This is a genomic window from Apilactobacillus sp., from assembly GCF_025290035.1.
Lineage (GTDB): Bacteria > Bacillota > Bacilli > Lactobacillales > Lactobacillaceae > Apilactobacillus.
Genome location: NZ_JAMBKT010000004.1, coordinates 11485 through 69155, shown reverse-complemented (window position 1 = coordinate 69155; position 57671 = coordinate 11485). Strand labels below are relative to the sequence as shown.

At 35.4% G+C, this 57671-nt stretch carries 56 protein-coding genes and 2 other annotated features (1 of these 58 running past the window's edge); of the genes, 32 read left to right on the top strand and 24 right to left on the bottom strand.

From position 1 onward, the window contains the following. The 4 genes from M3005_RS02660 to M3005_RS02645 all read right to left on the bottom strand — a co-directional run. Positions 1–1063, bottom strand: partial view of a GH25 family lysozyme gene (locus M3005_RS02660; RefSeq protein WP_293793468.1) — the 5' portion only. It extends 227 nt beyond the left edge of the window; only the first 1063 of its 1290 coding nucleotides appear in the window; the start codon lies at positions 1061–1063; the stop codon falls past the left edge of the window. Positions 1064–1135: 72 nt separating this feature from the next. Further along, positions 1136–1822, bottom strand: coding sequence for a hypothetical protein (locus M3005_RS02655; RefSeq protein ID WP_293793467.1), 687 nt, complete (start codon positions 1820–1822; stop codon positions 1136–1138). 79 nt (positions 1823–1901) lie between these two features. After that, positions 1902–2696, bottom strand: coding sequence for a metal ABC transporter permease (locus M3005_RS02650; RefSeq protein WP_293793481.1), 795 nt, complete (start codon positions 2694–2696; stop codon positions 1902–1904). 12 nt (positions 2697–2708) lie between these two features. Next, positions 2709–3371 carry a metal ABC transporter ATP-binding protein gene (locus M3005_RS02645; protein WP_293793466.1) on the bottom strand — a complete coding sequence of 221 codons (663 nt, stop codon included), beginning with the start codon at positions 3369–3371 and terminating at the stop codon, positions 2709–2711. 135 nt (positions 3372–3506) lie between these two features. Here M3005_RS02645 and M3005_RS02640 point away from each other — a divergent pair, with 135 nt between their 5' ends. From M3005_RS02640 to M3005_RS02615, 6 genes are all read left to right on the top strand, one after another. Beyond that, positions 3507–4373: an N-acetylmuramoyl-L-alanine amidase gene (locus M3005_RS02640; RefSeq protein ID WP_293793465.1), complete on the top strand. Its 867-nt coding sequence runs from the start codon at positions 3507–3509 to the stop codon at positions 4371–4373. 155 nt (positions 4374–4528) lie between these two features. After that, positions 4529–4831, top strand: coding sequence for a hypothetical protein (locus tag M3005_RS02635; protein WP_293793464.1), 303 nt, complete (start codon positions 4529–4531; stop codon positions 4829–4831). A 126-nt stretch (positions 4832–4957) separates the two neighbouring features. After that, the gene (locus M3005_RS02630) at positions 4958–5482 is read left to right on the top strand and encodes a hypothetical protein (RefSeq protein ID WP_293793462.1); all 525 of its coding nucleotides are present in this window, start codon (positions 4958–4960) and stop codon (positions 5480–5482) included. 136 nt (positions 5483–5618) lie between these two features. Beyond that, positions 5619–6326, top strand: coding sequence for a metal ABC transporter ATP-binding protein (locus M3005_RS02625; protein ID WP_293793461.1), 708 nt, complete (start codon positions 5619–5621; stop codon positions 6324–6326). Further along, entirely contained in the window at positions 6316–7116 is an 801-nt protein-coding gene (locus M3005_RS02620; protein WP_293793459.1) for an ABC transporter permease, read from the top strand. The genes M3005_RS02625 and M3005_RS02620 overlap by 11 nt, the downstream gene beginning before the upstream one ends. 233 nt (positions 7117–7349) lie before the next feature. Further along, a complete protein-coding gene (locus M3005_RS02615; RefSeq protein WP_293793457.1) occupies positions 7350–7655 on the top strand; it encodes a hypothetical protein in 306 nt (101 codons plus the stop codon). A 31-nt stretch (positions 7656–7686) separates the two neighbouring features. Here M3005_RS02615 and M3005_RS02610 read toward each other — a convergent pair whose 3' ends face one another. After that, the gene (locus M3005_RS02610; protein WP_293793454.1) at positions 7687–8604 is read right to left on the bottom strand and encodes a DMT family transporter; all 918 of its coding nucleotides are present in this window, start codon (positions 8602–8604) and stop codon (positions 7687–7689) included. Positions 8605–8707: 103 nt separating this feature from the next. Continuing rightward, positions 8708–9922 (bottom strand): MFS transporter, encoded by a 1215-nt coding sequence (locus M3005_RS02605; protein ID WP_293793452.1) that lies wholly within the window; start codon positions 9920–9922, stop codon positions 8708–8710. Positions 9923–10191: 269 nt separating this feature from the next. Between M3005_RS02605 and pyrF the strand changes: the two genes are divergently transcribed. Both pyrF and pyrE read left to right on the top strand, forming a co-directional pair. Continuing rightward, positions 10192–10911 carry an orotidine-5'-phosphate decarboxylase gene (gene pyrF, locus M3005_RS02600; protein WP_293793450.1) on the top strand — a complete coding sequence of 240 codons (720 nt, stop codon included), beginning with the start codon at positions 10192–10194 and terminating at the stop codon, positions 10909–10911. Next, positions 10911–11540: an orotate phosphoribosyltransferase gene (gene pyrE / locus M3005_RS02595; protein ID WP_293793449.1), complete on the top strand. Its 630-nt coding sequence runs from the start codon at positions 10911–10913 to the stop codon at positions 11538–11540. The genes pyrF and pyrE overlap by 1 nt, the downstream gene beginning before the upstream one ends. A gap of 22 nt (positions 11541–11562) precedes the next feature. On the opposite strand, the gene cls is transcribed toward pyrE, so the two are convergent. After that, the gene (gene cls / locus M3005_RS02590; protein WP_293793448.1) at positions 11563–13014 is read right to left on the bottom strand and encodes a cardiolipin synthase; all 1452 of its coding nucleotides are present in this window, start codon (positions 13012–13014) and stop codon (positions 11563–11565) included. 105 nt (positions 13015–13119) lie between these two features. Between cls and M3005_RS02585 the strand changes: the two genes are divergently transcribed. Then, positions 13120–14082, top strand: a complete 963-nt coding sequence (locus tag M3005_RS02585) for a baeRF3 domain-containing protein (RefSeq protein ID WP_293793447.1) — start codon at positions 13120–13122, stop codon at positions 14080–14082. 38 nt (positions 14083–14120) lie between these two features. On the opposite strand, the gene M3005_RS02580 is transcribed toward M3005_RS02585, so the two are convergent. Then, the gene (locus M3005_RS02580) at positions 14121–15185 is read right to left on the bottom strand and encodes a M24 family metallopeptidase (protein WP_293793445.1); all 1065 of its coding nucleotides are present in this window, start codon (positions 15183–15185) and stop codon (positions 14121–14123) included. A gap of 234 nt (positions 15186–15419) precedes the next feature. On the opposite strand from M3005_RS02580, the gene M3005_RS02575 reads away from it, so the two are divergent. Further along, the gene (locus M3005_RS02575) at positions 15420–15809 is read left to right on the top strand and encodes a hypothetical protein (protein ID WP_293793443.1); all 390 of its coding nucleotides are present in this window, start codon (positions 15420–15422) and stop codon (positions 15807–15809) included. 184 nt (positions 15810–15993) lie between these two features. Here the strand turns inward: M3005_RS02575 and M3005_RS02570 are convergent, their stop codons facing one another. The 8 genes from M3005_RS02570 to M3005_RS02535 form a co-directional block, all read right to left on the bottom strand. After that, positions 15994–16350, bottom strand: coding sequence for a DUF1516 family protein (locus M3005_RS02570; protein WP_293793440.1), 357 nt, complete (start codon positions 16348–16350; stop codon positions 15994–15996). A gap of 17 nt (positions 16351–16367) precedes the next feature. Beyond that, positions 16368–16556 carry a DUF6440 family protein gene (locus tag M3005_RS02565; protein ID WP_053950633.1) on the bottom strand — a complete coding sequence of 63 codons (189 nt, stop codon included), beginning with the start codon at positions 16554–16556 and terminating at the stop codon, positions 16368–16370. A gap of 108 nt (positions 16557–16664) precedes the next feature. Then, positions 16665–17399 carry an amino acid ABC transporter ATP-binding protein gene (locus tag M3005_RS02560; RefSeq protein WP_293793438.1) on the bottom strand — a complete coding sequence of 245 codons (735 nt, stop codon included), beginning with the start codon at positions 17397–17399 and terminating at the stop codon, positions 16665–16667. Then, positions 17383–18873, bottom strand: a complete 1491-nt coding sequence (locus M3005_RS02555) for an ABC transporter substrate-binding protein/permease (protein ID WP_293793437.1) — start codon at positions 18871–18873, stop codon at positions 17383–17385. The genes M3005_RS02560 and M3005_RS02555 overlap by 17 nt, the downstream gene beginning before the upstream one ends. Positions 18874–18875: 2 nt before the next feature. Beyond that, complete coding sequence (gene argH / locus M3005_RS02550; protein ID WP_293793435.1) at positions 18876–20255, bottom strand: argininosuccinate lyase; 1380 nt, start codon at positions 20253–20255, stop codon at positions 18876–18878. Next, positions 20248–21549, bottom strand: a complete 1302-nt coding sequence (locus M3005_RS02545) for an argininosuccinate synthase (protein WP_293793434.1) — start codon at positions 21547–21549, stop codon at positions 20248–20250. The genes argH and M3005_RS02545 overlap by 8 nt, the downstream gene beginning before the upstream one ends. A 304-nt stretch (positions 21550–21853) precedes the next feature. Further along, positions 21854–22083: a binding site (T-box leader), on the bottom strand. 42 nt (positions 22084–22125) lie between these two features. Further along, positions 22126–22348, bottom strand: a binding site (T-box leader). Positions 22349–22398: 50 nt separating this feature from the next. Continuing rightward, positions 22399–23721, bottom strand: coding sequence for a C1 family peptidase (locus M3005_RS02540; protein ID WP_293793433.1), 1323 nt, complete (start codon positions 23719–23721; stop codon positions 22399–22401). Positions 23722–23736: 15 nt separating this feature from the next. Then, positions 23737–25053, bottom strand: coding sequence for a C1 family peptidase (locus M3005_RS02535; protein ID WP_293793430.1), 1317 nt, complete (start codon positions 25051–25053; stop codon positions 23737–23739). 311 nt (positions 25054–25364) lie between these two features. On the opposite strand from M3005_RS02535, the gene M3005_RS02530 reads away from it, so the two are divergent. Continuing rightward, a complete protein-coding gene (locus M3005_RS02530) occupies positions 25365–25913 on the top strand; it encodes a hypothetical protein (RefSeq protein ID WP_293793429.1) in 549 nt (182 codons plus the stop codon). A 34-nt stretch (positions 25914–25947) separates the two neighbouring features. Here M3005_RS02530 and lepB read toward each other — a convergent pair whose 3' ends face one another. The 7 genes from lepB to rpmH form a co-directional block, all read right to left on the bottom strand. Beyond that, on the bottom strand, positions 25948–26622 hold the full coding sequence (gene lepB, locus M3005_RS02525; RefSeq protein WP_353321007.1) for a signal peptidase I: 675 nt from the start codon (positions 26620–26622) through the stop codon (positions 25948–25950). A gap of 704 nt (positions 26623–27326) precedes the next feature. Next, the gene (gene mnmG / locus M3005_RS02520; RefSeq protein ID WP_293793428.1) at positions 27327–29258 is read right to left on the bottom strand and encodes a tRNA uridine-5-carboxymethylaminomethyl(34) synthesis enzyme MnmG; all 1932 of its coding nucleotides are present in this window, start codon (positions 29256–29258) and stop codon (positions 27327–27329) included. Positions 29259–29300: 42 nt separating this feature from the next. Continuing rightward, positions 29301–30692: a tRNA uridine-5-carboxymethylaminomethyl(34) synthesis GTPase MnmE gene (gene mnmE, locus M3005_RS02515; RefSeq protein ID WP_293793426.1), complete on the bottom strand. Its 1392-nt coding sequence runs from the start codon at positions 30690–30692 to the stop codon at positions 29301–29303. Between the two features lie 178 nt (positions 30693–30870). Continuing rightward, a complete protein-coding gene (gene jag / locus M3005_RS02510) occupies positions 30871–31599 on the bottom strand; it encodes an RNA-binding cell elongation regulator Jag/EloR (protein WP_293793424.1) in 729 nt (242 codons plus the stop codon). 103 nt (positions 31600–31702) lie between these two features. Further along, positions 31703–32536: a membrane protein insertase YidC gene (yidC, locus tag M3005_RS02505; protein ID WP_293793422.1), complete on the bottom strand. Its 834-nt coding sequence runs from the start codon at positions 32534–32536 to the stop codon at positions 31703–31705. After that, complete coding sequence (rnpA, locus tag M3005_RS02500; protein ID WP_053950645.1) at positions 32536–32898, bottom strand: ribonuclease P protein component; 363 nt, start codon at positions 32896–32898, stop codon at positions 32536–32538. The genes yidC and rnpA overlap by 1 nt, the downstream gene beginning before the upstream one ends. 60 nt (positions 32899–32958) lie before the next feature. Further along, positions 32959–33093 (bottom strand): 50S ribosomal protein L34, encoded by a 135-nt coding sequence (rpmH, locus tag M3005_RS02495; RefSeq protein WP_034530627.1) that lies wholly within the window; start codon positions 33091–33093, stop codon positions 32959–32961. Between the two features lie 490 nt (positions 33094–33583). On the opposite strand from rpmH, the gene dnaA reads away from it, so the two are divergent. The 21 genes from dnaA (at position 33584) to M3005_RS02390 (ending at position 56936) form a co-directional block, all read left to right on the top strand. Next, positions 33584–34924: a chromosomal replication initiator protein DnaA gene (dnaA, locus tag M3005_RS02490; RefSeq protein ID WP_293793413.1), complete on the top strand. Its 1341-nt coding sequence runs from the start codon at positions 33584–33586 to the stop codon at positions 34922–34924. 171 nt (positions 34925–35095) lie between these two features. After that, entirely contained in the window at positions 35096–36232 is a 1137-nt protein-coding gene (gene dnaN, locus M3005_RS02485) for a DNA polymerase III subunit beta (RefSeq protein WP_053949417.1), read from the top strand. Positions 36233–36356: 124 nt separating this feature from the next. After that, positions 36357–37451, top strand: coding sequence for a M24 family metallopeptidase (locus M3005_RS02480; protein WP_293793411.1), 1095 nt, complete (start codon positions 36357–36359; stop codon positions 37449–37451). Between the two features lie 203 nt (positions 37452–37654). Continuing rightward, entirely contained in the window at positions 37655–37873 is a 219-nt protein-coding gene (gene yaaA, locus M3005_RS02475; RefSeq protein WP_187155851.1) for a S4 domain-containing protein YaaA, read from the top strand. A gap of 9 nt (positions 37874–37882) precedes the next feature. Continuing rightward, complete coding sequence (gene recF, locus M3005_RS02470; RefSeq protein ID WP_293793409.1) at positions 37883–39001, top strand: DNA replication/repair protein RecF; 1119 nt, start codon at positions 37883–37885, stop codon at positions 38999–39001. 23 nt (positions 39002–39024) lie between these two features. Further along, complete coding sequence (gene gyrB / locus M3005_RS02465; RefSeq protein WP_053949420.1) at positions 39025–40971, top strand: DNA topoisomerase (ATP-hydrolyzing) subunit B; 1947 nt, start codon at positions 39025–39027, stop codon at positions 40969–40971. 119 nt (positions 40972–41090) lie between these two features. Then, positions 41091–43553: a DNA gyrase subunit A gene (gene gyrA, locus M3005_RS02460; protein WP_435370525.1), complete on the top strand. Its 2463-nt coding sequence runs from the start codon at positions 41091–41093 to the stop codon at positions 43551–43553. A gap of 145 nt (positions 43554–43698) precedes the next feature. Next, the gene (locus M3005_RS02455; RefSeq protein WP_293793403.1) at positions 43699–44982 is read left to right on the top strand and encodes an MFS transporter; all 1284 of its coding nucleotides are present in this window, start codon (positions 43699–43701) and stop codon (positions 44980–44982) included. 65 nt (positions 44983–45047) lie between these two features. Further along, positions 45048–45518, top strand: a complete 471-nt coding sequence (locus M3005_RS02450; RefSeq protein WP_293793402.1) for a hypothetical protein — start codon at positions 45048–45050, stop codon at positions 45516–45518. A gap of 114 nt (positions 45519–45632) precedes the next feature. Further along, positions 45633–46721 (top strand): hypothetical protein, encoded by a 1089-nt coding sequence (locus tag M3005_RS02445; RefSeq protein WP_293793401.1) that lies wholly within the window; start codon positions 45633–45635, stop codon positions 46719–46721. 182 nt (positions 46722–46903) lie between these two features. Further along, positions 46904–47194, top strand: a complete 291-nt coding sequence (rpsF, locus tag M3005_RS02440; protein ID WP_053949426.1) for a 30S ribosomal protein S6 — start codon at positions 46904–46906, stop codon at positions 47192–47194. A 42-nt stretch (positions 47195–47236) separates the two neighbouring features. Continuing rightward, positions 47237–47719, top strand: a complete 483-nt coding sequence (gene ssb, locus M3005_RS02435; RefSeq protein ID WP_053949427.1) for a single-stranded DNA-binding protein — start codon at positions 47237–47239, stop codon at positions 47717–47719. A gap of 29 nt (positions 47720–47748) precedes the next feature. After that, positions 47749–47985 carry a 30S ribosomal protein S18 gene (gene rpsR / locus M3005_RS02430; protein WP_034530639.1) on the top strand — a complete coding sequence of 79 codons (237 nt, stop codon included), beginning with the start codon at positions 47749–47751 and terminating at the stop codon, positions 47983–47985. 161 nt (positions 47986–48146) lie between these two features. Then, positions 48147–50183, top strand: coding sequence for a DHH family phosphoesterase (locus tag M3005_RS02425; protein ID WP_293793361.1), 2037 nt, complete (start codon positions 48147–48149; stop codon positions 50181–50183). A gap of 63 nt (positions 50184–50246) precedes the next feature. Further along, positions 50247–50699 carry a 50S ribosomal protein L9 gene (gene rplI / locus M3005_RS02420; RefSeq protein WP_293793359.1) on the top strand — a complete coding sequence of 151 codons (453 nt, stop codon included), beginning with the start codon at positions 50247–50249 and terminating at the stop codon, positions 50697–50699. A gap of 26 nt (positions 50700–50725) precedes the next feature. After that, positions 50726–52117, top strand: coding sequence for a replicative DNA helicase (dnaB, locus tag M3005_RS02415; RefSeq protein ID WP_293793356.1), 1392 nt, complete (start codon positions 50726–50728; stop codon positions 52115–52117). A gap of 59 nt (positions 52118–52176) precedes the next feature. Further along, the gene (locus M3005_RS02410; protein ID WP_293793353.1) at positions 52177–53358 is read left to right on the top strand and encodes an MDR family MFS transporter; all 1182 of its coding nucleotides are present in this window, start codon (positions 52177–52179) and stop codon (positions 53356–53358) included. Between the two features lie 144 nt (positions 53359–53502). After that, positions 53503–54669: an aminotransferase class I/II-fold pyridoxal phosphate-dependent enzyme gene (locus M3005_RS02405; RefSeq protein ID WP_293793351.1), complete on the top strand. Its 1167-nt coding sequence runs from the start codon at positions 53503–53505 to the stop codon at positions 54667–54669. After that, positions 54670–55665, top strand: a complete 996-nt coding sequence (locus M3005_RS02400; RefSeq protein ID WP_293793349.1) for a D-2-hydroxyacid dehydrogenase — start codon at positions 54670–54672, stop codon at positions 55663–55665. Positions 55666–55941: 276 nt separating this feature from the next. After that, positions 55942–56394, top strand: coding sequence for a MarR family winged helix-turn-helix transcriptional regulator (locus M3005_RS02395; RefSeq protein WP_293793347.1), 453 nt, complete (start codon positions 55942–55944; stop codon positions 56392–56394). Positions 56395–56408: 14 nt separating this feature from the next. Next, positions 56409–56936 (top strand): GNAT family N-acetyltransferase, encoded by a 528-nt coding sequence (locus tag M3005_RS02390; RefSeq protein ID WP_293793345.1) that lies wholly within the window; start codon positions 56409–56411, stop codon positions 56934–56936. Between the two features lie 22 nt (positions 56937–56958). On the opposite strand, the gene M3005_RS02385 is transcribed toward M3005_RS02390, so the two are convergent. After that, the coding region (locus tag M3005_RS02385) for a lyase family protein (protein WP_293793343.1) at positions 56959–57671 on the bottom strand (713 nt) is incomplete at its 5' end.

Here is a 57671-nt window from a genome sequence, read left to right as displayed (position 1 = left end):
TTTGGACTGCGGTAGTGGTTTTAGCATGTTTAGCTACCTTAGCGTGTCTCGCCACTTTCGCATGCTTTGCAACATACTTAGTGGCGACGTGCTTAGCCGCTACCACTTTTTTCGCAGGCGCTTTCTTAGTAACCTTAAGCGCATTTTGACGAGTCTTGGCAACTTGCTTAGGCTTATAATTTAAATTACTGTAACTAACCTTTGGCTTATGTTTGACTGCGGTGGTCTTGGTAACTACTCGTTTGGTTGTCTTCTTAACTTGATAAGTAGCTGGTTTAGCACTAGTCGTTTTCTTCTTTAGAGTGTGTACCACAGCGGTATGCTTAACCGCTTTTTTTGCCGTCTTCTTTACACGACTAGTTGTCCCAGTCCAAAAAGTAATCTTTTTAGCACCAACTGGGATTGTGTCAGCATCCAGTTTTTTCCCTAATGCGTTACTTTGATACTTATCAGTATATTGCCATAGATCATAGTTGTAACTTGGGTTTGGCATATACTTATTGTAGCTAGCCAACCACACCGCACTATATGATTTCAAGGTATTCGCATTAAAACGATCTAACATTGATTGAGAACCATACAAAATAACAGGACGTTTAGTTAGTCCCTTCATTTGAACTGCCCAACTGACCGCTGACTGGTCAGACGCATTAGTGTATTTAGTTTCAAAATCATTAACATAAAATTTCGCTCTAGGTGCTAAACTATATAGTCTTTGTGCTTCTTGTTGCGCTTGTTGAACATTAGTATAACGACTAAAACTATAAACACCATATGGCAAGTTATACTTTTCCATCAATCGAATATTATTATCGACTTGTGGGTCGTGATATTGACCATCTTGAATTCGTAAAATCACAAATTTAACTTCACTTTTCAGATTAATCACTTGTTGATCAGTTAATCGACCTTGATACTCAGAAATATCATATGCGACCGGTGTATACGGTTTAAAAGTCTGGGTATCATCAGCATTGGCCTTCACTGCGTTAGCACTTAACGCAATTGTGGTTCCTAATGCCGCAGAAAATAAGATGTTTTTGATTTTATTTCCACTACTCATTACTCTATCTCTTTTCTAAACTCTCTCATTTATGTAAAACAAAACCAGGCTCTCATAACCTGGTTTTTCTCACTATTTAAGTGATGTTGCCATCTTCAATGCGATATCTACAGTATTTGCTTTTACTGAGTATACGTCATTACCGTTTTGCCAAGTAATCGTTGCAGTGTTATCAATGTTAACACTGATACTTCCGTACTTGTTAGGAATTGGAAGTTGGTAATTTTGAATAAATGCAACTACATCTTTTCCTTGCTTAGTTGCTAAACCTTCAGTCTTACCGAAGTTACTACCATGAGTTAATAATGACCAGTTACCGAAGTTAGCTTGGATATATTCTTGGCCAGCTCCTCTATCTGAGTAACCTGTAATATTGCTACCTAAATCAACCTTTGGTAAACCAGTTACATTATTTGATGATTCATAGCCAACTTGTTGCATTGCAGCACTATCTGAACCGTAAGTATGCTTAGTATATGTTGCATATGTCTTACCATTTGAAATGTAACTAATAGTGAAGTTATCTTTATCACCGTCTACTTTTGTGTCAACTGACTTATTTTCATCAATACCATTGTTTTGAGGTAATTTTTCATCGCCCAATTTATTTGAAATTTTATCTGAGCTTGATGAATTAACCTTACTACTTTGTTCACTGGATGAACTTGAGCTAGCTTGGTCACTATTTTTTTGTCCACATGCAGTTAGTACTAAACCTAATACTGCGATTGCTGGTAAAATTTTCTTCCATGCTTTCATAATTATCGGACATCTCCTTAAATAAAACTATTTGAGCTTAGTATAACAAAAATTAAACATTAAATTCATAAAGTTTTTGTTAAATTCTTGTTACTTTATCATAAACTACCGCAACAATATAAATTATCGTTTCGATTGTTGCAATAAAGAAACTGACGGGTAGATTTGTTTGATAACTTAAGTATAAACCAAACCAAGTTCCAATTAAAGAAAAGACAAACGTTAAAATCGTCATTGATTTAATACTATGCGTAAAGTAGCGTGCTGATGAGGCTGGAATTGTTAATAACGCAAATATCAAAAGTGACCCCACTATCTGTGCTGTCACACTAACGGTACATGCTAATAAGATCAAAAAGATAACTGAGACGAACGTATTGGAACGTGAGTTAAACGAAGCCCCAACGTTATCAAATGAATTATATTTTAATTTTCGGTAAATTAAAGTCGTGATAATAATAATTGAAACACTTAATCCTACAAGGGTTTGAACGTTGCCTAAACTAATTCCAACAATGCTACCAAATAAAATATTGGTAGCATAACTGGATTGTGTATTCGCTAAAGATAGGAATAAAATTCCCAATCCAATAAAGAAAACCGAGAACACACTAATTGATGATTCACGGCGACTAACTCTAGAACCCACCGTTCCAATCATTAAAGAACTTAAAATCGTGAATAATAACATTCCGATAATCGGATTAGTGCCTAAGAAGACCCCAAAAGACGCCCCAGAAAAACTAATTTCAGATAGGGTGTGGGTGAAAAAGGCGGTCTTTCTGGCGACAACGAAGACACCCATTAATCCACATAAGATTGAGATGAAAAAACTAGCGATAAATGCATATTGCATGAATGGATAACTAAACATTTCTAACATTCTCTAGACCTCCTTCACGCGATTAATATGACCAGTTTGATTAGCGATATTTAAATCGTAATCACCATATTCTTTTACTAAAACTGGATCGTGAGTAATAAAAATCGCAGCTGCATCAGTTTGTTTGATGACATTTTTAACAGCATCTAGTAGAACAAACTTTGCTTCCTTATCCAAACTAGCGGTACTTTCGTCTAGGATAAATAACTTGGGTTGTGATACCAGTGCTTGTGCTAAGTAGACACGTTGTTGTTCACCACCAGAGCAACTGCCTAATGGCGTATTGGCTAAATCACTTAAATTAGTCATTTCGATGACGCGTTGCACTTGTTGTTTTTCTCTTTTAGTTAACCATGGTAGCCATGATTTTTGTAGTCCCAAACCGATAAAATCAAAGACAGTCAATGGATAATCATCATCAATTTGTCTTAATTGTGGAATATATTGCATTTCACTTCGCTTAATTTGTGCTTTTACGTGTTCATTTTTATTAAATTGTTTTAAAATAGTCTTTATCAAAGTCGTCTTACCAACACCATTTTCACCTGTGATACATGTCAGTGTGGATGGTAAAATATCGAATGATAAATCATGAATTAATGAACGATCTTTCAAGTTAACGTCTAGGTGGCTAATTGAAAGTAGTGCATTGGATTCGTTATTCATAATTAATCCTCGCAATCTTTAGGTTATTTATCTATACATTGTAGTCTCATTAATGAAACAATCAAACATCAGATATATATTAAAATTTGTTATATAATTGATTTTAACATACATTACATAATCGAGGTGGAAAATTTGATCAATAATATTATAGAAAGATTGAAAAAGACACCTAGAAAAAAATTAATTTATCGAATCATTGTGGTGTTTATCTTAATCTTAATGCTAACAATTGAATTTACGCGCTTTCTTGCGTGGCCCAAAGTAGAAGCCAAAAACTTATTTATGAGAAATAACCCCAATGATGAATCACATATTATAACCGCAATCCCCCATGGAAAGAGAGTAAAAGTGATTAAACAAAATCACAACTGGTGGTACATAAAATATAATAATGAACATGGTTGGATTCCTGGATGGTTAGTATCAGTTAATGGTTATAATTCCAAAGGAGCAAATCAATTGGCGCAAAAGACAATCGTCATTGATCCTGGTCATGGTGGCGGCGACTCTGGTACTTTATCCATGGATCAAAAGGATATGGAAAAAACATATACTTTATTAACCGCTAAAAAGGTGGCTGCACAATTAAAACAAAAACACGTGAACGTCATCATAACTAGAACCTCTGACCACTATGTTACGCTTAAAAAACGAACGCAAATTGCGCAATCTGCACATGCTGACCTCTTTATTAGTTTTCATTTCAATTCAGATAACGGTATGGGACAGGCCAGCGGATACGGGGTATATAAGTATTACTCAGACGCTGACAAGGTCGCCGATACAATTAACGATGGCTTAAATAACCTCCCCGTTAGCAGTCGTGGCGTTTCCATCGGTAATTATTATGTTCTTCGTGACAATAACCGCCCGGCCATTTTATGCGAAATGGGATTTATGGACAGTAGTCATGATTTGAAATATATTAAATCCAGTTCATACCAACAATCAGTTGCTAATGATATTGCAAAATCTTTAGCTAAATATTTCAACAACTAAAAATACGATTAATTATAGTCGTATTTTTTATTGTCTTGTTAAGAAAATCTTAATCTTTTTTTAGTAAAATGCTAATGTATTATTATAATTTTTCAATTATAATTAAATACAATTTATTCGTTACAAATTAGTTAAAATGTAAGGAGGCGCAAAAAATGAAGCATCCCAACATAATCCGTTCAGTGATTCTCACAATTATTGGAATTTCTATCGGTTTTATTGCTGAGTTGGTGTTAACTTTTTTATTTTCATTGGCAAACAAAAGTTTAATAGGTCCTAAAGTTTATTTTATTGCGTCAATCTTATCATTATCAATTGTTAGTGTTATATTGCTATATCTTTACTTAAAAGTAGTTAGGAAATATCCTTATAAGTATAATTATCGGTATTTAACCAGTTTTTTGCTATTCGATGTTTCAATTGTTCTAGGTGGATTCATAGGAAAAGGTATTTTATAAAGGCTGAAAATATTTCAGTCTTTTTTATTGCTGTTTTTTAAGAATTTATTAAATCCGCGGAATTAAACTGAATTATAAAGTCATTTTCTTTATAATTGAAATATTGAATTTTCAGGAGGATTAGGTATGTATAAGTTTTACAAATCCATCATTATTATTATTTTTCTAACAATGAGCGTCGTTTTAAGTGTAGTCACGGTTCAAGCCAATAATATCAAGCCTAAATACAATCGTAGTTGGACAAACCATCTCGCCAGTGCCGGATACGCTTATAAAATTCCTGGAAAGAAAGATACATACCGTGTAATTGAAGTAAAAAGTATAAGAAACGGCGCCACTGCTTTAATTCAAAGTAAGCAAACTAGGAGGAAAAGATGGGTTAATCCAATCACAACTTTTTACAACATTAACGTTAATAAAAAAGCACTCAAAAATTTAATCAATGCTGAATTAAAGGTTATCAATGAACCCGATTCTAAACGTGCAAATCAAAAATTAGAGCAAGTCCAAAAAATTGCTAAAAAGCTAAAAGGCAATAATAAGGAAATTGCCAATCAATCCATTAAACAACTTAAAAATAGAATCAAGAATCCAGTTTACGCTAATATTCCAGCACTATTAGTTGGAACATACCCTGGAAAAATTAGATAAAAGTCCGAAACCGGGCTTTTTTTGTTTGCTTTTATCGCATCTATAACAGCAAATTTAAAAAGCATTAACATATTTCTAATCTAATTTTAATAATTATGGTATAATCTAATCATTCCATAAGTTTAGGAGGTGGAATATGCCACTTAAAGTAACTAATGCCAATATTGGCTATGATCATCAAGTAGTGGTTAAAGACTTGAATTTTTCGATTCAAAAGGGTGACTTTATTGCATTAATCGGACCGAATGGTGCCGGTAAATCAACACTATTGAAATCATTAATTGGGGTTTTACCAATAATTGATGGCGAAATTAATTGGGCGGACTTTAATGCTGATAATCCATTTAGGATTACCGGATTCAGTCCACAGACACAGATTATCGATTGGTTTACAACAGCATTCGATAATATTTTACAAGGGCCGCTATTAGCTGGATTTAGTTTTCACGAATCTAAAGAATTCGCCAAACAAGCCGCTAATTTGTTAGACATTGACAACTTATTAGACAAACCCGTCGATCATTTATCTGGTGGTCAACAACAACGAATTCAAATTGCCCGTGAAATTGCTCGTCAACCACATATTTACATCTTAGATGAACCGACTACTGGTTTGGATGTTGAGTCATCAGAAAAACTATTCCAATATCTAAAAGAACGTTCAGATAATGGTAATTTAGTGATTGCCTCTTCACATGACTTAACACTATTAGATGAATATGTAGATAAAGTCTTATTTATTGATCACAATCAACAAATATTCTTTGGTTCATTAAAAGAATTCACTGCTAACGCGAGTCTAAGAGAAACTTACTTAAAGGAGCGTGATAAGCATGAATCCTAGTACATTTAGACATCATTCATTAGGGTTAAAATCAATTCTAATCGTTGCTAACAACGAATGGCGCGCATTTACAACAAATAAGGGAGTCTTAGTTTCAATGTTAATGCAACCAGTAATGATGTATGGACTGTTAGTTTTAGCATTGAGCACTAATATTTCTTCAGTTAAATACGCAGGACACGTGATTCCATATAATCAATACGCATTGATCGGAATTTTGGCTTTCTTTATGACTACGCAAATGTCACAAGCCATGTATCGTGCCACAGTCGATAAGCAATATGGCTTATTAGCCATTAAGTTCTTAAACGGGGTGCAACCTTGGCAATACCTATGCGGTATGAGCCTTTTCCCATCACTTGGATTTATTTTCCAATCAATTATTCTATTTATATTAGGAATTCTTTCTAGTGGGATTTATAACGTTGTTTATTACTTTATCGCATTAGTTTTTGCTTTAATCATTTTAGAGTTTTGGTCATCACTGGGAATTTTAATAAGTACTAAAATTTCTTCATACCAAAAAAGAGACTTGATTATTACTCTCGTTTTCATCCCCGTCTCATATGCGGCACCAACGCTATACGTATTACCACATCATGCACCACTATTATTAAAGATGCTTACTAGTATCAATCCACTTACATATCAATTAAACGCTATAAGAAGTATTGCATATGGTAATTTCAATATTACCAGCATCGGGATTGGCGTTTTAATCACCATCGTAATGATTGTTGCTACACAGATCATTTTAAACCGAATGCAATTAACTTTATCTGAAAGATAATCTAAAAAAACCTGATTTTAATCAGGTTTTTTTATTATTCATAATTATGTCTATTAATTTTAAATAGTAATAATTTAAAATTATATAGACAAATTAACAAAAATTATTGGGAAAATGTGCTTACTTTCATAAATTATTCTTAAGAAAATTAAACAATTATTAAATAATCTGATAAGTTACTAAATTTGGACTATAATCAAAATTGATATCATCTCATTAGGGGGAAATATATCGTGGAACACAAAAATTCAAAAAGAATCAAGAACATGATTATTTTAGGACTATCAACTGGAATAATTTTTGAACTGATTGATATTTTTATTAAGGCTTTTTTTATTTCAAAAGATGTTTTAGATATCTATCAAACCATCTTTTTCGCTTCAGCAATTATTCTCGCCTTATTTATCTTTTATGAATCTTGTAAAAAGTTTTATCCACTCACAGACAAGCAATATCAAATTAGTCTAATAGTATTTGAATCTGGACTATTCCTGGGTTATTTAATTGATAGATTAATTTCCGCGATATTTAATCTGTAAATAAAAAAGAGACCTATCAAGGTCTCTTTTTTTAGTATAGTTTAATAATTGATACAGCGATTAACATTACAATCAATCCAATGTATTTCATTGCGCCAACTGGTTTTTTAGGTGAATTCAACAATCCGTACTTATCGACTAAAATACTACCAAACAAGTTACCTAATAGAACCAATACTACGGTAGTACCAGCACCAATTTGTGGACTTAAGAAGGCATTTGTTAACACAAAAATCGCTCCTAACACTCCACCTAACCAAATCCACCATGGATTCCCACTACCGATTGCATCAAATGTCTTTTTATAACTGTGGTCAACGCATCCTGTGATGATAAATAAAATAATCGTTCCCACTAAAAACGAGATAAAGGCTGCATGAATTGGAGAATTTAATACTACCCCTAAATGACCATTAACTGGAGCTTGAGAAGCCTGAAACATACCCGCAACAATTCCTAAAATTTGCCATGGTAGTTGTTTAGCCTTATCACTTTGATCACCATTTTTTCGATCCATTACTACCATCAAAATTCCCACAATCAGTAAAATAACCCCTAACAATCTTAAAAGGGTAAATCCATGGTATTCGGCATCAAACAAGCCAAAGTTATCAATAATCATCCCCATAATAATTTGGCCCGCAATTGGCATAATCACTGTTTGTACCGCTCCTAAATATGGAAAAATTAACACGTTGGTGGTTAATCCAATGACCCCAAAAACTCCACCTAACCAAATCCACATTGGTTGATGGGTAAATAAACTAGTGCTAAACAATAATGATTGCCCACTAATAACGGTAGCTAATAGTAATGCGACGGTTCCAATCGTAAAAGATAGCATTGATGCTAAAAATGGCGATCCACCGACTCTATTTTTCAAATTAGTATTCACTGAAGTTTGAATTGGCAATACCAATCCAGCTAATATCCCTAACCCAAATAACATTTTCGCGCCTCCTAAATATGTAAAAGAAAACCTCCCCAAAAGGGAGGCTTTTTATTTATATCCATTATACATGAATCGTTTATTTTCTTTTAAATTATGCTTATTACTTAGATAATTCCTTGAATGCTGGAATTGTCATCATAGTAATAAAACTGATTAGATATAGCACTGATAACATTGCCATAATTACTAACAATGAGTGGCTTTCCATCAACAAACCGATGATGGCTGGTGAGAATCCACCAATCGCACGTCCGAATCCCATGATGAAGTTGTTAGCTGTAGATCTAACTTCTGTTGGGTATAGACGGCTAATTACGGCACCATATCCACCATACATCCCGTTAGAGAAGAATCCTAACACTGTTGATGCAAATAATAGTGTAAAACCATTGAAAGCAAATGTAATCCCATAAACTGCCACTGAGGCAACTAATAGGAATAATCCAAACGCTTTTCTTGGGCCAATTTTATCTAAAATTGCACCGAATGTTAACATTCCAAAACTCATTCCAACAATCGTAACGATTGTCCATAGTGATGAACCAGAAACACTTAATCCAAGTTTCTTTTGCATAATTGATGGTAACCAATTAATTAACCCATAGTATCCAGCAATTTGCACAATTACCATGATGATTAAAGCAACAGTTTGATATGCTAACTTAGGAGTAGCAAATAACTTCTTTACAGATACCTTAGGACGTTTGCCAGTTTCCATTGTATCGACGAAATCTTGGCTTTCTGTAAGGTTCTTTCTAATCACGAAGGCAAAGAAGATAGGAATAATACCAATTAAGAATAGTGATCTCCAACCAAATGTTGGAATCATGATGGCTGCTAAAATAGCGGCTAGCATTGAACCAACTTGACCACCAATTGTGGTTAATGACACTGATTTTCCTAATTGTTTTTTCTTAAATGATTCGGCTACCATTGCAACACCTGAACCATATTCACCCCCGGCACCTAAGCCGACACAAAAACGTAAAATAGCAAAAGTAATGAAATTTTGGGCAAACATAATCCCGGCAGTTGAAATGGCGAAAATGAAAATGGTGTAAGTTAGAATTCTTACACGACCGAAACGATCAGCCAAAAGGCCAAATAAAATACCACCTAGCAACGAACCAAAAGTAGTTACCGTAGAAAGCATTCCTGCGGCTGCCGTACTAATGTGTAAACCGATAATAATTGAAGACATTGCGAATGATATGAATGAAATATCCATACTTTCAAGCATTTGTCCAATTGATGTCGATGCCAAAACCCATTTTTGGGCTTTATTCGTTGTAGCGTGGTCTTGCGTGTTTTCCATATTCAATTCCTCCAAAAAGAACGCTCGCTGACGTTCCTTATTTTTTTGACATATCTAAACAAGATATTTTATAAAATGATACGCTTAATCTTTTTTTAATGCAACCTAATTTTTTAGGGTTGCTTTATTCACAAAAAAGCGTATATTGAAATCAACATATGATTTTAAATTAGTCCAGAGAGGCTAGTAAATCGACGAACGGAATAAGTGAACCCTAATTTGTCGTATAGTCCTCTTGGCTATACGATTTTTTTGTTGGAGGAAAACTTATGAAACCAGTATTCATTGCACTAGATTTCAAAAATAAGCAAACTGCAATCTCTTTTTTAGAACCTTTTGCAAACGTTGACCATCTTGCTGTCAAAGTTGGCATGGAATTGTTTTATAAAGAAGGCCCTAGCATTATTTACGAATTGAGAGACCTTGGCATTGAAGTCTTTTTAGACTTAAAGCTACACGATATTCCACACACCGTACAACAAGCCGCTAAACAAATCAGTCAATTAGATGTTCAATACACCACTATTCACGCCTTGGGCGGCAGTAAAATGATTCAAGCTGCAAGATTAGGCCTTGATGAAGATGCTAAAGCTAGTGGTAGTATCGCTCCTAAATTATTGGCAGTTACTCAATTAACCTCCACTTCAGAAGAACAATTAAATCAAGAAGAACAAATTAACGGCAAAATTGATGATTCAGTTACCCACTTAGCTAATTTAGCTCATGACAACGGTGCTGATGGAGTCATCTGTTCAGCTTTAGAAGATGAATTTATTCATAAAAAAGTGAATGCAGAATTTATCTGTATCAATCCTGGCATTCGTTTGGCTAATAACAACAAAGATGATCAACAAAGAGTAGTAACACCTGAAAAAGCACGTCAGCTAGGCGCTTATGGAATCGTGGTTGGCCGAAGTATTACCCAATCAGATGCCCCCGTTAAAACCTATCAAGACATTTACAATACGCTCAATGGAGGACAAAACTAATGAATACTCAACAACAAATCGCTTCAGACCTATTAAAAATTGATGCAGTAACCTTAGCACCTAACGACCCATTCACCTGGGCTTCAGGAATTAAAGCCCCCATTTATACCGATAACCGCATCACAATTAGTTTCACAGATGTTCGTGATCATATTGAAACTGGCTTAGTTGAATTAATTAAAAATAAATTCCCCAAAGCAGACGTCATCGGTGGAGTCGCAACAGCCGGAATTCCCCATGCTGCAATTGTCGCAGATAAGATGGACTTACCAATGATTTATGTCCGTTCTAAACCAAAGGATCATGGCCGTGGTAAACAAATGGAGGGTAGTATTGATAAAAGCCAATCAATTGTTTTAATTGATGATTTATTATCAACCGGTAAGAGCGTTTTAAATGCAGCTAAAGCTTTGACAGACGAAGGATATAACGTCATCGGAGTAGTTGCTATCTTCTCATATGAACTACCTGACAGTCGCCAAAACTTTACCGAAGATGGCATCGATTTCGCAACACTAACTAACTATTCAACAATTATTGAACAAGCGCAAAGTGAAGGCAGTATCTCTGAAGCAGACTTAGCTACTCTTCGCCAATGGCGTGATGACCCTTGGAATTGGGGTAAATAAAAAGGCCGCGTAAGCGTCTTTTTTATAGAATTGGTGAAAATAGTCTACTGAAAACTTGTTTGAATTTTAACCAATGTGATTGTTTATCAAAGTCTTGATATGTCATTAAGGTACTGCTGCGCATATCATTCACATAGATTGAATGTAGTTGTTCAGCAATCCCTTCATCGTACATAAAGGCGTTGATTTCAAAGTTTAACTTAAAGCTTCTAAAGTCCATATTAGCTGAACCGACAGATGCGATTTTACCATCAACTAAAACCGTCTTAGCATGAATAAATCCATCATCATAGAAGTAGATTTTTACGCCGTACTTAGATAGTTGCTTAGCATAATATTGAGTAGCACGGTAAACAAACGGATGATCAGACATACATGGAATCATAATGCGGATATCAACACCAGACATAGCAGCTGTTCTAATGGCATCCAGCGCGCTATCATCTGGAATCAAATATGGTGATTGAATCCAGCAATAATTTTTAGCATTTTGAATCATCTTGATGTAACCTAATTTGATTTGTTGTAAGTCACTATTAGGTCCACTCGATACGATTTGAATATTGGTTGAACCTTGCTGACAAACCCGTGGGAAATAAAAGCCCTTGGTTTCATCAACATCAATCTTATGTTCCATATCAGTTACGTTCCAATCCAAAATAAATTGGGCTTGTAAATGATGAACAGCGGAACCAGAAATGCGTAGATGAGTGTCACGCCAGTGGCCGAATTTCTTCTTGCGTCCTAAATATTGATCGCCAATGTTAAAACCACCAATGTAACCATATTTACCATCAATCACGATGATTTTTCTATGATCTCTAAAGTTCAAACGGAAATCCATGATTGCTGAATGGGTATGTAGGAATGGTTCAGCAAAGCCACCCACTTCTTTTAATGGGTCAAAGAATTTGTGCTTATTCCCCATTGACCCCCAACTATCATAAATGACATGAACCTTGACGCCTTCTTTGGCTTTTTTGATTAGTTCTTCTAAAACGCGGTGACCGATTTGATCATCATAAAAAGTATAAAATTCGATGTTAATTGAACTTGTTGCCTTTTTAATGTCATCAATAATTCGATCGAATAAGTGATTTCCTTCAGTAAAAATCTTAACGTGATTTCGACGGGATAAGTCGGTAACATCAGAAGTCTTGAATAACTTAACTAGTGTTCGATAAGCATATGAAACTTCATCAGCGTTAATTTTTTCAGGGTTGTTATGTAATTTGGCTTGTTTTCTTAAAAGATGAAACATTCGTTTATTGTCTTTATATTGGAAACGGAATAAACGTTTTTTAGGCAGTTTTCGACCCACAAACGCATAGATCAAAAAACCAAAAACGGGAAGGAACGATAAAACTAACAGCCATGCCCAAGTTGCAGAAATATCACGTTCTTCTCTAAAAACGGTGATTAAAGCAAAAATTTCGTTAATTAAAACAATAATATCCAAAATTGTTATTAGCATTTTATCCCTCCTTTTTATGTTTATAGCGATAATTATAGCACAATATATTTCGCTTTTAGCTCATCATGATATACTATGGTTATATAAAAACTAGGAGGTTAGACCATGACGTCCACTATCGAGCTTAGAAACACTCTTACTTTAGATTACGAAGTAGGACCTTTCATCTCATTATTTGTTTCATTTAATGAAATTAGTAACAAAAACGAATACTTAAATTTAATCGACAAAATCAAAGATGCATTCACTACAAAACACGACGAAATTGTCTGGCCTAGATACGAAAGAAAACTAAGAAGATTCAATTTTGATCGTGCAAAACACATTGGTAACGGTACTGGTGTAGCGATCTACGTTAGTTTTAAAGCCATTCACTCATTTGATTTAGCACAACCTGTGAAAACACAAATTTCCATCGAAGATACCATGAATATTTCACAACTAGTGAAGGAAATTCAAAGCCAATTACATTACCACGTATTGGCGTTATTCGATGACGAATTCAAGGTTTTCCGTGTTGATAATGGTAATTTCAGTGTTGTTAATACCGCTAACAAGCCACTATCAGTACTAGTCGATAACGACAAAGAAAAATACTACAAATTAGTTGATGAATACGTCAAAGAATTATTTGGCGACGACAACTACTTGCCAACTGTGATTGTGGCTAATGATGAAAATCGTCAATTATTCACTCAACTTACTACGCTTAAGAACTTATCTAAAGACATCAGCTATGACTTTAACGATAAGAACATTGATGCTGAAAAATTAAATGACATCATTGAACATTTCAATCAATCATTCTTAAACAAGTTAGCGGAGGATAACAACATTAAGTATGAATCCGCAAGCAGCAACCACCAAGTTGCAACCGATTTAAGAGACATCATTTCCAATGCAATTTCAGGTAAAATTGATACTCTATACATCAGTGACGAAGACTATGATAAGACCTTAAATGATCTCGCAATTACTACAATTGGTTTTGCGGGAGAAGTAATTATCTTACCTAAAAAACAAATGCCAATGCACTTAGATGTTGCCGCAATTACTTTAAAATTCTAAAAGAAAACACCCTTGATTAATTCAAGGGTGTTTTTTATTTATAAAATAATTAATTCTTTGGGTGCACTCGTTAACACTTTTGGACCTTCTGGAGTTATTAAGACGTCATCTTCAATTCGAATGCCGCCTTTATTGGCTATGTATACTCCCGGTTCTGCTGTCATGATGAAACCGTTATATAACTTATCTTTACAGCTACGGTTAGTAATTGGATTTTCGTGAATATCCAATCCGATGCTATGACCACTACCATGATTAAATTCTTTGCCATAACCACGTTCAACAATGTAGTTTCTAGCGGCAGCATCGACATCTTTTCCATCAACGCCATCCACCATTGAAGCAATCATTGCTTTTTGGGCGCCATAAACAATTTCATAAGCGTGTTTTAATTCTTCGCCAGGATCACCAATCGCAAACGTTCTAGTCATATCTGATGTATATCCTTGGTAGTAAAAACCAAAATCAATGGTCACCAATTCATTGGGGGCGAGCTTTTTATCCGTTGCATCCCCGTGTGGTAACGCACTACGGTATCCAGATGCAACAATCGTATCAAAACTAGGCTTTTGCGCACCATGATTAACCAACCATTCATGTAGGAAGAAACTGACTTGTTTTTCGGTCATCCCAACTTGAACGTATTTTAATAATTCTTCATACGCTTGGCTGACTAAATCACACGCCTTTTGAATTTTAGCAATTTCAGTTTCATCTTTAACTACTCTGATTTTTTCAATTAAATCATGTTGTGAAACCAGTGGTAAATCAACTAGTTGATTAATTTTGTCATAGATTGCAAATGGCATGCGATCTTCAAAACCAATATTGTGACTGCCACTCCTAATATGTTTAACGGCTTCACCGTAATAATTAGCATTAATTACGACTTGAACGTCATCTAATTGTTTTTCGCCCATTTCGATTTCATATCTAGCATCTGTAATTAAGACTGCTTCATCAGCATTAATCACCAAACATCCGTCACCTGCTAATCCACCAAAATCAGCTAAATACTGCAAGTTGAAGGGGTCGACGATAATCAAATTATCGATGCCGTTTTCCTTCATTTTTGCACGTGTCTTTTCAACTCTTGTTGCCATTTGCCATCACCAATCCTTATATTGTATTGTGGTAGCTATCCCATTGTTTTATCTATAAAATCACAGACTCTTTTTTTGCAATTTTAAACCAATCTGTGAGATAATACAATCGGTGTTATTTGATTTTTAGCACCCATTTAATGACATTATAAATGAAAAAACTAAACACACTTTTAGATTGTTGTACTAGAATAGTCTAAAACATCATCTGAATTAGGAGAGGATTTTTTAACAATGTCAGACATACAACTAAGACCTATTATTAATGAATGGGCACAAGATTTTAGTGAAGAAATCGTTGACTTGCAATCAGTTCGTGAACAACTATCAAACGAACAATTTGATAACTTCATGCAACAAGTTAAGGATTTAGAACTACTTACAAATACTGAAACTTACAAGATTATTTACGATGCTGCTAAGAATGATTTAAACTTAAATCATATCGATGATTTAGCTAACCGTATTAATCAACTACAACGCTTAATTGAAATTTGTGGTGAATACAGTGATCAACCAAAATACATTTTATTCGCTAACATGTTTGAAAATGCTGGTTTAGCAACTGACGATACTTTTGCCAGATTAACTTACGCTGAACTTGCACTACAAGATTTTAAATAAGCAAAAAAAGAGAGCAACCCATAGGGGTTGCTCTCTTTTTGCTTAATAAACTACACCTATATTCTACCAATAATTAATAGTATATGGCAATTTAACGGGCTTTTTATCATCCAACATTAATAAAACCACAGTATGATGTCTAATTCCACATATAAAAAAAGAGAACTCTTCAGAGTTCTCTTTTTTAGATGAAATTAATAAATGGTCGTCCACCAGCAATAATTAAACCGATGATAATCACCAAAACAAATACTAAAACTAAGCTAACCACTAACCCTCTGGTTAAATGACGTTTAGTCTTTTCAGCATATGACATTTCAATTAGCCCAATTAAAAAGATTGCCATTGCAACTTTTAAAATTGTGAAAATGGCATCGCGACTAAATGCTTTCATAAATAGCACCGCACCGGTCACAATAAAAACTAGATAACTAATCCTAGTCATCATCATATAAGGCTTATAACCACTCTTTTTAAGCAAAGAAACGCATACTAATACAATTAGCAGCATCGCAGCGATTAAATGTATCCATAAAAACATGGTGGAAACCTCCTCGATTATTTGTCTTTTTCTTTATGTTCGTAATCGTCATCAATTTCAGCTGGGTCCACAAATAATGTTCCATCAGGATTACGTAATGGAGTTAATGTACTTCCATAACCACCGTATTCAACACCGGTTCTTTGATCAATATAAATTGATACTCCTGTAAATGATTCTTCAACTAATTTAAAACGTTTAGACAATTGATTTCCTCCTCGGATTAACTCAAAAAGTGTCGTTGATACTTTCATTGTACAAAATAAAAAAGGAATAATCAAAAAAGGCTTACCTTATGGTAAGCCTTTTTACATTTAAATCATTTTACTTAAGAAACGTTGTGCATTTTCAGTTTGTGGGTTAGCGAAAAAATCTATAGGAGATTGCTTTTCCTGAATCTTTCCTTCATCCATAAACCAAATTTCATCAGAAACGTTTTTCGCAAATTCCATTTCGTGAGTAACAATAATCATTGTCATGTCTTTTTTAGCCAAGTCTTTCATTACTGAAAGAACTTCACCAACTTTTTCTGGATCCAATGCAGATGTTGGTTCATCAAATAGCATTACTTCTGGGTCCATTGCTAACGCACGTACAATCGCGATACGTTGAGCTTGACCACCAGATAGACTACTTGGATATACGTTTGCTTTATCGTCTAGTCCGACTGTTTTCAATAATTCATGTGCTTGTTTTTCAGCAACTTCTTTACTCATTTTCTTTACCTTAATAGGTGCTAATGTGATGTTATCGATAACTGTTTTGTTATCAAATAAGTTAAAGTTTTGGAATACCATTCCGATATGAGTTCTTAGTTCAGTTAGTTCTTTATCAGTGCTGGATACTAAATCGTTTCCATCTAGTAAAACCTTTCCTGAGGTAGGTTCGCCCAGCATATTAATACAACGTAAGAAGGTACTCTTACCAGCACCGGATGGGCCAAGTAATGAGATGACATCCCCTTTATGCACTTCTGCATTAATATCCGAAAAGATAGTGTTGTTTTTAAATTTTTTACTTAGGTTTTCAATCTTAATCATTGGTTCCATGGCTGATCTTCCCTTCTAAATGTTTCATAATTCTTGAAATTGTAAATGTAATTACGAAGTAAATTACCATAATAACTGCAATTGGAGCGACCCCTTGGTAGGTATCAGCTTGAACAGCTCTCATTTGATACATTAATTCACCAACACCGATTACAGAAGCTAGTGAACTATCCTTAATTAAAGTAACTAATTCATTACCAAGTGCTGGCCAAATGTTTTTAAATGCTTGTGGTAGCACGATGTATTTCATTGATTGATGTTTGGATAAACCAAGTGATAATGCGGCTTCGCTTTGACCATCAGAAATAGAATTAATTCCCCCTCTAATGATTTCTGCAACGTATGCCCCTGAGTTAATTGAAATTGCAATAATTCCAGAAGTTAGCGCTGGAACGTTTACGACAGTTCCTAGACCGAAGTAGATGAACATAATTTGTACTAATTGAGGTGTCCCACGAATAAATTCAATGTAACAAACGGCAATTGCGTGTAATAGCCAGTTGTGACTTAATCTCATTAGGGCAAAAATAACCCCTAAGATGATACCGAAGAATACTGATACCACTGAGATGATCATTGTGTATTCGATACCTGAAATGAAGAATCCTTTGTATTGCCACATGCTAGAAGCTGATGATGAATCCTTGTTGTTAGTTAAATGTTTAGCTGCTGCGGGGACGAATTTTTTGATGTATAAATTATGGCTGGTAACATTTTTAATAGTCTTGTTAGCAATGTTTACTAAACCAGTTGCTCCTTTAGCAAAAGCAACGTTGTTATCACTGTTAACACCTTTCATCTTTGCATCGATGATTTTTAAACCGGTGTTGTGTGAGGCATAAGCTTGAGCAACCGCTGTATCCATTGGAATTGCGGAAACTTTACCAGATTTCAAAGCTAAAATTAAATCGTTGATGTTTTCCATCCCTTTAATGTTAGCTGTTTTTACTGCTTGCTTAATTTCATCATATTGAACAGAACCAACTTGGGCTCCAATTGTTTTATGTGCTAAATCTTTGTATGACTTAATCTTACCAACTTCAGAATTACTAATAATTAAACTAGTTCCTGATGAGTAGTATGAATTACTGAAATCAACACTCTTAGCTCTTTCTGGAGTCTTGTTCATTCCAGCAATTACCATATCAACCTTCTTAGTTTGTAGTGCAACTAATAGTGAATCAAATCCCATTGATTTAACCTTTAGTTTAACGCCTAGGTCTTTAGAAATTTGTTTACCTAATTCGATATCAGCACCGTAAACATGTGATGTGCCGTTATCTTTTCCAATAAATTCATATGGTGGATAATCTGGGGCAGTTCCCATAACGATGTATCCTTTTTTCTTAATTTGTTGCACTGAATTATCAGCTGCAGAAGCGTTAACACTTGGTGAGCTAAAAGCTGTCATAAATAATGTCGCCATCATTACTAAAATCGTAACGATAACTGAATGTTTCATTATATTTTTCATAATTAATGATCTCCTTTTAATTTTGCATTATTAATTTGTTTTTGGACTTCGGTAAAACCGGTGGAACCAAAACTTCGCCTCCTTTGAATAGCGACGTCTGGTTTTAAGTCCTCATAAATATCCGCTTCAAATAGTTCTGAATAGTTATGTAATTTTTCTAATGATAAATCCTGTAGGTAGCATCCCTGGTTAATACATTCTGCTACCAATTCACCGGCAATGCGGTGTGCTTGCCTAAATGGTAACCCTTTGGCTGATAGATAATCAGCTAGTTCAGTAGCGTTGGAAAAGTCAGTCTGTACAGATTCCAACATTTTGTCTTTATTAACTTTCATTGTTGCGACCATTTCGGTCAATAAAGTTAAAATTGGTGCAATGTTTTCTACTGTATCAAATACCCCGTCTTTGTCCTCTTGTAAATCTTTATTGTATGCAAGCGGTAATGATTTCATCGTTGCCAATAGTGCCGTTAAATGACCGTAGACAACGCCGGTTTTACCACGAATCAACTCACACATATCTGGGTTTTTCTTTTGGGGCATTATCGAACTACCAGTACTAAACTCATCTGATAATTCAATGTATTTAAACTCGTAACTAGACCATAAACATATTTCTTCGCATAACCTTGATAAATGCATCATCAGAATCGACGCATTGCTTAAAAATTCAATGGCGAAATCACGATCGGATACGGCATCAATCGAGTTATTATATGGTTTTTGAAAACCAAGTAGACCTGCCGTGTAATGCGGATCGGTTGGAAACGTTGTCCCAGCCAGTGCTGCCGCACCAATTGGTGATAAGTCGGTATGCTTTTGATTAAATTCAAAACGTTCCACGTCTCTTTGCAACATCTCATAGTAAGCCATCAAATAGTGGGCGTATGAGATTGGCTGTGCGTGTTGCAAATGAGTGTATCCTGGCATAATCGTTTTAACATTTTGATCTGCTAAGTTAACTAACTCATCTTGAAACTTTTTGATTAATGAAATGATATCTGGCAATCGATTTTTTAAATAAAGGTGAAAATCCAATGCCACTTGATCATTCCTAGACCTTGCCGTGTGTAGTTTCCCGGCAACCGGTCCAATCTTTTCGGTTAAAACAGATTCAACATTCATATGAATGTCTTCATTTTGGTAGCTGAATTCCAAATCACCGTTGTTAAATTCTGTTTTGATTTCTGATAAACCAGAAACAATTTGATTAAGCTCATCATCAGTGATAATTCCGCTGTGGTTGAGCATCTTAGCATGAGCAACTGATCCATCAATATCTTCGTTTGCCATCTTAATATCGACGTTGATGGAGGCACCTAGCTTTAAAAATAAATCATTGGCATCGCCGCTAAAACGACCGCCCCATAATTTTTCACTCATTAACATCACCCTTTGTTTGGTTAGCTACTAATACTTTTTCCTTTGATTGTTCTTTTAAAACATCTTTGAGAAAAGCACTTTGTAAATTCTTTTGTTTTACTTGTGAAGCAACTTGGGTTGGTAATCCCCATAATTTAATGAAACCAACTGAGGCATCTTGATCAAATGAATCTGATGATGTGTATGTGGCCAAGTTTTCATCATATAGTGATTCGTCTGACTTAGAAGCAACAACTGAAACGTTTCCTTTAAATAACTTTAATTTGACTACTCCACTAACAGTTTCTTGAGATGTCTTAATGAATGCCTTCAAAGATTGCATCAATGGAGAGAACCACAATCCGTTGTATGTTAAATTAGCAATTTGTTGTTCAATCATTGGTTTGAAGTGAGCTAAGTCACGTTCCATTGTTAGGTTTTCCATTGCTTGATGTGCCTTAATCAATACGGTTGCACCTGGAGCTTCATAAACTTCCCTAGATTTAATCCCGACCAAACGATTTTCAATATGGTCAATTCGACCAACTCCGTGTTCACCAGCTAATAAATTAATTTGAGCAATGATGTCAACGAAACTCATTGATTGTCCATCAATGCTAACTGGTTTCCCTTGATGAAAACCAATTCCAACATAAGCTGGCGTGTCAGGGGTATCTTCGATTGGTTTAGTAATATCGAACGCATCATCTGGTGCTTGGTTCCATGGATTTTCCAACACTCCACATTCATTTGCACGACCCCAAATGTTAGCGTCGATTGAATATGGTGAATCTAAATCAATTGGAATTTCAATGTTATATTTTTTAGCAAATTCAATTTCTTCTTCACGGTTCCAATGCCATTGACGAACCGGCGTAACCACTTCAATGGTTGGGTCAAGTGAATGAATCGCAACATCGAAACGAACTTGATCATTTCCTTTTCCAGTACAACCGTGACAAATGTATTCGGCACCTTCTTGATGAGCAATTTCAACTAGTTTTTGACTCATCAACGGACGAGATAAAGCTGAACTTAATGGATATTCACCTTCATACATAGCGTTAGCATCCAATGCTGTTAATAAGAAGTCTTCAGCGAATTCATCTAAAGCATCAACTACATATGACTTAATGGCACCAACCTTAAGTGCCTTGGTTTTGATTTGGTTTAAATCTTTATGTTCACCATAATCTTCACCAACGTTAATGCAACAAGCAATAACATCAAAACCTTGTTCAATTAACCAAGCGATTGAAACCGATGTATCTAATCCACCGGAGTAAGCTAATACAATTTTCTTTGATTGTTTCACATGAAACATCTCCTTTTTCTTTTTAAAAAAAAGTCCTCTAGACTAATGTCTAGAGGACGAATTTATCGCGGTGCCACCTCAATTTCTAACATTCTCACGAATGCTAGCTCACGAAGTTAAATAACTTCTACGTTAACGCCGCCAACGTTTCTTCTACTCATTTCGAAGAACATTCTCAAGTACGATTAATTAAATGTCATTATTAACTCTCATCAATGTTAAATTCTCTGTAAATGATTGATTTAATTAAATTCTTGATCTAATTTCTTTTTATTAAACTAAAAAAATCCCCTAGGAATAATTCCTAGAGGACGATTATATCGTGGTTCCACCTCAGTTTCTGATGTTTTCACAAACATCAGCTCACAAAGTTTTTACAAACTTTAACTATAACGCGTTAACGGTTAATTCTACTCATTTCAAATTAAAACTCATAGGTACGATTTAATTACGATTATCCTTAGCTCTCACCCGGTTTTACTAAGTTCTCTGTAAATAACTAGCGTAATTAAAATTCCTAATCATCGTTTGTTTATTAATTTTAGGTATAAAAAAATCCTCTTGGAATAACATTTCCAAGAGGACGAATAAATCGCGGTGCCACCTCAATTTCCAACATTCTCACGAATGTCAGCTCACGAAGTTAAATAACTTCTGCGTTAACGCCGCCTACGATTTTTTCTACTCATTTCGAAAAATGACTCTCAGGTACGATTTAATTACCGTGATACTCCTTCTCACTTGTTTGGAGCTTTCTGTGAAACACTCAATAATTAAAATTCCTGTTCAACGTCTATTTGATTGTTACTAATACTAATACCCTCTAATAAAAAATGCAACCATTTAATTTTATTCTAATGAATCCCAAGGGTCTAATTCGATCGATGATTGGCTTAACAGTGCGGTTTGTTCGCTAGATAAATATTTTTTATTTACGACTAATTCGTACACATATTCATTCATCCAACCGTCATCCATGATGTAATATCCGTTCACACCATTCTTTTCACCCCATGAATTTTCAACCTTCCATTTAGTTGGTTGATCATCCACCAAATCAACACCAGTTAGTGCTGTGGCATGTGAAACTTGTGCTTCATGATATTCTAAACGATCTTTTTTAGTCATTGAAAGATCAACGTCAAATAATTCATCGTAGTGATATAGGTTTTCTGCTAAAAATCCCTTTTGACGGTCTGATTGTCTTGCAATATCGTTAGCAAACCATACAGCTTTGCCATCTTTTAATTGTGCAATCGCTGCTTGCTTTAAGTCTTCCATTGGTAAGTTTAAGAATTCAATCTTTCTACCACCAACGACGTTTTCTTGAGATGCTAAACGATACATCTTTTCATAATCCTTATCAGGAGCATTACTTAAGACTACGTAATCATCTAAATCAGCGTCACTAAAGTATTTTTCATAGAATGATTTTGGTGTTAAATCACGATCAATGTGGTAATTACCCTTATCATCCCTGTATTCAAAATCGAAAGTCTTTGGTGGAACACCTAGTGAAAATGCTGCAATCTTGTATACTTCTGCTAGCATTTGTTCACGTGCTTCGTGAATATCTTCTTCGCTGACTTTATCATCTACCATGTTACGTAATTTCATTGCATCTTTGTGTAACTTGTAATCCAAAATGCTATTTAAATCACCAGTACTTTCTGAAACGCTAGTTTCGGAGAAAACAGTGGTGGGAACCACTCCATATTTTTGAACCAATGAAACTGCCATTGCCCATTGGCCACCATCAGCACCAGGTCCAGCTAAATAAAATTCAACCTCACGGTCATCTAATGGCTTATCAGCAGTATTGATAATACGGTCAAAGAAAATATTAGCACGTTCAATCTTATCCCAGAAGAATAAGTAATTTTGTGATAATTCGAAGTCTTTAACATCGTATTTTTCACCGAATTGATGCTTTAATGTGTTTAATAATGCAAACATCCAGCAACGACCTGATTGTTTTTGGTTTGAAACTTTACCAGTTTTTACTTCAACAGAAAAAACTGGATTTAATTTTTCGATTGCTTTCGCATCGTAAGCAGCGTTGTTAATTCCGTTTTCGGTAACAGAGCGTTCTAACACACGATTAATCGTATTTTCGTTATATGCTGATCTAAAATCTTTTAAATCTTCAGCTGTAATCTTTGTTTCAGTCATTGTAAACACTCCCTCCTATAATGCTTCCCATGGTTTTAAGACGACTGGTTCTTTATCTAGTAATGCTCTTTGTGCATCTGTTAGGTACTTTTTATTAACAATTAGTTGAAAAACGTTGTTATCCATCCAGTTATCAGACATTACAAAGTATCCTTTTTCGCCGACCTTTTCACCCCATGAGTTTTCAACTTTCCACTTGGTAATCTTGCCATCAACGATGTCGACACCAGTTAAAGTCATTGCATGATTAGGAATGTTATCTAAGTATTCTAAACGTTGACCCTTTGTCATATCTAAATCGATATCAAACAATTCACCACGACGGTATAAGGTGTCATCTAAGATTCCACCTTGACGGTCTGATTGTTCAGAAACGTTATTAGCAAACCACATTGTTTCACCATCTTTTAGTGATTCAACAGCAGCTTGTTTTAAAACGTCCATTTCCACGTTTAAGAAATCAACATGCTTTCCACCAACGACATTATCGCCGGCCGGGTGTAAGTATAATTGATCCATTTTTAAGTTAGGATAGTTCCCTAATACTGTGTAATCATCTAAGTCAATTTCAAAGTATTTATCGAAGAATTCTTTAGGTGTGATGTTAATATCAACATGGTAGTTTTGCTTGTCATCACGGTATTCAAAGTCGAATGTTTCACGTGGAACACCACATGCGTAACCCGCAATTCGATATACTTCTTTTAACATCGCATGACGTTGTTCTTTAATTTCTGAATCGCTCTTGTTAGCATTGACCATATCACGTAATACCTTAGCATCACGACGTAACTTACGATTTAAAACTTCTTTTAAGTCAGTCGTATTTTCAGTCACGTTGCTTTCAGGGAATGCTGAAGTAGGTGCTACTCCATACTTTTGCACTAGTGAAACTGCCATTGCCCATTCACCACCATCAGCACCTGGTCCTTCTAAGTACCAACGAACTTCACGATCATCAAATGGCTTGTCTGCTGTATCGATAATACGGTCATAAAAAATGTTGGCACGTTCAATCTTATCCCAGAAGAATAAGTAGCTTTGTGATAATTCAAAGTCCTTCACATCATATCGCTTAGCAAAGTCGTGCTTTAACACATTTAATAGTGAAAACAGCCAACAACGGCCGGATCTCTTTTGATTTGAAACCTTACCAGTATCTACTTCAATTGAGTAGGTATGGTTTAACTTAGCGACTACTTGGTTATCCTTAGCAGTCTTATTGATTCCATTTTTCATAACAGAACGTTGTAATATCTTGTTCTTAGGATTTTTATCATATTGTTCACGCATGGCATCAAAATCTGCTTGCGTTAACTTTGTTTCTACCATAATTGCACCCCTATTCTTGATTCCATATCATTTATGATAGTTAAAATATATTGTTTTAACAAACATTTAGCTAAATTTATGTATGGTTTTGATGGTTTCAAAACAATCTCCATTAGTATTTGAAACTAAAAAATGTATATCTAATCATTTTCTAATTTAAATTTAATTATATATTACTAAAATAGCTTGTCAACTTTTGTAATTTAGATAAAAAAGCTTAAAAATCAGTAATTACAGTTGATATTTTCTGATTTACTGGTACATTTATAGTATAGATAAATTATAGTTAATAACGGAAAAGAAGGATCAACATGAAGAAAAAAATCGCGACTGCTTTAGTTGCTGCTTTAACCATTTTTGTAACGGTAACTACAACTAAGGCTTCAGCTGCTGAAACATATACTAACCGCAGTGAATTCACTAATGTTTACAAATACATCAAGCAACGTAAAGGTTTTACTATGAAACGTTTTAGATACTACAAGCGTGTTGGTAAAAGCCGTGTGGGTGGTCGAGTTCACTTCAATGGTTACGATTTCTTATTTGTTCCTAAGTTAGGTGGTTACGTTCCAGAATACCAACTACGTAAGGTTATGCCTCGTCGAACTGCATCCCCTGAAGCTCAATCAAATAATTCTGTGACTATCAAAGTCAAAAAGAAGATCAAAACATACAAAACTAAGACTAAAAAGAACAAGTCAGTTAAGACTGTTGTAGTAAGCAAGACGATTACCATCACTAAAAATAATGATGATAAGAAGAAACCTGAAGTTCCTAATAAACCCACAACAACTACAACCGCAACTAGCGCTTCTACAACTGCTAATGCCAGTTCTAACAACACCACTGTTAACAAGTAGTAAAAAAGCACTCGAATTTAATCGAGTGCTTTTTTTATTGTGCTAAATCATTAATGTTATGACGTTCTGTCTTCGTTCCAGACCATGGGAATAGTTTAACTACCCCTAAGATTTTGTCCTTATCAACAAATCCCCAGTAACGACTATCATTAGAGATTGAACGGTTATCACCTAAAACAAAGTACTTACCCTTTGGTACGACTGTTTTGTTTTGGTTATAAACCCATTTAGTTTTAGATAGGCTTGCAATATCCCAATTCTTAATTTGCTTATCATTATCATCGAAATATCTCGTTCCAACAGTTAGTTCTTGATTGCTAATATAACTTTGATTGAATACCTTGTTATTTACGTATAACTTACCATTTTTATAGGCAATATTATCGCCTGGAAGACCAATAACACGCTTAACATAGTAATTAGTAGTAGTAGCAGTAGGATCTTCACCATGCGCATCGAAAACGATAACGCTATTTCTTTTAACTGTTGCTTTTTTTAACACTAACATCTTTTCACCATTATGTAGATTAGGATCCATTGAATGACCGTCTACATTTGCTGTTGTAACAAAGTGTGTGAAAGTTAAGTATGCTAAAATTAAGAAAATAACATATAATCCCCAGCTTAATACTTCTTTTATAATTTTATGCTCGCTCATGTAACTAGAAAAATTTCTATATAAGCTACTTTTTTTATCCTTATTTTTCATTTTTATTACTCCTAATTATCGAATAACACCATTGTATCATTATTTCAACTAATTGATTAAATAAAATTTCTTGTATTAAGGTTAAATTATAAGTATAATTTAATCGTTAATATCTTCACTAAATGATAAAGGAATGACTAGACATTAATAAACTAAATATTCATCGTAATATTTTAGGTGCATTTTTAGTGTGGTTTTTACTCTCTGTTCTATGGGGTTTGTTCGCAATTGATAAAGAAATATTAACCGAACGAATTACATTCCGCATTGATTTAAATACTGCGTTACCACAAATGGCAATCCTCATTCAAGCCGGCATCTTATACATAATTATCTCATTGATGCGAACTAGAATTTTTTTAGCATTTATTTCGATATATGTCGTGTTTGTGGACGCTTTAAATCTTTCCGCACCTCTTATCTGTATAATATCCGGAAAATACCTGTATGCTATTTTTTTGGGTACTATGTGGATTCTATTAACTATTGCGATTATTTGTTTTACTATTTGTGCAAACCACTCAATTCTAAAACATCGATCAATTAAAATAAACAACCAAAAGACATCAGAATACTTAAAATACAACATTATCCTTTTAAAAAGATTTTGGATTCCAGGAGTTATTGCTGCATTTCTATTCTCTCTTATGAATAGTTGTTTACATTAAAAAAACCGTCTAAACAATGTTTAGACGGTTTTTATTTTAGTCTTTTTTGACTTTAGCGATTTTGCCTTGTTGAATGTAAACACCTAAGATTGCAACATCAGAAGGGTTAACTCCTGAAATTCTAGATGCTTGCGCAACTGTTTGTGGTCTAATCTTTTCAAGTTTTTGACGGGCTTCGGTAGCTAAACTATCGATGGCGTTGTAATCAATGTCATCTGGAATCTTTTTAGCTTCCATCTTCTTCATTCTAGCAACGTTTTCTTCAGCCTTCTTAATATATCCGGCGTACTTAGTTCTAATCTCAACTTGTTCAATCACTCGACGACCTAATGGTTTTTCAGCAGGTTCGATAAACTTCAATAAAGTATTATAAGTTACATATGGACGACGTAAGAATACTGATGCTAAAATTCCATCTTTAAGTGGCTTGTCGCCATGTTCTTCAACAAAATCGTTCACTTCGTCACTAGGTTTGATTCTAGTATGATCCAAACGTTCTAGTTCTTCTAATACCGCTTGTTTCTTAGCTAAGAATTCGTTATATCGTTCATCTGAAATTAGTCCTAATTCATGCCCTTTTTCAGTTAAACGGAAATCAGCATTATCATTTCTAAGTAGTAAACGATATTCAGCACGACTAGTCAATAAACGGTATGGTTCATTGGTACCCTTAGTAACTAAATCATCTACTAAAACACCAATGTAAGCTTCATTACGTTTTAGAATCAATGGATCTTTTCCTTGAGCGCGTAAAGCGGCATTGATACCAGCATATAAACCTTGACCCGCAGCTTCTTCATAACCAGAAGTTCCGTTTGTTTGACCAGCTGTATATAGGTTCTTAACAATCTTAGTTTCAAAAGTTGGTTTTAATTGATAAGGAGCGACAACATCATATTCAATTGCGTATCCTGGACGCATCATTTCTGCATGTTCCAATCCAGCAACAGAGTGTAGCATTTTTTGTTGAACTTCTTCAGGAAGAGAAGTTGAAAGACTATCACAGTAGTATTCATTAGTTTCTCTTCCTTCAGGTTCTAAAAAGACTTGATGTCTGTTCTTATCAGCAAAACGCACAATCTTATCTTCGATTGATGGACAGTAACGAGGACCAACCCCTTCAATCACTCCAGTGAACATTGGTGCACGATCTAGATTATCTTTAATAATTTGGTGAGTGTGTTCGTTAGTATAAGTTAACCAACATGATAGTTGATCTTTAACTGGAATGTAGTCATCATCTGAAGTTTCAAAACTAAAGTGATTTACTTCTTCATCCCCAGGTTGTTCTTCTGTCTTAGAAAAGTCAATTGTACGACCATTAACACGTGGTGGAGTACCTGTCTTAAAACGCTTTAATTCGAAACCTAATTCTTCTAGGTTTTCTGATAGCTTCATTGCTGGTTGAGAGTTATTAGGACCTGATGAGTACATTAATTCACCAATGATAATACGGCCACGAGCAGCTGTTCCGGCACAAATAACAGTAGTCTTTGAGTAGTACTTCGCACCAGTGTAGGTAACGATTCCCTTGCAGACACCATCTTCAACGATTAATGAATCAACAATCCCTTGTTTTAAATCCAAGTTTGGTTGGTTTTCAATTGTTTCCTTCATTGCACGATGGTAAGCATGCTTATCCGCTTGTGCACGTAAGGCACGCACAGCTGGACCTTTACCTGTATTTAACATTCTCATTTGGATGTATGTTTTGTCGATATTACGACCCATTTCTCCACCCAAAGCATCAATCTCTCTAACAACGATTCCCTTAGCTGGTCCCCCTAGAGAAGGGTTACATGGCATGAATGCCACCATGTCCAAGTTAATGGTAATTAACATGGTTTTATTACCCATTCTAGCTGAAGCTAGCGCTGCTTCACTACCTGCATGTCCGGCACCTACAACGATAACATCATATTGACCAGCTTCATATTGAATCGTTTCGTCACTTACGACTTGACTCATTTTTTCTTCCTCCATTCAAAATGTTTCACATGAAACATTTTTCTATTTTCCTAAACAGAATTGGCTAAATAGTTGATCTAACAGTTCACCGTTGTAGCTATCTCCTGTAATTTCACCTAATGATTCCCAACATGCGTGCATATCCATTTGTACTAAATCAACCGGTAAGCCTTCTTCTAATCCATTAATTACGTTATTTAGTGACTCTTTAGCATTGTGTAACAGGCTAACGTGTCTAGCATTAGTTACCATTACATCATTTTGTGAACTTTGAATTCCCTCAGTAAAGAATAACTTCGCAATCATTTCTTCCAATGGTTCAGTTCCGTTATCTTGAATTGCTGAAGTGGTAATCACATTTTCAGCACCAACTAATTTTTTAACTTCATCAACATCAATTTGTTGAGGTAAATCAGTCTTGTTTAAAATAACGATTCGTTTAGTATCATCGGTTAACTCAATCAACTGACGATCTTCGTCAGAAAGAATTTCTGAATAGTTCAATACTAATAGCACCAAATCAGAACTACTAATTGCTTTTCTAGAACGTTCTACACCGATTTTTTCAACCTTGTCATCAGTTTCACGAATCCCGGCAGTATCAACTAGTTTCAAAGGAACCCCTTTAACGTTAACGTATTCTTCTAGCACATCACGAGTAGTCCCTGGAACATCAGTTACAATCGCTTTATCTTGATGTAATAAGTGGTTCAAGATACTTGATTTACCAACATTAGGGCGTCCCACGATAGAAGTGGCTAAACCATCTCTTAAAACTTGACCTTGTTTAGCAGTTTCTAGTAGCTTTTCGACCTTAGCTCGTAAATCAATTGCGTTATCACTTAACAACTTAGAAGTAACAACTTCTGCATCATCATATTCTGGATAATCAATATTAACCTCAACATTAGCTAATACATCCAAAATTTGTCGTCTTAGCGTTCTGATCAATCTTGAAAGATTTCCTTCTAATTGACTTTCAGCAGCCTTCATTGAACGGGTTGTTTTCGCATCAATTACGTCCATAACCGCTTCAGATTGTGATAAATCGATTCGTCCATTTAAGAACGCACGCTTGGTAAATTCACCTGGTTCAGCTAATCTAGCACCATAACTCAAAATTAATTGCAAAATAGTATTAGTAGCTAAAATTCCACCATGACAGTTGACTTCGATTACGTCTTCGCAAGTATATGTCTTAGGTGCTCTCATCACGGAAACCATTACTTCATCGACATCTTCTTTAGTATCCGGATCAAAAACGTGACCATAGTTAATGGTATGTGATTCAACTTTATTCAAGTCCTTACCACGGAAAATCTTACTAATTACCTTTAAGGCATCATCTCCACTAATTCTAACAATCGAGATTCCTCCTTCACCAGGTGGTGTTGAAATCGCTGCAATTGTATCAAAATCTGTTGTTGTTGCCATTTTATTCTTCCTTTCTAAATCCGAATAGATCTATTTTCAATCTAAATGCACAAAAAAAGTGCCCACTCCACGCCAAAAACACAGCATGAATAAAGCACTTTCACTACTTCATTTATTATCTGATTTAAATTATATAGTATATAATAAAAATTTTTATCTGATTTGTCAATTTATATGACTATACATTTTGTGGTTCTACAACCACGGCACGATAGGGTTCGCGTCCAGATGAAAAGGTATTAACATATCCATTATCTTCTAATTGAGTATGAATAACCTTCCTTTCAAAAGAAGGCATTGAATCTAGATACACTGGTTGCCCTGTCGCAACTGCTTCTCTGGCAGTCTTTTCAGCTAATTTCTTCAAAATTTCTGTCCGACGGTGACGATAGTCAGCAGTATCCAATTGGATTGATAGACGGCTGTAGCCAATGTGATTTAGATAGATTTGAGCCAAATCTTGTAATGCATTGATAGTTAGACCATGTTTTCCTATTAATAGTCCTTCTTGTTCTGTCTTAAAGTTAATACGAGCAAACTTACGATTCATAATCTTAGGTTGTTGCTCTGCTGTAATCCCTAATTCTTCTACAATCGGTTGCAAATAAGCCATTAAGTCTTCAATGGCTTGTTCATTAGAGTGTTTACGTGTGTTTTCGGTGTTGTTACTTGGTTTTAAATCAATTTTGTTAATGGTTTTAGTTGTTGTTGCGATATCTTGAGAGTTTGATGCTGTTTGTACGTTTTTAACGTCGATTTCGACGATTGCATCACGTTTTCCGATTCCTAGAAAGCCCTTACGATTAGTTTGTACAACGTTGATTTCAGCGTTGCTTCTATCGATGTTTAGTGACTTTAGTCCTTCTTCGATCGCATCATTAACTGTTTCAGCAGTAAATGTTGACATGTGGGGACTCCTTTAAAAATAAACTATGTTAACTATCATATCATAAAACCGCGTCATAATGATACATAAAAAAGCGTCTGATATTAAAATCAGACGCTTTTGTTTATTTACGACGAGATTTCTTAGCTTTACGAATTGCTTTTTCAACATTTCGCTTACGGTCTTTTTCAGCACGTAGCTTTGCTTCTCGTTCTTTTTGAATTTTCCAAGGGTTTTGAAGTACTAATGTTTGTCCAGCTTGGAATGCATTAGTTACTACCCAGTAAATTGAAATAGCGGCAGGAATATTTAATGCCATAAAGAAGATAATTAGTGGCATTCCATATGTCATTCCTTTAGTCATTCCATTTTGTTCTGGTTGTGACTTCATTGACAACCATGAACTGATAAATGTGAATAATGCAGCTAGGATTGGCATTACGAAGTAAGGATCACGGTGTCCTAATTGTAACCATAGGAAGTGACCTAGTTTCAAGGCTTCAGTACGCCATATTGCTTGATACAATGCCCATAGAATTGGCAATTGAACAAGTAATGGTAAACAACCAGCAACTGGGTTAACACCAGCTTCAGCATAAAGTTTTTGTTGTTCTTCACGAAGCAACTTAACAGTTTCAGTATCCTTTGAAGAATACTTCTTTTGTAATTCCTTTAGCTTAGGTTGTAATTCTTGAGTCTTTTTCATGCTCTTGGTTTGATAAATCATCAAAGGCAAGATCACAATTCTTACAATAATAGTGAAGGCAACGATACCCATTCCATAACTAGAACCAAATAATTTAGCTAACCAAATAATGGCTCTTGAGAAATTTAATACGATGACTCCATCCCATAGACCAGTACTGTGTGAAGTAATTGGTTTATTACTACATGCAGTTAAAAAGAATACTAGTCCTAAAATTGAAGTTAGTGAAAGATACTTCTTAAATTTTTTCATTAGTCTTCTCCCTCAACATAATCAGAATCAAGCAAGTTTGCCAATTTTAAAACATGAACCATGTTCTTCTTAACTTCTTCCATTGATAACATGTCAGCTCTTGGGCGAGCAATCACTAAGAAATCAACTTCTGACTTTAAGTGTGGCTTTAATTCGGTCAAACTTTGTCTTATTCGTCTCTTAACCCAATTTCTGTGTACGGCGTTACCAATCTTTTTTCCAACTGAAATTCCGACTCTAAAATGGGGTTGATCGGGCTTTTCCATTTGATAAATGACAAAAGTCCGGTTAGCAACTGAATTATGTTTTTCAAAAACACTTTGGAATTCTGCTTCTTTTTTGACGCGATATGACTTACGCATAATCCATCTCCATTAAATTTTGTTCAATATAATGAAAAAGACCACTGAATGGTCAGTGGTCTATACAGTCAATGACTTTCTACCTTTTTTACGACGGCGAGCTAAAACTTTACGACCGTTGCTAGTGCTCATACGACTACGGAAACCGTGAGTACGTGCGTGCTTACGTTTCTTTGGTTGGTAAGTTCTCTTCATTACTAACCCTCCCTTATATGTTTTTTTGTATGTTTCTTTTCTATGTCAAATACATTTCTTAAATATAATAACACAAAAACCAAATGGATGGAACATATAAATTGACATTTAATCGCTAAATATCTGCTTTTTTATCCACATTTTATTTTGTTTCATACACATTTTTGATGGTTTCTTGTGGACTTATTTTTTCAAATCCACATAGTTATCCACAAGTTATCCACAATTCAACACATTGTTATTATTTTTATTAACAGGATGTGTATAACTTTTGGTTATTATTATTATATCAATCATCATATCCTGTGGATTATTAACAACATTTTGTGGAAAACTATTATTTTTTTCGTTTTTTCATAAGTTATGCACAGTTTGTGAGATTTTCAATCAACAATGTGTGAAACATTTATACACAATCAAAACAACTTGTGGAAAACTTTTTTTTTTAATGGTAAAATTACTAAAGATTTTTAACGGGAGGAAATGATTCATGGATAAAGACTCATTATGGGAAGCAATCAGTGAAGCATTTGAAAAAGATGTCTCACCAACTACCTATTCAACATGGATTGAAACAGTTAATCCAATTAGCTTAGTTGATAATAAATTAACTTTAGAACTTCCTTCTCCTCTCCATCGTGATTATTGGAAGGATAAACTTTCTGATTCGCTTGTAGAATATGCATACCAAATCACTAAGAAAGATATCGTTCCTAATTTCATTTTAGAAGGAGAACTTCGAAATTCTACTAATGAAAATAGCGCTGATGATTCAACTCAACCTAATCATGTTGATGAAGTTTTGCGCAGTTCCCCTTTAAATCCAAACTATACATTTGAATCCTTCGTTATCGGAAAAGGGAACCAACTAGCACACGCTGCTGCTTTGGTTGCTTCTGAAGATCCTGGTAAAATGTATAATCCGCTTCTTTTATATGGAGGCGTGGGGCTAGGAAAAACCCACTTGATGCACGCCATCGGAAATAAAATTCTAGAGCAAGATCCTCAAGCTGATATTAAATATGTTACTTCTGAATCATTTACGAATGACTTCATTAATGCAATTCAAAATCACCAAACGGAAAACTTTAGAGCTGAATATCGAAACGTTGACGTTTTATTAGTTGATGATATCCAATTCTTCGCTGATAAAGATGCCACTCAAGAAGAGTTCTTCCATACATTTAATGCTTTATATGATAATCAAAAGCAAATTGTGTTAACTTCAGATCGACTACCATCTGAAATTTCAAAACTTCAAGATAGATTGGTTTCTCGTTTCGCATGGGGATTATCAGTAGATATTACTCCACCAGATTTAGAAACTAGAATCGCAATCTTACGTACAAAGTCTGAAGCTGACATGATTAAAGTCCCAACAGATACGCTTACATACATAGCTGGTCAAATTGATTCTAACGTTCGTGAACTAGAAGGTGCTTTATCGAGAGTACAAGCATTTGCTAGATTCAAACAAGTTCCAATTACTACAGATTTAGTGTCTGAAGCGCTTCGCGGATTAAATAAGGGGGATTCAAAACCCGAAATTACAGTTGAACAAATCATTAAATCAGTTTCGACTTACTTTAATGTTTCAACTGATGATTTAAAAGGGAAAAAACGAGTTAAGACGATTGTCACACCACGACAAATTGCAATGTATCTTTGCCGAACTATGACTAACAGTTCTCTTCCTAAGATTGGAACTGCGTTTGGCGGTAAGGATCATACCACGGTAATTCATGCTTACGATAAGATTGCTGATGCAATAAAATCTGACTCAACACTAAAAAATCAAGTAGATGAATTGAAAGAAACCATCGAAAGATAGTATTCTTAATGTGGAAAAATGATAAAGTTATCCACAAGTTATCCACATGTGAAAAACTTTGATACGCTTTATATGAGTTAACTTTTCCACAGAATACACAGGTTCTATTACTGCTTTATATAACTATATATATTAAATTTATATAAATACACTCACGGGGAGATATGAATAATGAAATTTTCAATCAAGAGATCAGCTTTCATTCAAGGAATTAATATGGTTTCTAGAGCAATTTCATCTAAAACTACTATTCCAATTCTTACTGGATTAAAACTAACAGTTTCAAATGATGCTTTAATCCTAACTGGAAGCAATGCTGATATTTCAATTGAAACAGTGATTGATAAAAATGATGCTGACAACCAACTAATCATTGAAGAACCAGGTTCAATTGTTTTACCTGCTAGATTCTTCAGTGGAATCGTAAAAAAATTACCTAACGATACAATGACACTTTCTGTTACTAATGGTTTCCAAACTGAAATCACTTCTGGAACATCATCATTTACTATTAATGGTTTAGATGCTGCAGATTACCCACACTTACCAGAAATTGATAATGATAATGAAATCTCACTTTCAGGTGACGTCTTCAAGGAAATCATTAACCAAACTGTAATTGCGGTTTCAACTCAAGAAAGTCGTCCAATTCTTACTGGGGTTCACTTTGTGTTAAAAGATGGTACTTTATTTGCTGTCGCTACAGACTCTCATCGTCTAAGTCAACGTAAAGTGGCTTTACCTGATAACCAAGGTGAATACGACGTTATCATTCCTGGTAGCAGTTTATCTGAACTATCAAAAATGATTTCAGACGAAACCGAAAACGTGAAAATGAAGATCACTGACAACCAAGTGCTATTTACAATTGGTGACACATACTTCTACTCACGTTTACTAGAAGGAACTTACCCAGATACTTCTCGTTTGATTCCAAATGAATCAGAAACTCAAGTTCAATTTGAAGCTTACGAATTACTAGGTGCGATTGAAAGAGCTTCTCTTCTATCACATGAATCAAGAAACAATGTTGTTAAACTAAGTATCAAGACTGATGACAAAAAGGTTACTATTTCAGGTAACTCACCAGACGTTGGTAATGTTGAAGAAGACGTTGAAAGCAAAGAATTATCAGGTAATGATTTAGAAATCTCATTTAACCCTGATTACATGAAAGATGCGCTACGTGCATTTGGTCACTCAATGATTAATGTGTCATTCACAACTTCATTACGTCCATTTACATTAGTTCCATCCGAAGATGCTGAAAACTTTATCGAATTGATTACACCAGTTCGTACTTTCTAATAATATTTCTCATAAAACTCGTCCTTTATCTAATAAAGTGGCGTGTTTTTTTAATTTAAAATCTAATTTTTGTTTTAATTTTTACTGATTTGGGCTAAGATAGATTAAAAGAGGAGGGATTTACATGTCTAAGATAAAGTCAATCCAGGATTGGACTTACAATAATGGATTAGATTTCACGTATTTAAGTGATCCAAAGACGATTCAATATTTAACTGGATTCTACAGTGATCCGGTGGAAAGAGTGCTAGCTTTAATTGTGTTCCCTGAAAAGGAACCGTTTATGTTCGCTCCAGCATTGGAAGTTGAAGCAATTAAAGATACGGGTTTTCCATATGATGTCTATGGATATTTAGACCATGAAAATCCATGGCAAAAGATTGCAGCTCATGTAAAACAACGAGTTGATAATCCTAAAGCCGCTGGACTTGAAAAAGAAAGTTTGACAGTTGCGCGACTAGAAAACTTACACGCAGAGTTAGGAAATGTGAAGTTTGAAACTGACATTACCGATTTCTTAAATACAATGCGTTTAATCAAATCAGAAGATGAAATTGAAAAATTAAAAGAAGCTGGTAAGGAAGCTGACTTTGCTTTTGAAAAAGGATTCGCAGCCATTCAAGCTGGTAAATCAGAAAAATCAGTCGTAGCTGAATTAGAATATGCACTAAAACAAAAGGGTGTTATGGAAATGAGTTTTGACACCTTGGTTCAAGCCGGTGCGCATGCTGCTGAACCACATGGTGCTACTAGTGATAACTTGATCCAAAACAACGAAATGGTGCTATTTGATTTAGGAACTGTTCATGATGGTTATATTTCAGATGCATCTCGTACTATTGCCGTTGGTAAATTAGACGATAAACAAAAAGACATTTACGACGTTTGTTTAGAAGCGCAATTAGCTGCAATGGAATTCGTTAAACCAGGTGTTACTGCTGAACAAATTGATAAAGTAGCGCGTGATATTATCGATAAAGCTGGTTATGGTAAGTACTTCATTCACCGATTAGGTCATGGAATGGGAATGTCAGAACACGAATTCCCATCAATCATGGAAGGTAACAAGATGGAAATCAAACCAGGGATGTGTTTCTCAATTGAACCAGGAATTTATGTTCCCGGTTTTGCTGGGGTTCGAATTGAAGATTGTGTCTATGTAACTGAAGATGGATGCAAGCCATTTACCCACACACCTAAAGAAATTAAATATTTATAATAAATAAACCCCTTAGATGGAAATCTAAGGGGTTTATTTTGCTTATAAAGTCAATTTTGATAGATTTTAGCGATTTTGACGTAATTTAAATCAACTGGTCTAGTTAAATTTAGAATTGCTGAGAATGGCAAAAATTAGCTTGTAAACTATACTTTTGGCCTATAAAAGGGTATAATAATACATAAGTAAAGGTGGGTGAAGTTTTGAAAAAGAATGTTTTCATCGATACCGAATATATTACTTTAGGACAGTTGTTAAAAGAAGAAGATGTTGTTTCTTCTGGTGGCCAAGCTAAGTGGTATTTAAAAGATCATGCAGTGAAGCTAAATGACGAACCTGAAGATCGTCGTGGTAAGAAATTATACGACGGTGACAACGTCGAAGTAATTGATGTTGGTTTGTTTTTTATTCGCAAAAAGTAGGCGTTAGTTATGAATTTAAAAGAACTAAAATTACGACACTTTCGTAATTATAGCGATGTTGAAGTGACCTTTTCACCTTCGATTAACGTCTTATTAGGGAATAATGCTCAAGGGAAAACTAACATGTTAGAAGCAATCTACGTGTTAGCGCTAACTAGGAGCCATCGAACTAGTAATAATCGTGACCTAATAAACTGGCAGAGCGAATCTGCACAAGTTTATGGCGAAATTGAAAAGGAACTTGGCACGACCAAACTAGAAATTGATTTGGGTAAAAAGGGTAAAAAAGCTAAAGTTAATCATCTTGAACAAGCCAAGCTATCTTCATATGTAGGTGAATTGAACGTGATTTTATTCGCCCCAGAAGACCTATCAATCGTAAAAGGCGCACCAACGATAAGACGCCGCTTTATGGATATGGAATTCGGTCAAATGAGTAATCAATATTTATACAATAATGCTCAGTATCGCAAAATTTTAAAACAACGAAATAATTATTTAAAACAGCTCCAGATGAAAGAAGCTAAAGACGAATTGTACTTAGATGTCTTGTCCGATCAATTAGCGGCGTATGGAGCTAAAATCATTTTTCAACGTTTAGAATTACTTGAAAAATTACAGGGATGGGCTGCTAAAATCCACGCTGGAATTTCACAAGATAAAGAAGTACTGAAATTTAAATATGTATGTGCATTAAAGAAAAAAGACCAAACTAGCGTAGACGATATTTACCAAGCGTTAACGAATCTGTTTGCTGAAAATAAGCAAAAAGAAATCCGCCAGGGAAGTACGTTATACGGCCCACATCGGGATGATTTACAATTTATTATTAACGGGAAAGATGTTTCCACGTTCGGCTCACAAGGCCAGCAAAGAACATCCGCACTTTCAGTGAAACTAGCTGAAATTGATTTAATGAAAGAAGAGACCAACGAATATCCGGTGCTCCTATTGGATGATGTTTTATCTGAATTAGATGATAATCGCCAAACTCATTTACTAAAATCAATTCAAAATAAAGTGCAAACGTTTTTGACGACTACCAGCCTAAGCGGCATTGCTCGTGACTTAATTGAGGACCCTAAAATCTTCAATATTTCCAGCGGGCAAGTCGAATCGGAAGAATAGTCTGACTTAAGGGAGGAATAAAGTTGACTGATAAAGAAAAAGAAGAACAAAGAAAAAAAGCTGACGAATATAATGCCAGCCAAATTCAAGTTCTAGAAGGTCTAGAAGCTGTTCGTAAGCGTCCAGGGATGTACATTGGATCAACTAGTGTCCAAGGTCTCCACCATTTAGTATGGGAAATTATTGATAACGGGATTGATGAAGCCTTAGCTGGTTTCGCCGATACCATTCACGTAACTGTTGAAAAAGATAACAGTATTACCATTGTCGATAATGGACGTGGGATTCCAACTGATATCCAAAAGAAAACAGGTAAGCCAGCCCTAGAAACTGTCTTCACAGTCTTGCATGCCGGAGGTAAATTCGGTGGTGGCGGATACAAAGTTTCTGGGGGTCTACATGGGGTGGGAGCCTCAGTAGTTAATGCCTTATCAACAGAACTAGACGTTACTGTTACCCGTGATGGTAAGAAGTACTACATGGACTTCAAGCGTGGACACGTTGCTTCTGAAATGAAATTCGTTGGTGACGATGATCCAGATAATCACGGAACTAAGGTCCACTTTGTTCCAGATCCAGATATTTTTACAGAAACTACTACTTACAACATCAAAACTTTGACTGAAAGAATTAGAGAACTTGCCTTTTTAAATAAAGGACTAAAGATTTCTCTTCGTGATAATCGTCAAGAAGAACCTACATACGAAGAATTCTTGTATGAAGGTGGAATTAAGCACTATGTTGAATACATCGACAAAGACAAGCAACCACTTTTTGAAGAACCAATCTACGTTGAAGGTATGGAAAACGATATTTCAGTTGAAGTTGCTCTTCAATACACTGATGATTACCACAGTGAAATGAGAACATTCACCAACAACATTCACACCATCGAAGGTGGAACTCACGAAGAAGGTTTCAAACGTGCATTAACTCGTGTGATTAACGATTACGCTCGTAAGAACAACCTACTAAAAGAAAAAGATGAAAACTTAACTGGTCCAGATGTTCGTGAAGGACTAACTGCCGTTATTTCAGTTAAGCATCCAGACCCTCAATTTGAAGGTCAAACTAAAACTAAGTTAGGTAACTCAGACGCCAGAGCTGCTACTGACCACATTTTCTCAGAACATTTCTCTAAGTTCTTATTTGAAAACCCAACATTGGGTAAACAAATCGTCGAAAAAGGGGCATTAGCTTCTCGTGTTAGAGCCGCTGCTAAACGTGCTCGTGAAGTTACTAGAAAGAAATCAGGATTGGAAATTTCCAATCTACCAGGTAAATTGGCTAACAATACTAGTCGTGATCCTGAAATTTCAGAACTATTCATCGTCGAAGGGGACTCCGCGGGAGGATCTGCAAAGCAAGGTCGTTCTCGTTTGACCCAAGCAATCTTGCCAATTAGAGGTAAGATTTTGAATGTTCAAAAGGCAACTATGGATAAAATCCTAGCTAATGAAGAAATCAGATCAATGTTTACTGCCATGGGAACTGGTTTCGGTAATGACTTTGATATTGAAAAAGTGCATTACCACAAATTAATCATTATGACCGATGCCGATGTCGATGGTGCTCATATTCAAACACTATTATTAACATTGATTTACAACTACATGCGTCCATTGATTGATGCGGGATATGTATACATCGCTCAACCACCTTTGTATCGTTTACAACAAGGTAAGATGATTAGATATATCGCAAATGATGAAGAACTAGAACAATGGAAAGCACAACTACCAGCTTCACCTAAACCAAGTATCTCTCGTTACAAAGGGCTTGGTGAAATGGATGCGGAACAACTTTGGGAAACAACTATGAATCCTGATAACCGTCGTCTACAACGTGTTGAAGCCAAAGATGCAGCGAAAGCTTCAGAAATCTTTGACATGCTAATGGGTAACAAGGTAGAACCACGTCGTAAGTTCATCGAAGAAAACGCAACATTTGTTGAAAACTTGGATATTTAACGACAAATGTTTCACATGAAACATTTTAATGTAGTGACCATGAATTGGAGGTAAAAACATTGGCCAATAATGAAGACCTATCAAGCCATCGTATTGAAAATGTTGACTTGTCTGAAAAAATGAAAACATCATTCTTGGACTATGCCATGAGTGTTATCGTGGCACGTGCCCTTCCTGATGTTCGAGACGGAATGAAACCAGTTCACAGAAGAATTTTATATGATATGCGTGAACTAGGACTTACTCCGGACAAACCATTCCGTAAGTCTGCCAGAATCGTAGGGGACACCCTAGGTAAGTATCACCCCCATGGGGATGCTGCCGTTTATGGTTCAATGGTTAGAATGGCTCAAACCTTTAGTTACAGATATCCATTAGTTAACGGACACGGTAACTTTGGTTCTGTCGATGGTGATGGCGCAGCCGCAATGCGTTATACCGAAGCAAAACTAAGTAAAATTGGGATGGAAATGCTAAGAGATATCAATAAAGATACTGTTGATTTCCAAGACAACTTTGATGGAAGTGAAAGAGAACCTGAAGTACTACCATCTCGTTTCCCTAACTTATTAGTTAACGGTGCCTCCGGGATTGCCGTTGGGATGGCAACTAACATTCCACCACACAACTTAAGTGAAGTTATTTCTGCTATTCATGTGTTAATGAATAACCCAGAAGCAACTACTGCTGATTTAATGGAAGTTTTACCTGGACCTGATTTCCCAACTGGAGGAGTTGTGTTAGGTAAGTCTGGAATCAGAAGAGCTTATGAATCTGGTAAAGGAAGCATCGTGCTTCGTGCCAAGACTGAAATCGAAGAACAAAAGAGTGGTAAACAACGTATTATCGCTACTGAAATTCCATACATGGTTAACAAAGCTAAGTTGATCGAACACATCGCTAACTTAGTTCGTGATAAACGACTAGAAGGAATTTCTGATATCAATGATGAATCTGACCGTGATGGTATGAGAATCGTGATTGATGTTCGTCGTGATGCATCAGCACAAGTTGTTTTAAACAACCTATACAAGCTAACTTTAATGCAAACTAGTTTTAGCTTTAACATGTTAGCCATCGTTGATGGAACTCCTAAGATTTTAAGCTTGAAGGAAATCTTAAACGAATATCTAGAACACCAAGTTAACGTTATTAAACGTCGTACTGAATACGAATTAGCTAAAGCTGAAAACCGTGCTCACATCTTAGCCGGTTTGATTGTGGCCTTAGATAATATCGACCGTGTGATTACCATTATTCGTGAATCACAAACTTCAGTTATCGCTAAAGACCAATTAATGAGTGAATTTGACCTAAGTGACAAACAAGCTCAAGCTATCTTGGATATGCGTTTAGTTCGTTTAACTGGTTTGGAACGCGATAAGATTGTTAGCGAACATGCCGAACTATTAGAAGAAATCGGTCGCTTAAAAGAAATCCTATCAAGTCGTGATAAGATTAACGAATTAATCTACCAAGAATTACTAGAAATTCAAGAAAAATATGGTGATGAAAGACAAACTGAACTACGTGTTGGTGAAGTCTTAAGTATTGAAGATGAAGACTTAATCGCTGAAGAAGACATTATGATTACCTTAACTCATAATGGATACATCAAGCGTACAGCTACTTCAGAATTCAAGAGTCAAAACCGTGGTGGTCGTGGAGTTCAAGGAATGGGTGTTCATGATGATGACTTCATCGAACAACTATTAGGAACAACTACCCACCATTCATTACTATTCTTTACTAACCTAGGTAAGGTATATCGTATGAAGGGTTATGAAATTCCTGAATACGGTCGTGCTGCCAAGGGAATTCCAATTATCAACCTACTAGGCATTGATACTGACGAAAAGATCCAAGCAGTGATTACCATTGATGAAAATGAAAATAACGATGGTAAGTACCTATTCTTTACAACCCTAAAGGGGACTGTAAAGAGAACCCCTGTTGAAGAATTCCAAAACATTAGAAGTAATGGTCTAAAGGCAATTCACCTTAAGGATGAAGATGAACTAATGCGTGTTTCAACTGTATCCGAAGACCAAAACATCATTATTGGAACTCACTTGGGTTACTGTGTCAGCTTCAAGGTCGCAGACGTTCGTTCAATGGGACGTTCAGCAACCGGTGTGCGTGGTATCCGTCTAAGAGATAATGACTACGTTGTTGGTGGGGATGTCTTAAATCCAAATGATAACGTCTTTGTAATTTCTGAAAATGGTTATGGTAAACAAACGCCAGCTGAAGAATACCAAATCAAGGGTCGTGGTGGTAAAGGTATTAAGACAGTTAACGTGACTGAAAAGAATGGTCCATTAGCTGGATTAACTACTGTTGCCGGTGATGAAGACATCATGTTAGTTACTGACAAAGGTGTCATGATCAGATTTAGTATTTCTGACGTTTCACAAACTGGACGTGCAACCCTTGGGGTTCACTTAATCAAGATTGATGAAGATTCTAGAGTTTCTACTGTTGCCAGAGTGCAAAAGGAAGAAGAATCTGAAGAAGAAGAAGCAGAAGTTTCTACTCCAGCAGAACCGACTGAAATCGAATCAAACGATGATGAAGAATAATTAGAAATAAATTAAAAGCCATTCAACTTATGTTGGGTGGCTTTTTTGTATATTTAAAATAAAAAAGAAAATTGTTTGTAATTGAAATATAACTGATTTATAATTGAATTCTAATGCTAAAAAAACTAGAAACGGTGGTGATTAAATGGAAAACAAGAAGATGACACAAAGCGAATCTAATCTTCAAATGATCAAGTCGCTTACTAGTAACGGATTAGGTGCTTTCAGTTATGGAATTTTCCAATACGGGATTAGTTTCATGCTCCTTCATGCCACCCATTCACCACTTAGTTTCGGGATGAATATTGCGGTAGGTCCATTGATTAGTCTATTAACGTTTATTCCAATTGGTAATTTCGTTGATACCCATAATCATAAACGGATCATCTTTTGGGGGTATTTACTAAGAGTGATTGGGTTTGCTTTGCTTGCATTGGCATTGCCATTCTTCTCTGGAACAGCATTATTGATTCCAGTGGCAATCTTTATCGCCGTAGATTCCATCCTAGTGAACTTAAGAAATACGGCCTATTCTGCATCGATTCGTCAATTAGTGAAGTTATCGGATGTCGCCAAACTAACGTCGTTAACGACCGCTGTAGCATCCGCGTCTAGAATTTTATCGCCGGTGTTAGGAATCACTTTATACGCTTTAATTAGTGTCGAAGGCTTAATCGGCTTAGAAATCTTAGCTACCATCATCGCAATGGCAATTATGATGACTCTCCATTTCAATCGTGTTGAAAACGAACAAAAAGAACGCCTTTCACAAAAAGAACAGTTCAAACAAACTATCGATTATGTTAAAAAGCGCCCGTTTATTCGTGACAGTATTATCGCTGAAATCGTGGTTAACTTTTTTTATACTGCGGTGGTAACTGGAAGTCCATTTATTATCGTCAATCAACTGGGACTACCTAATTCAGTCGTAATTTGGACTGAAACTGGTTATTCAATCGGTTATTTATTAGGTAGTTTGATTACTAGCCAATTAAAGGAACAACGCCATTTCGCAACTAAGATTATCACGACATTAATCCTAGTCGGAGTCAGCTTATCGGGATTAGGAGTATTATTCTTCCTAACCAATAACCAAATGATTGTTTCAGTGATTGGAATGTTACTATCATTAATGATGGAATTATCATTCGCCATTTTTGATTTGGCAATTGAGATTCGTCTCCAAAGCACGGTTGAACATCATATTTTAGGCCGAGTTAGTTCAACACTATACACGGTTGGTTTCGCCATTATGCCATTTGGAACACTGGTTTATACTTTGTTGTTCGATATCTTCTCTGATGGTAGTTACATTATGATTATCAGTGGAGTGCTACTAATCATATACGCATTATTTAGCGTTTCAACTTTTATTAAAAATATTAAAAAGGACGATTTGTATGTTCAAAATCATCTAGTTAATGAATAAAAAACGGTTGGAGTTAATCTAACCGTTTTTAGTTTATAATGGATAATAATTGAGGAGATGAGCCTATGCGCAAAGGAAAAATGCAACGATCACCAGAAGTCAGAAAACGGATTAAAGAGTTTTTACAATATACTAAGGTGGCGATTGCAAACGTCATTTTATTATCACTATGCTATGACATTTATGACTTCATTGAGCGTGGGGGCAAAATGGATTTAGCGAACGTCTTATTTATTTCAGCAACCACCAGTATGGTCATTTTCGCTGCCGTCGCATTCGATAAAAATGATTTTTTCAATATGAGTAAAATCGTGATATCAAAGAGTTTCATCATATATACAACTGTATCTATTGCCCTAAGTTATTTATTGGTTGTCGGTTTAAATTGGATTGATCAAGAAGTTTTAAAATGGCCTCTGGGGAGCGTAATCATCTTTATAGTTAATTTCTATAAATACACGTTCCCATCAATTAGCCTGCAAATGGTATTTGTTTACATCCTATTTGTTGTTTATAAAAAAATGATGAAAAAGTAGCTGTCATTATTGCGATGATGGCTTTTTTAGTTACCAAAATGTAACCTAATTTTTTTATTTGTTACAGGGTATCAATGCTAGAATTATAGTTGATATTTTGAAAGGAAATTACAGATGAATTATAGAAGAGAACTATTAACTATCTTATTTTTAGGTTTAACACTAGTACTATTGGTACTCGGCGTAGATGCTCACGCGGGTGTCCGAACTTACACGCAAAAGGGCGTAGCGCTTAGTGGCGGAACAGCAACTTATTTCGTTAATAACACTAATTACGCAATCGTTCCAAAGTACAGTTATGGATCCAGTAATGGTTATTACGAAAGTGGTACCTATCAAAACCAACCATATTATATGTTAGCTATCGGTGGTAACTTCCGTCGTAATGCCAACACTAGTTACTATTTACCAGTTTCATATAATTCTAGTGGTGATATGGCTAACCCACAAAGTGTTGCCGTTTCAAAATCTGGTCAATACGCTTACGTAATGTATCCTGGTTTTAGTAGTGGGATTGTGAGATATGACTTATGGAAACTAAACAGTTTAGGCGTCAACACTACTAATATGGCTGCGTTAAGATACGGTCTCAAGCGTCGTGATCCGCAAATCATGGAAGCGGTGAAATTTGGTCCTAGTTTAAATGTTGGTCACGGCCAATCATTAGCACTAAACCCTAAAACCAATCGTCTTTGGTTCATCCGAATGGACGTCGTTACTAGACGCCCAGTCTTTGTAGAAGTAAGCGCCAATACATTGGCACCAATTAAAGAAATTAAAACCACATTTAGCCACTCATATTCAATCAATAATGAATTGGCGTTTGATAATAATGGAAATGCATACACTTATGTTAAGTATCGTCCATCCAGAAGACATGCGGGAAGCATCGTTATCTTTAAAGGAAAAATTTATACTAAGTCTGCTAAGTTTAGAGCTATCAAACAAGGAATTGCCAACGGTCCTGGGGTGCAAACTCAAGGGATGAGTTACAATCCAGCTAACAATCGTCTATATTTGATTTCGGATGGGGTCATCACATCTGTTCCAGTTAGCAAGTTAGGTCATTTAAAGAATAAAGATGTCAGAACCACTCGTTTCGGCACTAATTTAGAATTTGAAGGATTAGCGTTCACTAGCAGCGGAACTGGATACATTATGACCATTCGTGGTGCTCAATTATTTACAATTGAAAACTTTTAAAAAATGAAACGGAGATGCTTCGCGTATTTACAAACGTATCGCGAAAAAACATTCCCGTTTTTGTATTGAATAATTTAGTTTTTAATGGTAAACTTATGGAACGTGAGTATTTGTTATAAATAACTAGTACTCCTTACTCAACCCAAGAGGTTGGGTCTAAAGTCCACAAGGAGGTGTAATTCATGGAAGAACACACATATGAAATTACTTACATCATTCGTCCAGATATGGAAGAAGGAGCTAAGAACGATTTAGTTGCTAAGTTCGACAAAATCCTAACTGACAATGGTGCTAAGATTGCTGATTCAAAAGACTGGGCAAAACGTCGCCTAGCTTACGAAATTGCCGGTTTCAATGAAGGTGTATACCACATTGTTAACTTGACTACTGCTGACAAAACAGCTCTAGACGAATTTGACCGTCAATCAAAATTCAGTGATGACATTCTACGTCAAATGACTGTAAGAAGATAATTTAGAATTTAAACGTTTAAAAAGAGAGGAGTAATTTTCAGCATGATTAATCGTACAACTTTAACTGGTAGATTAACACGGGATGTTGATTTGCGATACACTCCAAGCGGTTCAGCCGTAGGTAACTTCACTTTAGCTGTTGATCGTAGTTTTACTAACCAACAAGGTGAAAGAGAAGCAGATTTTATCAACTGTGTTATCTGGCGTAAATCCGCTGAAAACTTTGCTAACTTCACCCACAAGGGTTCTTTGGTTGGAATTGATGGTCGTATTCAAACAAGAAATTACGAAAATCAACAAGGTCAAAGAGTATACGTTACTGAAGTTGTTGTTGAAAACTTTGCTTTACTAGAACCTCGTTCAAGTAACCAAGGCGGAAACAACATGGGCAACAATGCTCCTCAAAACAATGCAGGAAATAACAATCCATTTGAATCACAACCATCAAACGGTGGGAATGCAGCAGATCCATTCGCTAATTCAGGTGATCAAATTGATATTTCCGATGATGATTTACCATTTTAATGTGTAAATAAAAGAGGAGGGAAATTCTAATGGCTCAACAAAGAAGAGGTGGCCGTCGTCGCCGTAAGGTTGACTTCATCGCCGCAAACCACATCGAATACATCGATTACAAAGATACTAACCTATTAAGTCGTTTCGTATCTGAAAGAGGTAAGATTTTACCACGTCGTGTTACTGGTACTAGTGCTAAGAACCAACGTAAGTTAACTCTTGCTATCAAACGTGCACGTATCATGGGCTTAATGCCATTCGTTTCAGAAGACTAAAAATAAATTTTGGCTAGGACTGACTATTCAGTCCTAGTTTTTTTATGTGATAATATTTCAAGAATAGATGGAATACAATTAATGATTGTATTCCATTTTTTTGATTAGTCGCCGAATGTGATAAAATATAGATATAAAAAAATAGCAAAAGAGGAGTTACAATGAAGAAATTGTTCTCATTAACTAACCTCCCACCATTTTTAAAGAATAATGTTTTAAGGTGGATTGCGTTAGCTTTAACGGTATTGTCAATTTTCGGATTGGTTGTATCCTTCCTATATAACTTGACTGCCGGAATCGTATTTCTAGTGTGCGTTTGTTCATTACTATCTTATATCTTCAAAAAGATGAATGATCTAAGCGTCAGTACCGATAATTATATTTCAGATTTATCATATCGTATGCACCGTGGCGAACAAGAAACCCTTTTGGAAATGCCAGTCGGTGTCTTAATGATCAGTGAAACAGGAGCTATTGAATGGGTTAACCCATACTTAACCCCTTATTTTGGTGACCAAGATTTACTTGGTAAGACAATTGAAGAAGTAAATGAAGAATTAGCCACTATCGTTGAAAACAACTGGGATAATCCAGATTACGCAACCATTAAGTGGAATGATCATTACTTTACAATGTTAGTCCAAAAGGAATATCGCACCATTTATATGATGGATATTACTAAGTATTATCAAATTGAAAAAGACTATAACGATGAAAAAATCGCGATTGGTCAAGTTTTCTTGGATAACTATGATGAAATTACTCAATCAATGACCGACCAAGAAATTTCTAATTTGAATAACTATGTTACTAACGAATTAACTAAATGGGCCCAAGAATTTGGTTTCTTCATCAAACAAGTTGATGAAGATCACTACATTATGATGGCCTATTCTAAGATTTTGAAAAACATCGAAGATGATAAGTTCAGTATCTTAGACCAAATTCGTGAATCAACATCTAAACAAAACTACCCATTAACATTAAGTATTGGGATTGCTTATGGTGAAGACAACTTAAATGATTTATCAGAACAAGCACAAAGTGATTTAGACTTAGCGCTAGGTCGTGGTGGGGATCAAGTGGTGGTCAAAGCCAAAGACCATGAAGCTCGTTTCTATGGTGGAAAAACCAACCCAATGGAAAAGAGAACCAGAGTCCGTGCTCGTATGATTTCTCAAGCGCTACAAGAATTATTCAAAGAAGCCGATACCATCTTTGTTCAAGGACATAGTCAACCTGACATGGATTCTATTGGTGCCGGTTTAGGGATTCATCGTTTAGCTGAAATGAATGATAAGAAGTGTTACGTTGTTATTCCTGATGGTACTTTCCATTCTGATGTTCAACGCTTGATCGATAAGACTAAGGAAGATGAGACTCTATCTGAAGATATCATTACACCAGAAGAAGCTCTTCAAATCGCTACTGATAATAGTTTATTAATTATGGTCGATCACTCTAAACCATCCATGAGTGTTTCAAAAGAATTATATGAACGTTTAGAAAACAAAGTCATGATTATTGACCATCATAGACGTGGTGAAGAATTCCCAGAAAACCCAGTCTTGGTATATATCGAACCATACGCATCATCAACATGTGAATTGATTACTGAAATGTTCGAATACCAATCACAAGATGCACAACCAGTAAGCAAGCTAGAAGCAACTGCAATGTTAACTGGTATCTTTGTGGATACTAAACAATTCACATTAAGAACTGGAACTAGAACCTTTGATGCTGCATCATATCTACGTTCAGCGGGTGCTGATTCGGAAGAAATGCAACAATTTATGCGTGAAAACCCAGACAGTTATATGGCTAGAATGCACTTGATCTCTAAAGCCCAAGTGATTGAAGGCCATGAAAACATGATGTATGTTGCTGGTGAACAAGACTTAACTTATGACCCAGTTACTGCTGCGCAAGCAGCCGATTCAATGTTAAACATGTCTGGAGTTGATGCTTCATTTGTAATTACTCGTCGTCCAGAAGACTTAGTCGGGATTTCTGCTAGAAGTAACGGTGAAGTCAACGTGCAAAGAGTGATGGAAGAACTAGGTGGTGGTGGCCATCTATCTAGTGGTGCCACTCAAATTGCTGACAAGACAATTGAAGAAGTTGTTGCTATGCTAATGGACTCAATCAATGAAGTTAAAAATGAGGAAGCTCCAGAAGAATCTGAAGACAATTAATTCATTTAAAAAAGCGCCTAGAGAGTTTATAATAATATAAAGACATTAAGAGGAGTGATTTGAATGAAAGTTATTTTTTTAGAAGATGTTCGTGGTAAAGGTAAACGTGGAGAAATCAAGAACGTTTCAGACGGATATGCACAAAACTTCTTAATTAAGCAAGGTAAAGCGAAGGAAGCAACTAACTCAGCAATGAGCCAATTAAATGGTGAAAAGAAAGCTGAAGCCAAAGAAGCTGCTGCCGAACTAGCTGAAGCAAAAGACTTAAAGAAAACAATCGAAGATGACAAATGCGTAATTGAACTAACTGCTAAAGTTGGTGCTGACGGTCGTCTATTCGGTTCAGTTTCATCAAAACAAATCGTTTCAGAAATGGAAAAACAACATAACATTAAGATTGATAAAAGAAAGATTGAATTAGGAAATCCAATTAGAACATTGGGTTACACTAATGTTCCAGTCAAACTACACAAGGAAGTTACCGCAACTTTGCGCGTCCATGTTAGTGAACAATAATAAGTTTCAAGAAATCGAGGGGTAATATGAATAACAATTTAACAAATAGTAATTCAATGCCACCTCAAGATATCGCTGCAGAAAAGGCTGTCTTGGGGGCGGTCTTACTAGATAATGATAGATTAGCTGAATCACAAGAGTTTATTACCTCTGACGATTTCTACAGTCATAAAAATCGCTTGATTTTTGCTGCGATGGAAACATTGGGTGATAAGGGTGATCCAATTGATGCTACGACTTTACGTAGTCAATTGGAAGGTGAACACAATTTAGAAGATGCAGGAAATATCGAATACATCGTTGAAATTGCAACTACCACCCCTAGTGCTGCCAACGTTGCAGCTTACGCCAAGTCAGTTCACGAAAAATCAATTGCAAGACGTTTGATTAAAACTGCCAGCGACATTGTTGCTGAAGGTTATAACAATGACGGTAATATTGATGAAGTGCTGGATAATGCGGAACGCTCAATTTTAAATGTTTCCGAAAATCGTAATAGTACTGATTTCAGATCAATTTTTGATGTTTTGCAAGTTACGATGCAAGACATTGAAGATTTATCAAAACAAAAATCAGAAATTACCGGACTATCTACCGGATTTCCGGCGCTAGATAAGATGACGACTGGTCTTCATGATGATGAATTGATCATCCTAGCTGCGCGTCCTGCCGTTGGTAAAACTGCGTTTGCACTTAACCTAGCACAAAACGTGGGGACTAAATCCGGTAAAGCAGTTGCTATTTTCAGTTTGGAAATGAGTGCCGAATCATTAGTTAGTCGTATGATTTGTGCAGAAGGAAACATCAATGCTAATCACTTAAGAACGGGTCAATTGAGTCCGGAAGAATTAAACAATTTATACGTGGCTACTGGTAGTTTGGGTGAAGCCCAAATCTACATTGATGATACTGCCGGAACTAAGATTTCCGAAATTAGAGCGAAAACTCGTCGTTTAGCTAAAGATACTAATAACCTTGGATTAATTGTTATTGATTATTTGCAATTAGTTGATGGTGGAAGCCAAGAAAACCGTCAACAAGAAGTTTCATACATTTCACGTCAATTGAAAAAGATTGCCAAAGAACTGGGTGTCCCAGTAATTGCGCTATCACAATTGTCTCGTGGTGTGGAACAACGACAAGATAAGCGTCCGGTCTTATCTGATATTCGTGAATCTGGTTCAATTGAACAAGATGCCGATATCGTTGCCTTTTTATACCGTGATGATTATTATGAACGTGAAGGTGAAGAAGATGACGATGAACCTTCAGAAACACAAACAAATGAAGATGTTGGTGAAGTTGAAGTAATTATCGAAAAGAACCGTTCAGGTCCTCGTGGAACCGTTAAATTACTTTTCATTAAATCGCATAATAAATTTTCATCGATTGCATACAATCCAGATGATCAAGGTTAGAGAAAACTAAATCCTTAGCATAGCTAAGGATTTTTTTGTAAAAATATGGGGGTGACTTGATGAATGAAATTAAGCTGCATTGGTTATTTCTAGGTTCGTTAATTAATAATATTGCGGTTAGTACCGTATGGCCGCTGACTACGGTATATATGCATGATGCATTGGGGAAGAGCTTAACCGAGGTGGGAATAATTTTATTCCTATACTCGTCTTCAAATGTGTTGGGTAATTATATCTCAGGTAAGTTATTCGACCGTCATAACCGTTATTTTTTGACAATTTTAGGAATTATAGGTTCTATCTTAATCTCATTAGGATTGATCTTTTTTAATGGATGGCCATTTTACCCAATTGGGTTAGTTTTATTTGGTTTTACGACCGGTTGGAACTTAACAATGATTAATTCGCTAGGAACAACTGTCCATTTAAAATCGGGACGATTCATCTTTAACATGTTGTATTTAGCGCAAAATGTGGGGGTTGTATTCGGAACAATTGCGGTTGGCTTCATTTATCCAATTGGGATTGGATATGTCTTCATGTTATCGACCGTTATTTTAATCATTTATGGCATTAGCGCGGTTTTAACTTACCATAAACCAGGATCGATTTACCCTGCTAAACGGGATAAGGAAAAAACGGTTAAAGTGAAGTTACCAAAACCTAACCTTACGATTATTGCGACATTCTTTTTCACATTATCAATCATTTGGATTGTCTACGAACAATGGGTATCCAACATGTCGGTCTACATTACCGGATCTGGAATTCCATTATCAATGTATAGCTTATTATGGACACTAAACGCCTTTTTATTAGTAATCTTCCAATTGGTAATTAATTGGATTGCGCAAAAACATGATAGTTTATACTTCCAAATTTACTTGGGGATTTTATTCATCGGGTTATCGTTCTTTACATTGATTTTCACGAAAACTTATCCAGGATTTGTCTTATCAATGGTAGTACTAACAATCGGTGAAGCATCGGTAATTCCGTCGATTCCAGCGTTAGTAAATGAATTAACACCAGTCGCAGTGAAAGGAAAATACCAAGGATTAACCAACGCGTTTTCATCAATCGGAAGAGCGATTGGTCCACTAGTAGGTGGAGTCATTATTGATTTCACTTCATACGGGATGCTATTTATTCTATGTACGATTGCCTGTGTCGCTATTATTATCGGTTCAGAAATCGTTTCTAGATATGCCCGTAATAAAGTAACTAAATATTCAGAATAATCGGTTTACTACAAATAAGTAGTAAACCTTTTTTTATTTTTTCTAATATTAAATTAATAATTCGTTTGACATTGCCCACCTATGTAGAATATTATTAATTAAACTTTTCTAATCATTTTCTAATAAAATAAGGAGGCAATTAATATGTCCAAACTAATTGGGAAGATTAGTCAAAAGATGAAAAATTCTAAACCAGATCAAATATTATCTTTTGGCGCTTCAATTTCTCATGTTGAGGGATTGATACCATTAACAATTGGAGAACCTGATTTCAACACTCCAACACATATTAAACAAGCCGCTATTGACGCGATTAACGACAATCAAAGCCACTACACAGACTCACGTGGAATTGAAGAATTAAGAAAGGCAGCTGTCGATTTTGTTGCCAGAAAATATGATATTCATTACGATGCTAAGTCTGAAGTGATTATAACAGTTGGAGTTACTGAAGCTATTTTCGATACTTTAGCAGCCATCTTAGACCCAGGCAATGAAGTCATTATTCCAACCCCTGCATTTTCACCATACTTTAATTGCGTTGAATTCTTTGGCGCTCAATCAGTTGAAATTGACACCTCTAAAGACGGGTTTGTATTAACACCAAAAGCATTGGATGAAACGCTTAAAAATCATCCAAAAGCCAAGGCTATCATATTAAATACACCTAACAACCCAAGTGGTGTTTCATATAGCGAGGAAGAAATTAAAGCATTAACAGATGTAATAAAAAAATACGATATTTTCTGTATTAGTGATGAAATTTACAGTGAATTAAATTATGAACACGAACACACTTCAATTGCAAAATACATATCAGAACAAACAATTGTCTATAATGGGGTCTCTAAATCACATGCAATGACTGGATGGCGTATCGGGGTCATTTATGCCCCTGCTGATATTATTACGGTAATTAAAGATGTTCATGAATATACGGTTAGCGCATTGACCGCAAACGCACAATTTGCAGCTGTAGAAGCCTTTACTAACGGTAGGGATGATGGTGTTAAAATGCGTGAAATTTATCGCATTCGTCGTGATTTATTGCATCAAGGTTTAACCGAAGCAGGGATTGAAAGTGTTAAACCAAGTGGAGCCTTTTACATCTTTGCTAAAATTCCAGATCGATTTGGCGATGATGATTTTGCCTTTTGTCGTCGTCTAGCTACTGAAGCAAAAGTTGGAAGTGTTCCCGGTAGTGCTTTTGGTAAAGCTGGTCGCGGTTATTTCCGTTTAAGCTATGCTACTAGTGAAGATAATTTGAAAGAAGCAATTCGTCGAATTAAAAAATTTGTGGGGGAAAACTAGATGAAGTTATTAATGTACAATGCACAATCTTATGAACAAGCTAATTTTGATCGATTAGCTGAAGAAAATAACGTTCAAATCGATATGGTCAATGTACCTTTATCAAAGGACACAGTTGATATAGCTAATGGATATGATGCAATTACGGTCCAACAACATAGTCCGATTCTTGATGCAATTGTTTACCAAAAATTATCATCGTTTGGGATTAAACAAATTTCGTTAAGAACCACTGGTTTTGAAATTATTAACTTTGAAGCCGCTAAGGAATCAGATATTAAAATTACCAATGTTCCAGCATACTCACCTCGTTCAGTTAGTGAATTAGTGTTAGCAGACGTGATGGCATTGCTGCGTCATTTAAAAGAAGTGCATAATCGCCAATTGAAAAATGATTTTAGTTGGGATGGAATTCAAGCTAAAGAAATTCATAACTTAACTGTTGGAATTATTGGTGCTGGGACCATTGGTAGTGCGGTTGCTAGAATTTTTAGAGCATTAGGTGCAACCGTATTAGTTGCAGATCCAATTGAACGTACTGACTTATACGATACTGTTGAATACGTCACTTATGATCATCTATTGGCTAATTCTGATGTAGTAACAATGCATACACCATTAACTAAAGAGATGGAACATTTTATGAATTACGATCGTTTTAAGAAGATGAAGAACGATGCGATTTTCATTAATGCATCTCGTGGTGGCGTCGTTGATACCGATGCTTTATTATCTGCGTTAAAAGTCGGTGAAATTGGTGCTGCTGGAATTGATGTTTTCGAAGGTGAAGAAACAATCAGCGGAATTAATTTAGGCTCATCTGGATATGACAATGACAATCTAGAGGAATTAATTCAAATGGACAACGTTTTAGTTACACCACATATTGGTTTTTACACAGATGCGGCAGTTGCTAATATGGATAAGTTCGCGACAGAAGATGCGATTAGTATTTATCAAGACAAGCAACCCAAACATTTAGTAGAATTTGAATAAAGGGATGAAAGATATGAATGATTATACGTTTATTATTCGGTGCATATTTGCGATAACCATTCCACTTTTAGCGATTGTATATATGTATGATCGCAAGATAAAACCTAACTTTATACTAATGACTGTGATGCTTAGCTTCTCAGCAATTGTTTCCGCAACCGTTGTTACGAATGTATTCATGTTAATGTAAATAAAAAGAGCCCTAATCAGGGCTCTTTTTTTGCTAAAATATAATCATTTGTGATATAGTTGCATTTGCAACTAAAAGGAGAGATTATGGAAGATATTTTAAGAGAAATCGGAAGTATCGCAAGATCACTAGATTCGATTAGTAACATTGAATTCAAACAATATGAGTTATCAAAAGGCCAATATTTATACTTAGCTAGAGTATTTGAGAATCCGGGAATTATTTTAAAGGATTTGTGTGAATTGATTTGCGTTGATAAAACTACTGGTAGTAGAGCCATTAACAATATGGTGAAAAACGGTTTATTAATCAAGAAAACTGATAGTAGCAATAATAAGAATCAGCATTTATATGTAACTAAGAAAGGTGAAGAGCTTTATCCAATAATTAATAATGAAAATAATTATTCTAGTAAAGTAGCCACTATTGGGCTAAATAGTGATGAAATTAAAGAATTAACTAATTTATTGAATAAAGTTAAAACCAACGTTGTAAAAGATTGGAAAGACGTCAAAAACGGTAAAAAAAGAGATTATTAAGAGGGAGCTTGATAATGACAATTAGTATGAAGAAGATAACAACAGAAGATGTAGAGACTCTTCAAAAAATTAGTATTAAAACTTTTGATGACACTTTCGGTGAATTCAATAGTAAGTCTGATTTAGAAAAGATGTATGAAACTAATTATAGTAAGGAACAACTTTCTCAAGAGATTAATGATGATAATTCTGATTTTGAATTTATTTTCGTAGACAATCAGTTAGCGGGATATTTAAAAATAAACTTTTCTGAAGCGCAATCTGAAGAAATGGGAAATGATTTTGAAGAAGTCGAAAGGATTTATATTTTAAAAGAGTTTAAAAGACGTGGATTGGGGACACATCTTATGAACTATGCACTGGATGAGGGTCGCAAGAAAAATAAAAAAGAAATTTGGTTAGGTGTTTGGGAAAATAACATTAACGCTATCAAATTTTATGAAGAAAAAGGATTCAAACCATTTTCAGAACATGTCTTTACGGTTGGCTCTGATAAACAAAAAGATATTTTAATGAAGAAAAATATAAAAAAAGAGCCCTAATCAGGGCTCTTTTTTTATGTGCTTATTCATTTCCATTAACTAAGTATTCAGGAGAAAATAATTGTTTTACTTTATCAGCGGATAAAATGTTGTTTTGAATTAATAAATGCGGAACTGTATCATGTTCCTTTGTCGCACGTTTAATTAATTCGGTCGTTTTGTTGTAGCCTAAGATTGGTGATAATACCGTTGCGGTAACAGCTGATTTGCGAACGTCATCTAGACATTGATCAACGTTAACATCGATTCCTACCAAACAATTATCGACTAATGTGGTAATTGCGTTAGCTAAATGAATTTCAGCGGTTAAAATGCTCTTAAACATAATTGGTTCAAATGCGTTTAGTTCTAATTGACCAGCTTCTGATGCCGCAGTTACGGTTGCGTCAAAACCAATCACTTCAAATGCCACTTGGTTAACCACTTCGGGGATGACCGGGTTAACTTTGTTAGGCATGATTGATGAACCTGCTTGGCGTTTAGGAAGTAATAATTCGTTTAAACCAGATTGAGGACCACTACCTAATAGACGTAAATCGTTACTAAACTTGGATAAGTCGACTGCTAAAGTTTTTAAACTGGAGGAGAATGCGACGAAGTGATCCGTGTTTTGGATCGCATCGATCAAGTCTGTATCTTGTTTTAATTCCATGTTGGTGATTTTATTAATTTCGTCGACGATATGTTCACGATAATATTTAGTCGTATTAGTACCGGTTCCAATCGCAGTTCCAC

What these genes read in the sequence shown, in the direction of transcription:
- M3005_RS02655 (WP_293793467.1), bottom strand. Translation starts at nt 1,822, where the DNA reads ATGAAAGCATGGAAGAAAATTTTACCAGCAATCGCAGTATTAGGTTTA.
- M3005_RS02650 (WP_293793481.1), bottom strand. Translation starts at nt 2,696, where the DNA reads ATGTTTAGTTATCCATTCATGCAATATGCATTTATCGCTAGTTTTTTC.
- M3005_RS02645 (WP_293793466.1), bottom strand. Translation starts at nt 3,371, where the DNA reads ATGAATAACGAATCCAATGCACTACTTTCAATTAGCCACCTAGACGTT.
- M3005_RS02635 (WP_293793464.1), top strand. Translation starts at nt 4,529, where the DNA reads ATGAAGCATCCCAACATAATCCGTTCAGTGATTCTCACAATTATTGGA.
- M3005_RS02630 (WP_293793462.1), top strand. Translation starts at nt 4,958, where the DNA reads ATGTATAAGTTTTACAAATCCATCATTATTATTATTTTTCTAACAATG.
- M3005_RS02625 (WP_293793461.1), top strand. Translation starts at nt 5,619, where the DNA reads ATGCCACTTAAAGTAACTAATGCCAATATTGGCTATGATCATCAAGTA.
- M3005_RS02620 (WP_293793459.1), top strand. Translation starts at nt 6,316, where the DNA reads ATGAATCCTAGTACATTTAGACATCATTCATTAGGGTTAAAATCAATT.
- M3005_RS02610 (WP_293793454.1), bottom strand. Translation starts at nt 8,604, where the DNA reads ATGTTATTTGGGTTAGGGATATTAGCTGGATTGGTATTGCCAATTCAA.
- M3005_RS02605 (WP_293793452.1), bottom strand. Translation starts at nt 9,922, where the DNA reads ATGGAAAACACGCAAGACCACGCTACAACGAATAAAGCCCAAAAATGG.
- pyrF (WP_293793450.1), top strand. Translation starts at nt 10,192, where the DNA reads ATGAAACCAGTATTCATTGCACTAGATTTCAAAAATAAGCAAACTGCA.
- pyrE (WP_293793449.1), top strand. Translation starts at nt 10,911, where the DNA reads ATGAATACTCAACAACAAATCGCTTCAGACCTATTAAAAATTGATGCA.
- cls (WP_293793448.1), bottom strand. Translation starts at nt 13,014, where the DNA reads ATGCTAATAACAATTTTGGATATTATTGTTTTAATTAACGAAATTTTT.
- M3005_RS02585 (WP_293793447.1), top strand. Translation starts at nt 13,120, where the DNA reads ATGACGTCCACTATCGAGCTTAGAAACACTCTTACTTTAGATTACGAA.
- M3005_RS02580 (WP_293793445.1), bottom strand. Translation starts at nt 15,185, where the DNA reads ATGGCAACAAGAGTTGAAAAGACACGTGCAAAAATGAAGGAAAACGGC.
- M3005_RS02575 (WP_293793443.1), top strand. Translation starts at nt 15,420, where the DNA reads ATGTCAGACATACAACTAAGACCTATTATTAATGAATGGGCACAAGAT.
- M3005_RS02570 (WP_293793440.1), bottom strand. Translation starts at nt 16,350, where the DNA reads ATGTTTTTATGGATACATTTAATCGCTGCGATGCTGCTAATTGTATTA.
- M3005_RS02560 (WP_293793438.1), bottom strand. Translation starts at nt 17,399, where the DNA reads ATGGAACCAATGATTAAGATTGAAAACCTAAGTAAAAAATTTAAAAAC.
- M3005_RS02555 (WP_293793437.1), bottom strand. Translation starts at nt 18,873, where the DNA reads ATGAAAAATATAATGAAACATTCAGTTATCGTTACGATTTTAGTAATG.
- argH (WP_293793435.1), bottom strand. Translation starts at nt 20,255, where the DNA reads ATGAGTGAAAAATTATGGGGCGGTCGTTTTAGCGGCGATGCCAATGAT.
- M3005_RS02540 (WP_293793433.1), bottom strand. Translation starts at nt 23,721, where the DNA reads ATGACTGAAACAAAGATTACAGCTGAAGATTTAAAAGATTTTAGATCA.
- M3005_RS02535 (WP_293793430.1), bottom strand. Translation starts at nt 25,053, where the DNA reads ATGGTAGAAACAAAGTTAACGCAAGCAGATTTTGATGCCATGCGTGAA.
- M3005_RS02530 (WP_293793429.1), top strand. Translation starts at nt 25,365, where the DNA reads ATGAAGAAAAAAATCGCGACTGCTTTAGTTGCTGCTTTAACCATTTTT.
- lepB (WP_353321007.1), bottom strand. Translation starts at nt 26,622, where the DNA reads ATGAAAAATAAGGATAAAAAAAGTAGCTTATATAGAAATTTTTCTAGT.
- mnmG (WP_293793428.1), bottom strand. Translation starts at nt 29,258, where the DNA reads ATGAGTCAAGTCGTAAGTGACGAAACGATTCAATATGAAGCTGGTCAA.
- mnmE (WP_293793426.1), bottom strand. Translation starts at nt 30,692, where the DNA reads ATGGCAACAACAACAGATTTTGATACAATTGCAGCGATTTCAACACCA.
- jag (WP_293793424.1), bottom strand. Translation starts at nt 31,599, where the DNA reads ATGTCAACATTTACTGCTGAAACAGTTAATGATGCGATCGAAGAAGGA.
- yidC (WP_293793422.1), bottom strand. Translation starts at nt 32,536, where the DNA reads ATGAAAAAATTTAAGAAGTATCTTTCACTAACTTCAATTTTAGGACTA.
- rnpA (WP_053950645.1), bottom strand. Translation starts at nt 32,898, where the DNA reads ATGCGTAAGTCATATCGCGTCAAAAAAGAAGCAGAATTCCAAAGTGTT.
- rpmH (WP_034530627.1), bottom strand. Translation starts at nt 33,093, where the DNA reads ATGAAGAGAACTTACCAACCAAAGAAACGTAAGCACGCACGTACTCAC.
- dnaA (WP_293793413.1), top strand. Translation starts at nt 33,584, where the DNA reads ATGGATAAAGACTCATTATGGGAAGCAATCAGTGAAGCATTTGAAAAA.
- dnaN (WP_053949417.1), top strand. Translation starts at nt 35,096, where the DNA reads ATGAAATTTTCAATCAAGAGATCAGCTTTCATTCAAGGAATTAATATG.
- M3005_RS02480 (WP_293793411.1), top strand. Translation starts at nt 36,357, where the DNA reads ATGTCTAAGATAAAGTCAATCCAGGATTGGACTTACAATAATGGATTA.
- recF (WP_293793409.1), top strand. Translation starts at nt 37,883, where the DNA reads ATGAATTTAAAAGAACTAAAATTACGACACTTTCGTAATTATAGCGAT.
- gyrA (WP_435370525.1), top strand. Translation starts at nt 41,091, where the DNA reads ATGAAAACATCATTCTTGGACTATGCCATGAGTGTTATCGTGGCACGT.
- M3005_RS02455 (WP_293793403.1), top strand. Translation starts at nt 43,699, where the DNA reads ATGGAAAACAAGAAGATGACACAAAGCGAATCTAATCTTCAAATGATC.
- M3005_RS02450 (WP_293793402.1), top strand. Translation starts at nt 45,048, where the DNA reads ATGCGCAAAGGAAAAATGCAACGATCACCAGAAGTCAGAAAACGGATT.
- M3005_RS02445 (WP_293793401.1), top strand. Translation starts at nt 45,633, where the DNA reads ATGAATTATAGAAGAGAACTATTAACTATCTTATTTTTAGGTTTAACA.
- rpsF (WP_053949426.1), top strand. Translation starts at nt 46,904, where the DNA reads ATGGAAGAACACACATATGAAATTACTTACATCATTCGTCCAGATATG.
- ssb (WP_053949427.1), top strand. Translation starts at nt 47,237, where the DNA reads ATGATTAATCGTACAACTTTAACTGGTAGATTAACACGGGATGTTGAT.
- rpsR (WP_034530639.1), top strand. Translation starts at nt 47,749, where the DNA reads ATGGCTCAACAAAGAAGAGGTGGCCGTCGTCGCCGTAAGGTTGACTTC.
- M3005_RS02425 (WP_293793361.1), top strand. Translation starts at nt 48,147, where the DNA reads ATGAAGAAATTGTTCTCATTAACTAACCTCCCACCATTTTTAAAGAAT.
- rplI (WP_293793359.1), top strand. Translation starts at nt 50,247, where the DNA reads ATGAAAGTTATTTTTTTAGAAGATGTTCGTGGTAAAGGTAAACGTGGA.
- dnaB (WP_293793356.1), top strand. Translation starts at nt 50,726, where the DNA reads ATGAATAACAATTTAACAAATAGTAATTCAATGCCACCTCAAGATATC.
- M3005_RS02410 (WP_293793353.1), top strand. Translation starts at nt 52,177, where the DNA reads ATGAATGAAATTAAGCTGCATTGGTTATTTCTAGGTTCGTTAATTAAT.
- M3005_RS02405 (WP_293793351.1), top strand. Translation starts at nt 53,503, where the DNA reads ATGTCCAAACTAATTGGGAAGATTAGTCAAAAGATGAAAAATTCTAAA.
- M3005_RS02400 (WP_293793349.1), top strand. Translation starts at nt 54,670, where the DNA reads ATGAAGTTATTAATGTACAATGCACAATCTTATGAACAAGCTAATTTT.
- M3005_RS02395 (WP_293793347.1), top strand. Translation starts at nt 55,942, where the DNA reads ATGGAAGATATTTTAAGAGAAATCGGAAGTATCGCAAGATCACTAGAT.
- M3005_RS02390 (WP_293793345.1), top strand. Translation starts at nt 56,409, where the DNA reads ATGACAATTAGTATGAAGAAGATAACAACAGAAGATGTAGAGACTCTT.